The 56821-nt window shown below is 67.8% G+C and carries 57 protein-coding genes (1 of these 57 cut by a window edge); 25 read left to right on the forward strand and 32 right to left on the reverse strand.

All coding sequences use genetic code 11. The features are described 5' to 3' along the window. A partial coding sequence (locus L5G33_RS15890) for an Rv2993c-like domain-containing protein (RefSeq protein ID WP_236999386.1) occupies positions 1 to 113 on the reverse strand: 113 nt, incomplete at its 3' end. A gap of 120 nt (positions 114 to 233) precedes the next feature. Between L5G33_RS15890 and L5G33_RS15895 the strand changes: the two genes are divergently transcribed. Then, a complete protein-coding gene (locus tag L5G33_RS15895; RefSeq protein ID WP_236998737.1) occupies positions 234 to 1436 on the forward strand; it encodes an MFS transporter in 1203 nt (400 codons plus the stop codon). A gap of 106 nt (positions 1437 to 1542) precedes the next feature. Then, positions 1543 to 2388, forward strand: coding sequence for an endonuclease domain-containing protein (locus L5G33_RS15900; protein WP_236998738.1), 846 nt, complete (start codon positions 1543 to 1545; stop codon positions 2386 to 2388). 42 nt (positions 2389 to 2430) lie between these two features. Here the strand turns inward: L5G33_RS15900 and L5G33_RS15905 are convergent, their stop codons facing one another. Next, positions 2431 to 3441: a 3-isopropylmalate dehydrogenase gene (locus L5G33_RS15905; RefSeq protein WP_236998770.1), complete on the reverse strand. Its 1011-nt coding sequence runs from the start codon at positions 3439 to 3441 to the stop codon at positions 2431 to 2433. Positions 3442 to 3446: 5 nt separating this feature from the next. Further along, positions 3447 to 5042 carry a phosphoglycerate dehydrogenase gene (serA, locus tag L5G33_RS15910; protein WP_236998739.1) on the reverse strand — a complete coding sequence of 532 codons (1596 nt, stop codon included), beginning with the start codon at positions 5040 to 5042 and terminating at the stop codon, positions 3447 to 3449. A 282-nt stretch (positions 5043 to 5324) separates the two neighbouring features. Here serA and L5G33_RS15915 point away from each other — a divergent pair, with 282 nt between their 5' ends. Continuing rightward, the gene (locus tag L5G33_RS15915; RefSeq protein ID WP_236998740.1) at positions 5325 to 5999 is read left to right on the forward strand and encodes a trypsin-like serine protease; all 675 of its coding nucleotides are present in this window, start codon (positions 5325 to 5327) and stop codon (positions 5997 to 5999) included. Between the two features lie 94 nt (positions 6000 to 6093). Here the strand turns inward: L5G33_RS15915 and L5G33_RS15920 are convergent, their stop codons facing one another. The 5 genes from L5G33_RS15920 to L5G33_RS15940 all read right to left on the reverse strand — a co-directional run bounded on the left by L5G33_RS15920 (position 6094) and on the right by L5G33_RS15940 (position 10710). Then, positions 6094 to 6540, reverse strand: a complete 447-nt coding sequence (locus tag L5G33_RS15920) for an SRPBCC family protein (RefSeq protein ID WP_236998772.1) — start codon at positions 6538 to 6540, stop codon at positions 6094 to 6096. Positions 6541 to 6579: 39 nt separating this feature from the next. Then, the gene (locus tag L5G33_RS15925; RefSeq protein WP_236998773.1) at positions 6580 to 7029 is read right to left on the reverse strand and encodes an SRPBCC family protein; all 450 of its coding nucleotides are present in this window, start codon (positions 7027 to 7029) and stop codon (positions 6580 to 6582) included. A 162-nt stretch (positions 7030 to 7191) separates the two neighbouring features. After that, complete coding sequence (ilvC, locus tag L5G33_RS15930; protein WP_236998774.1) at positions 7192 to 8205, reverse strand: ketol-acid reductoisomerase; 1014 nt, start codon at positions 8203 to 8205, stop codon at positions 7192 to 7194. A gap of 100 nt (positions 8206 to 8305) precedes the next feature. Further along, complete coding sequence (ilvN, locus tag L5G33_RS15935) at positions 8306 to 8809, reverse strand: acetolactate synthase small subunit (RefSeq protein WP_236998775.1); 504 nt, start codon at positions 8807 to 8809, stop codon at positions 8306 to 8308. After that, positions 8806 to 10710 carry an acetolactate synthase large subunit gene (locus tag L5G33_RS15940; RefSeq protein WP_236998802.1) on the reverse strand — a complete coding sequence of 635 codons (1905 nt, stop codon included), beginning with the start codon at positions 10708 to 10710 and terminating at the stop codon, positions 8806 to 8808. Before L5G33_RS15940 ends, ilvN begins: the two co-directional genes overlap by 4 nt. Positions 10711 to 11057: 347 nt before the next feature. Between L5G33_RS15940 and L5G33_RS15945 the strand changes: the two genes are divergently transcribed. From L5G33_RS15945 to ilvD, 3 genes are all read left to right on the forward strand, one after another. Then, complete coding sequence (locus L5G33_RS15945) at positions 11058 to 11480, forward strand: PH domain-containing protein (RefSeq protein ID WP_236998776.1); 423 nt, start codon at positions 11058 to 11060, stop codon at positions 11478 to 11480. 32 nt (positions 11481 to 11512) lie between these two features. Continuing rightward, positions 11513 to 12847 (forward strand): magnesium transporter, encoded by a 1335-nt coding sequence (gene mgtE / locus L5G33_RS15950; protein ID WP_236998777.1) that lies wholly within the window; start codon positions 11513 to 11515, stop codon positions 12845 to 12847. Positions 12848 to 12977: 130 nt separating this feature from the next. After that, on the forward strand, positions 12978 to 14822 hold the full coding sequence (gene ilvD, locus L5G33_RS15955) for a dihydroxy-acid dehydratase (RefSeq protein ID WP_236998778.1): 1845 nt from the start codon (positions 12978 to 12980) through the stop codon (positions 14820 to 14822). Here the strand turns inward: ilvD and L5G33_RS19460 are convergent. Next, positions 14819 to 15988: a DoxX family protein gene (locus L5G33_RS19460; protein ID WP_236998779.1), complete on the reverse strand. Its 1170-nt coding sequence runs from the start codon at positions 15986 to 15988 to the stop codon at positions 14819 to 14821. The two genes, ilvD and L5G33_RS19460, sit on opposite strands and share 4 nt — an antisense overlap. Positions 15989 to 16069: 81 nt before the next feature. Between L5G33_RS19460 and L5G33_RS15965 the strand changes: the two genes are divergently transcribed. Then, positions 16070 to 17203, forward strand: coding sequence for a PQQ-dependent sugar dehydrogenase (locus L5G33_RS15965; protein WP_236998780.1), 1134 nt, complete (start codon positions 16070 to 16072; stop codon positions 17201 to 17203). Between the two features lie 81 nt (positions 17204 to 17284). On the opposite strand, the gene gatB is transcribed toward L5G33_RS15965, so the two are convergent. Next, positions 17285 to 18796 (reverse strand): Asp-tRNA(Asn)/Glu-tRNA(Gln) amidotransferase subunit GatB, encoded by a 1512-nt coding sequence (gatB, locus tag L5G33_RS15970; protein ID WP_236998781.1) that lies wholly within the window; start codon positions 18794 to 18796, stop codon positions 17285 to 17287. 138 nt (positions 18797 to 18934) lie between these two features. Between gatB and L5G33_RS15975 the strand changes: the two genes are divergently transcribed. Further along, a complete protein-coding gene (locus tag L5G33_RS15975) occupies positions 18935 to 19159 on the forward strand; it encodes a PspC domain-containing protein (RefSeq protein ID WP_236998782.1) in 225 nt (74 codons plus the stop codon). A gap of 26 nt (positions 19160 to 19185) precedes the next feature. Here the strand turns inward: L5G33_RS15975 and L5G33_RS15980 are convergent, their stop codons facing one another. The 3 genes from L5G33_RS15980 to L5G33_RS15990 all read right to left on the reverse strand — a co-directional run bounded on the left by L5G33_RS15980 (position 19186) and on the right by L5G33_RS15990 (position 22210). Next, on the reverse strand, positions 19186 to 20217 hold the full coding sequence (locus L5G33_RS15980; RefSeq protein ID WP_236998783.1) for a 6-phosphofructokinase: 1032 nt from the start codon (positions 20215 to 20217) through the stop codon (positions 19186 to 19188). A gap of 69 nt (positions 20218 to 20286) precedes the next feature. Beyond that, positions 20287 to 20928, reverse strand: a complete 642-nt coding sequence (locus tag L5G33_RS15985; protein ID WP_236998784.1) for a response regulator — start codon at positions 20926 to 20928, stop codon at positions 20287 to 20289. A 10-nt stretch (positions 20929 to 20938) separates the two neighbouring features. Beyond that, positions 20939 to 22210, reverse strand: coding sequence for a sensor histidine kinase (locus L5G33_RS15990; protein ID WP_236998785.1), 1272 nt, complete (start codon positions 22208 to 22210; stop codon positions 20939 to 20941). Positions 22211 to 22374: 164 nt separating this feature from the next. On the opposite strand from L5G33_RS15990, the gene L5G33_RS15995 reads away from it, so the two are divergent. Together L5G33_RS15995 and L5G33_RS16000 are read left to right on the forward strand one after the other, a co-directional pair. Further along, positions 22375 to 22995 (forward strand): hypothetical protein, encoded by a 621-nt coding sequence (locus tag L5G33_RS15995; RefSeq protein WP_236998786.1) that lies wholly within the window; start codon positions 22375 to 22377, stop codon positions 22993 to 22995. Beyond that, positions 22992 to 24188 carry an alpha/beta-hydrolase family protein gene (locus tag L5G33_RS16000; RefSeq protein WP_236998787.1) on the forward strand — a complete coding sequence of 399 codons (1197 nt, stop codon included), beginning with the start codon at positions 22992 to 22994 and terminating at the stop codon, positions 24186 to 24188. The genes L5G33_RS15995 and L5G33_RS16000 overlap by 4 nt, the downstream gene beginning before the upstream one ends. Here the strand turns inward: L5G33_RS16000 and gatA are convergent. Both gatA and gatC read right to left on the reverse strand, forming a co-directional pair. After that, on the reverse strand, positions 24158 to 25657 hold the full coding sequence (gene gatA / locus L5G33_RS16005; RefSeq protein WP_236998788.1) for an Asp-tRNA(Asn)/Glu-tRNA(Gln) amidotransferase subunit GatA: 1500 nt from the start codon (positions 25655 to 25657) through the stop codon (positions 24158 to 24160). The genes L5G33_RS16000 and gatA overlap by 31 nt on opposite strands. Beyond that, a complete protein-coding gene (gatC, locus tag L5G33_RS16010; protein WP_236998789.1) occupies positions 25658 to 25981 on the reverse strand; it encodes an Asp-tRNA(Asn)/Glu-tRNA(Gln) amidotransferase subunit GatC in 324 nt (107 codons plus the stop codon). It lies immediately after the preceding gene. A 119-nt stretch (positions 25982 to 26100) separates the two neighbouring features. Between gatC and L5G33_RS16015 the strand changes: the two genes are divergently transcribed. Both L5G33_RS16015 and L5G33_RS16020 read left to right on the forward strand, forming a co-directional pair. Beyond that, on the forward strand, positions 26101 to 26478 hold the full coding sequence (locus L5G33_RS16015; protein WP_236998790.1) for a YbjQ family protein: 378 nt from the start codon (positions 26101 to 26103) through the stop codon (positions 26476 to 26478). A gap of 6 nt (positions 26479 to 26484) precedes the next feature. Continuing rightward, positions 26485 to 27147, forward strand: coding sequence for an ACT domain-containing protein (locus L5G33_RS16020; protein WP_236998791.1), 663 nt, complete (start codon positions 26485 to 26487; stop codon positions 27145 to 27147). A 7-nt stretch (positions 27148 to 27154) separates the two neighbouring features. Here L5G33_RS16020 and ligA read toward each other — a convergent pair whose 3' ends face one another. Continuing rightward, positions 27155 to 29245 carry an NAD-dependent DNA ligase LigA gene (gene ligA, locus L5G33_RS16025; RefSeq protein ID WP_236998792.1) on the reverse strand — a complete coding sequence of 697 codons (2091 nt, stop codon included), beginning with the start codon at positions 29243 to 29245 and terminating at the stop codon, positions 27155 to 27157. Positions 29246 to 29289: 44 nt separating this feature from the next. On the opposite strand from ligA, the gene L5G33_RS16030 reads away from it, so the two are divergent. Then, the gene (locus L5G33_RS16030; RefSeq protein WP_236998793.1) at positions 29290 to 29688 is read left to right on the forward strand and encodes an MmcQ/YjbR family DNA-binding protein; all 399 of its coding nucleotides are present in this window, start codon (positions 29290 to 29292) and stop codon (positions 29686 to 29688) included. Positions 29689 to 29727: 39 nt separating this feature from the next. Here the strand turns inward: L5G33_RS16030 and L5G33_RS16035 are convergent, their stop codons facing one another. The 7 genes from L5G33_RS16035 to L5G33_RS16065 form a co-directional block, all read right to left on the reverse strand. Beyond that, entirely contained in the window at positions 29728 to 30753 is a 1026-nt protein-coding gene (locus tag L5G33_RS16035; RefSeq protein WP_236998794.1) for a uroporphyrinogen decarboxylase/cobalamine-independent methonine synthase family protein, read from the reverse strand. After that, a complete protein-coding gene (mnmA, locus tag L5G33_RS16040; RefSeq protein WP_236998795.1) occupies positions 30750 to 31853 on the reverse strand; it encodes a tRNA 2-thiouridine(34) synthase MnmA in 1104 nt (367 codons plus the stop codon). Before mnmA ends, L5G33_RS16035 begins: the two co-directional genes overlap by 4 nt. Continuing rightward, entirely contained in the window at positions 31853 to 33076 is a 1224-nt protein-coding gene (locus L5G33_RS16045; RefSeq protein ID WP_236998796.1) for a cysteine desulfurase family protein, read from the reverse strand. The genes mnmA and L5G33_RS16045 overlap by 1 nt, the downstream gene beginning before the upstream one ends. A 27-nt stretch (positions 33077 to 33103) precedes the next feature. Continuing rightward, complete coding sequence (locus L5G33_RS16050) at positions 33104 to 33952, reverse strand: lysophospholipid acyltransferase family protein (RefSeq protein WP_236998803.1); 849 nt, start codon at positions 33950 to 33952, stop codon at positions 33104 to 33106. Positions 33953 to 33957: 5 nt separating this feature from the next. Next, a complete protein-coding gene (locus L5G33_RS16055; protein ID WP_236998797.1) occupies positions 33958 to 34764 on the reverse strand; it encodes a GNAT family N-acetyltransferase in 807 nt (268 codons plus the stop codon). Between the two features lie 181 nt (positions 34765 to 34945). Continuing rightward, positions 34946 to 35902 (reverse strand): electron transfer flavoprotein subunit alpha/FixB family protein, encoded by a 957-nt coding sequence (locus L5G33_RS16060; RefSeq protein WP_236998798.1) that lies wholly within the window; start codon positions 35900 to 35902, stop codon positions 34946 to 34948. A 48-nt stretch (positions 35903 to 35950) separates the two neighbouring features. Beyond that, positions 35951 to 36736, reverse strand: a complete 786-nt coding sequence (locus L5G33_RS16065; RefSeq protein ID WP_236998799.1) for an electron transfer flavoprotein subunit beta/FixA family protein — start codon at positions 36734 to 36736, stop codon at positions 35951 to 35953. A 167-nt stretch (positions 36737 to 36903) separates the two neighbouring features. Here L5G33_RS16065 and L5G33_RS16070 point away from each other — a divergent pair, with 167 nt between their 5' ends. The 8 genes from L5G33_RS16070 to L5G33_RS16105 all read left to right on the forward strand — a co-directional run bounded on the left by L5G33_RS16070 (position 36904) and on the right by L5G33_RS16105 (position 45120). After that, entirely contained in the window at positions 36904 to 37671 is a 768-nt protein-coding gene (locus L5G33_RS16070; RefSeq protein WP_236998800.1) for a class I SAM-dependent methyltransferase, read from the forward strand. 14 nt (positions 37672 to 37685) lie between these two features. Next, the gene (locus L5G33_RS16075) at positions 37686 to 39209 is read left to right on the forward strand and encodes a 1,4-alpha-glucan branching protein domain-containing protein (protein ID WP_236998801.1); all 1524 of its coding nucleotides are present in this window, start codon (positions 37686 to 37688) and stop codon (positions 39207 to 39209) included. A gap of 8 nt (positions 39210 to 39217) precedes the next feature. Then, the gene (locus tag L5G33_RS16080; RefSeq protein WP_236998804.1) at positions 39218 to 40468 is read left to right on the forward strand and encodes a glycosyltransferase family 4 protein; all 1251 of its coding nucleotides are present in this window, start codon (positions 39218 to 39220) and stop codon (positions 40466 to 40468) included. An 816-nt stretch (positions 40469 to 41284) separates the two neighbouring features. Then, positions 41285 to 41809, forward strand: coding sequence for an alternate-type signal peptide domain-containing protein (locus L5G33_RS16085; RefSeq protein WP_236999174.1), 525 nt, complete (start codon positions 41285 to 41287; stop codon positions 41807 to 41809). A gap of 32 nt (positions 41810 to 41841) precedes the next feature. Beyond that, positions 41842 to 42402, forward strand: coding sequence for a hypothetical protein (locus tag L5G33_RS16090; RefSeq protein ID WP_236999175.1), 561 nt, complete (start codon positions 41842 to 41844; stop codon positions 42400 to 42402). Further along, entirely contained in the window at positions 42399 to 43082 is a 684-nt protein-coding gene (locus tag L5G33_RS16095) for a signal peptidase I (RefSeq protein WP_236999176.1), read from the forward strand. Before L5G33_RS16090 ends, L5G33_RS16095 begins: the two co-directional genes overlap by 4 nt. Continuing rightward, entirely contained in the window at positions 43079 to 43624 is a 546-nt protein-coding gene (locus tag L5G33_RS16100; protein ID WP_236999177.1) for a hypothetical protein, read from the forward strand. Before L5G33_RS16095 ends, L5G33_RS16100 begins: the two co-directional genes overlap by 4 nt. Beyond that, positions 43621 to 45120 carry a signal peptidase I gene (locus L5G33_RS16105; protein WP_236999178.1) on the forward strand — a complete coding sequence of 500 codons (1500 nt, stop codon included), beginning with the start codon at positions 43621 to 43623 and terminating at the stop codon, positions 45118 to 45120. Before L5G33_RS16100 ends, L5G33_RS16105 begins: the two co-directional genes overlap by 4 nt. A gap of 7 nt (positions 45121 to 45127) precedes the next feature. Here the strand turns inward: L5G33_RS16105 and L5G33_RS16110 are convergent, their stop codons facing one another. Continuing rightward, positions 45128 to 45373 carry a hypothetical protein gene (locus L5G33_RS16110; RefSeq protein WP_236999179.1) on the reverse strand — a complete coding sequence of 82 codons (246 nt, stop codon included), beginning with the start codon at positions 45371 to 45373 and terminating at the stop codon, positions 45128 to 45130. A 729-nt stretch (positions 45374 to 46102) separates the two neighbouring features. Further along, entirely contained in the window at positions 46103 to 46846 is a 744-nt protein-coding gene (locus tag L5G33_RS16115; RefSeq protein ID WP_236999180.1) for an acyltransferase, read from the reverse strand. A 99-nt stretch (positions 46847 to 46945) separates the two neighbouring features. Here L5G33_RS16115 and L5G33_RS16120 point away from each other — a divergent pair, with 99 nt between their 5' ends. Both L5G33_RS16120 and L5G33_RS16125 read left to right on the forward strand, forming a co-directional pair. Continuing rightward, positions 46946 to 48259: an outer membrane protein assembly factor BamB family protein gene (locus L5G33_RS16120; RefSeq protein ID WP_236999181.1), complete on the forward strand. Its 1314-nt coding sequence runs from the start codon at positions 46946 to 46948 to the stop codon at positions 48257 to 48259. A gap of 4 nt (positions 48260 to 48263) precedes the next feature. Then, positions 48264 to 49472, forward strand: a complete 1209-nt coding sequence (locus L5G33_RS16125; protein WP_236999182.1) for a THUMP-like domain-containing protein — start codon at positions 48264 to 48266, stop codon at positions 49470 to 49472. A 39-nt stretch (positions 49473 to 49511) separates the two neighbouring features. On the opposite strand, the gene L5G33_RS16130 is transcribed toward L5G33_RS16125, so the two are convergent. Genes L5G33_RS16130 through L5G33_RS16140 form a run of 3 tightly spaced genes read right to left on the reverse strand, consistent with a single transcriptional unit; the run spans position 49512 to position 52002 of the window. Then, on the reverse strand, positions 49512 to 50198 hold the full coding sequence (locus tag L5G33_RS16130) for a hypothetical protein (RefSeq protein WP_236999183.1): 687 nt from the start codon (positions 50196 to 50198) through the stop codon (positions 49512 to 49514). Positions 50199 to 50234: 36 nt separating this feature from the next. After that, a complete protein-coding gene (locus tag L5G33_RS16135; protein WP_236999184.1) occupies positions 50235 to 51206 on the reverse strand; it encodes a class I SAM-dependent methyltransferase in 972 nt (323 codons plus the stop codon). 7 nt (positions 51207 to 51213) lie between these two features. Next, positions 51214 to 52002, reverse strand: a complete 789-nt coding sequence (locus L5G33_RS16140; RefSeq protein ID WP_236999185.1) for an enoyl-CoA hydratase/isomerase family protein — start codon at positions 52000 to 52002, stop codon at positions 51214 to 51216. A 79-nt stretch (positions 52003 to 52081) separates the two neighbouring features. Between L5G33_RS16140 and L5G33_RS16145 the strand changes: the two genes are divergently transcribed. After that, positions 52082 to 53110 carry a DNA polymerase domain-containing protein gene (locus tag L5G33_RS16145; protein WP_236999186.1) on the forward strand — a complete coding sequence of 343 codons (1029 nt, stop codon included), beginning with the start codon at positions 52082 to 52084 and terminating at the stop codon, positions 53108 to 53110. Positions 53111 to 53141: 31 nt separating this feature from the next. On the opposite strand, the gene L5G33_RS16150 is transcribed toward L5G33_RS16145, so the two are convergent. Then, positions 53142 to 53951 (reverse strand): NUDIX hydrolase, encoded by an 810-nt coding sequence (locus tag L5G33_RS16150; protein WP_236999187.1) that lies wholly within the window; start codon positions 53949 to 53951, stop codon positions 53142 to 53144. 55 nt (positions 53952 to 54006) lie between these two features. Next, entirely contained in the window at positions 54007 to 54837 is an 831-nt protein-coding gene (locus tag L5G33_RS16155; RefSeq protein WP_236999188.1) for an ABC transporter ATP-binding protein, read from the reverse strand. Positions 54838 to 54927: 90 nt separating this feature from the next. Between L5G33_RS16155 and L5G33_RS16160 the strand changes: the two genes are divergently transcribed. Then, positions 54928 to 55950 (forward strand): LLM class flavin-dependent oxidoreductase, encoded by a 1023-nt coding sequence (locus L5G33_RS16160; RefSeq protein WP_236999189.1) that lies wholly within the window; start codon positions 54928 to 54930, stop codon positions 55948 to 55950. Here the strand turns inward: L5G33_RS16160 and L5G33_RS16165 are convergent. Both L5G33_RS16165 and serB read right to left on the reverse strand, forming a co-directional pair. Continuing rightward, complete coding sequence (locus tag L5G33_RS16165; RefSeq protein ID WP_236999190.1) at positions 55925 to 56677, reverse strand: peptidyl-tRNA hydrolase; 753 nt, start codon at positions 56675 to 56677, stop codon at positions 55925 to 55927. The genes L5G33_RS16160 and L5G33_RS16165 overlap by 26 nt on opposite strands. A 4-nt stretch (positions 56678 to 56681) precedes the next feature. Continuing rightward, positions 56682 to 56821 carry the 3' end of a phosphoserine phosphatase SerB gene (serB, locus tag L5G33_RS16170; RefSeq protein WP_372476925.1) on the reverse strand. 1090 nt of this gene lie beyond the right edge of the window, so 140 of the gene's 1230 nt are visible here — the last part of the coding sequence; the start codon falls outside the window, past its right edge; it ends in the stop codon at positions 56682 to 56684.

Consider the following 56821-nt stretch of genomic DNA (forward strand, 5'->3'; position numbering starts at 1 on the left):
GTCGGGTCACCGAACGGGTGCTCCGCGATCTCGCGGGCGGTCTCCTGACCTTCGGGGCCTTCGACGGCGACGAATGCGACGCCGTCCGGACTTGCGACTCGACCGAGTTTCATGTCCCGAAGACTATCGCACCGAATATCGTGTTCTATACTTTGAAACTACAATCTCACTATTTGGTACCCGAATCTCTACTTCGACGGTCCCGCGAAGCCGTGAACACAGGGAGGCTCCCCATGCCCGAACCGCACTCGGTCTCATCGGCCCAGCGATGGACGATGCTGGTGAGTTCCCTCGTCGCAGCGATGACGACGACGTGCGCGACTTCGGGTGTCGCATACGTCATTCCGGAACTGCACAGCGAACACGGGATGTCACTCTCGGATGCGGCGACGTTGGCCGCGATCCCGACCGTCGGTCTCACCCTGACGATCATCGTGTGGGGCGCTGCTCTCGACCGTTTCGGCGAACGTCGCGTACTGCTGGTCTCCCTGCTGGTCACGCTGGTCGGCACCATCGGCGCTCTCGTCGTCGCGGCGACCGGCGGCGGTTTCGCGGCACTCGCCGCTCCTCTGCTGCTCGGCGGGCTGGGGTCCGGCGCCGCCAACGGTGCGAGCGGACGCATCGTCGTCGGATGGTTCCCGGCGAACCAGCGGGGCACCGCGATGGGAATCCGTCAGATGGCACAGCCGCTGGGCATCGGCGTGTGCGCGCTGACGATGCCGGTGTTCGCCCAGATGTGGGGGCTGTCTGCCGCGTTCGCGGTACCGGTCGCCGTGACCGTGCTCGGCCTCGTCGCGGTCGCCGCCGCCATCGTCGACCCACCGCTGCCCGCAGCGACCGGGTCGGCCCGCGATGCCAACCCGTATCGCCGCAACACCTTCCTGCAACGGGTGCACACGGTGAGTGTCCTGTTGGTGATCCCGCAGTCAATGCTGTGGACGTTCGTCCCCGCATGGCTGATCGTCGCTCACGAGTGGACACCCCTCGCGGCGGGCGCACTGGTGACTAGCACGCAGGTGCTCGGCGCGATCGGCCGAATCGTCGCGGGCCGCGCATCCGACGTCATCGGCTCGCGGATGAAGCCGATCCGCGTGATCGCGATCGTCGCCGGCGCCTCGAGTGCCGTCCTCGCCCTCACCGACGCGATCGGCAGTCCGGTCGCGGCCGCAGTCATGGTGGTCGCGACCGTGAGCGCCGTCGCCGACAATGGGCTCGCGTTCACCGCGATCGCCGAGTTCGCCGGGCCGTCGTGGAGTGGCCGCAGCCTCGGCGTGCAGAACACCGCGCAGTACGTCGCGACGGCTGCGGGCACCGCCGGCTTCGGGCGGCTCATCGACGCGGCAGGCTATCCGGCGGCGTTTGGGATCGCTGCGATAGCGCCACTGATCGCCGTCGGGCTGGTCCCGCGCGACCCGGCTCGTCGTACCAACGAGTAGAACAGCCGATTCGGCAATTTCAGCGTAGTTCTCGCCGCATACGCGTTGGTATGACGAGAAGATCAGTTTCCGCACATACCGGACGAACAGGTCCGAGAATCGCACCATGGACACGGGGGTCTATTCACGGGGGCAGATGTTGGCGCGCTGGCCGCGAAGGGAGATCGACCGGGCGATAACCGATGGACGCCTGGTCAGTCTGCGCAGACGATGGTGGGCGAGGCTCGACGCCGACCCCGACGTCGTACGCGCTGTTCGCGCGGGCGGGGTGCTCACGTGCACGTCCGCGCTCAGAAGGCACGGGGTCTGGGTTCCACCGACCGACCGACTCCACATCCGGGGCAACGACGCGACCTCACGCCTGCGTCCGGACTGGTGCAGGCAGCACGGTCGACAACCAGCGGAATGCGAAGCGGTCGACGATCTGCCCACCGCGCTCCTACACGCGGCGCGTTGTCTGCCGTCCGAGGACTTCGTCGTCATCTGCGACTCGGTGTTGAACAGGCAGCTGATGTCGGCGACAGATCTCGCCGTTCTCTTCGCGACGCATCCGAAGTGCGTCGTCCACAGCCTCGAACTGTGTGACGGGCGCGCCGACTCGGGAACCGAGTCCATGGTACGACTTCGCCTGCGAGCACCGAACCTCAAAGTCCGGCCGCAGGTGTACATCCCGGGGGTGGGCAAAGTCGACTTCGTGGTCGGGCGATCGATGCTCATCGAAGTCGACGGCTTTGAGTATCACGCCGCCCCGCACGCCTTCGAGAACGACCGGCTCCGCGACCTGCACGCACGGGCACTCGGCTACGACCCGATCCGGCTCACCTATACGCAGGTGGTCCACCAGTGGAGCGTCGTCGGTCCGCTGCTCGCGGAGATGATTCGTCGCGGCGACCACCAGCGACGGTTGCCGACCGTCGTACCAACGCGTATCGCGCGGGAACAGGCCGTTTGAGGCGAGTCCTCACGCCATACGCGTTGGTATGACGACGCGACCTTAGACGGCGGCCAGGATCCGGTCGCCGACCTGCGACGTCGAACCGCGCGACTCGCCGCGCGACGCCACGTCGGCGGCAACCGCCTTCTCGACGCGGACCGCGCCCTCGTCATCGCCGAGATGACGCAGCAGCAGAGCCACGGACAGGATCGCGGCGGTCGGATCGGCGAGCCCCTGGCCTGCGATGTCCGGTGCGCTGCCGTGGACCGGCTCGAACATCGACGGGTTGGTGCGGGTCGCGTCGATGTTACCGGACGCGGCCAGACCGATGCCCCCGGAGACCGCGGCTGCGAGGTCGGTGATGATGTCGCCGAACAGGTTGTCGGTGACGATCACGTCGAAGCGGCCGGGATCGGTGACCATGAAGATGGTGGCGGCATCCACGTGGAGGTAGTCGGTGGCGACCTCAGGGAACTCGGCGCCGACCTCGTCGACGGTCCGGGCCCACATCGAGCCCGCGAACGTGAGCACGTTGGTCTTGTGGACCAGCGTCAGCTTCTTGCCGCGCGACTGCGCACGGACGAACGCGTCACGGACGACGCGTTCGATACCGAAGCGAGTGTTGACACTGACCTCGGTCGCGACCTCGTTCGGGGTGCCGACGCGGATGGCGCCGCCGTTGCCGGTGTACGGCCCCTCGGTGCCCTCGCGGACCACTACGAAGTCGATCGCCGGATCGCCCGCCAGCGGGGTCGTGACGCCGTCGAACAGGATCGAGGGCCGCAGGTTCACATGGTGATCGAGTACGAACCTCAGCTTCAGCAGGAAGCCGCGCTCGAGGACACCCGACGGCACCGACGGATCGCCGATCGCCCCGAGGAGGATCGCGTCGTGCTCGCGCAGCGACGCGAGGTCCTCGTCGGTGAGCAGGTCGCCGGTGGCATGGTAGCGGCGGGCACCGAAGTCGAACTCGGTGGTCTCGACCTCGGGGTGCAGTTTGCGCAGGACTTTCAATGCTTCCGCGGTGACCTCGGGACCGATCCCGTCGCCGCCGATGACGGCGAGCTTCATACTGCTCATCCGAGATCGACCTGCTTGATCAGGGTGGCCGAGACTGCGTCGCCGATCGACGCGAGCAGGTCTTCGCTGAGTTCACGATCGACACGCAGCAGCATGGTCGCACCGTCGCCGTCGGCGTCCTGAGCGAGCGCCGCGGCCTCGATGTCCACACCGGCGTCGCCGAGCAGCGAGCCGATCTTGCCGAGAGTGCCCGGCTGATCGCCGTAGCTGACGAGCAGGTTGCGACCCTGCGCGCGCAGGTCGAAGTTGCGTCCGTTGACGTTGACGATCTTCTCGACGTACCGCGGACCGGTCAGGGTGCCCGCGACGTTGACGACGCTGCCGTCGGCGAACACGGCCTTCACATCCACCTGACTGCGGTGGTTCGGGCTCTCCGATTCGGTGACGACCTCGTGGGTGACGCCGCGCTCGGATGCGACGGCCGGCGCGTTGACGAAGGTGACCGGCTCGTCGACGACGGCCGAGAACAGACCGCGGACGGCGGACAGCCCAAGGACGTCGACGGGGCTGGACGCCAGTTCGCCGCGGACCTCGACGGTCAGGCCGGTCGGCATCCCGCCCGCGACGACACCCGCGAGGAGGCCGAGCTTGCGGGACAGCTCCAGCCACGGTGCGACCTCGTCGTCGACCGGACCGCCGGTGATGTTGACGGCGTCGGGAACGAAGTGGCCGGCGAGCGCGAGCTTGACGCTTTTCGCGACGTCGGTGCCCGCGCGGTCCTGCGCCTCCGCGGTCGACGCGCCGAGGTGCGGCGTGACGACGACCTGCGGGAGCTCGAACAGCGGCGAGTCGGTGCAGGGTTCGGAGCCGTAGACGTCCAGGCCCGCGCCACGAACGCGGCCCTCGGTGATGGCGGTGGCCAGCGCGGCCTCGTCGATCAGGCCGCCACGCGCGGCATTGACGATGATGAGGTCCTTGCGGACCTTCTTGAGCTGCTCCTCGCCGATGAGACCTGCGGTCTCCTTCGTCTTGGGCAGGTGGATGGTGATGAGGTCGGCACGCTCGAGGAGTTCGTCGAGAGGCAGCAGTTCGATGCCGAGCTGTGCTGCTCGGGCCGCCGACACGTAGGGGTCGTAGGCGACGATCTTGGCTTCGAACGCGGCGAGGCGGGCTGCGACGAGCTGACCGATGCGGCCGAGGCCGATGACGCCGACAGTCTTGTCGAAGATCTCGACGCCCGAGAACGACGAACGCTTCCAGGTGTGTTCACGCAGTGTCGCGTCTGCCGCGGGGATCTGGCGGGCGGTCGACATCAGCAGCGCGATCGCGTGCTCGGCCGCCGAGTGGATGTTCGACGTCGGAGCGTTGACGACCATGACGCCGCGCTCGGTCGCCGCCGGAACGTCGACGTTGTCAAGGCCGACACCCGCGCGCGCGATGATCTTCAGCCTCTTACCCGCATCGAGGACCTCGGCGTCGACGGTGGTCGCCGAACGGACGAGGATGGCGTCAGCGTCGACGACGGCTTCGAGGAGCTTCGGGCGGTCCGGGCCGTCGACCCAGCGGACCTCGACGTCGCCGCCGAGTGCTTCCACGGTCGAAGGCGCAAGTTTGTCGGCGATCAGGACGACTGGGCGGCCGGCATCGGTCACAGGTTTCTCCAGAACTCTCGGGGACGGACGCCGTCAGGCTGCGCCGGACGACGATTCACACGCCTAGAGATTCTAGAGCCCTCAGACAGGGTCCACCCATCGACCCACCAGCGAATGTGGCGTCCGACACGCAGGGGCGGTACATTGCGAGCGTCGTATCGATTGCATCACGACCTGTGCAGGATCGCGCTCGGGGCTGGGTTCACCCAGGATCGCGCATCTAAGGTGGGGAGGTCTGCGCTACGGCGCCGGGCCCCAGGACAACACGCGAGTGGAGTGAATATGAAGAAGCTGACGATTCTCATCGCAGTCGTAACGGCTGCGATGGCGTCGCTCATCGGCATCGGGGTCGGTACCGCCGACGCCGCGGGCAAGGTCCCGCTGGGCGGAGGCTCGGGGATTCTGGTCCTCAAGGGAGGGAACACTGCTTCGGCGTGCACGGTGACCACCGTGGGACGCCCGACGTCGGGTTCGCATCGCGGCGAGTTGATTGCCGTGACGGCGGGCCACTGCGGTAAGCCGGGACAGCGGGTGCTGTCCGAGCGCTACCAGCAGCGCGGCCAGATCGGCACGTTCGCGTACAGCAGCTCGGACATCGACATCGCGGTCATCAAGTTGGATGCGTCGAAGGTCAACCCCGTGCGAACCGTCAACGGAGTGACGATCCGTCGAATCGACACGCGCGCACCGCAGTTCCCGACAGTGCTGTGCAAGACCGGCCGTACGACGGGCAAGACCTGCGGCGTCAACTGGACCTCGATCGGCGACCGCCACATCAGCCAGATGTGCGTCATCGAAGGTGATTCGGGCAGCCCCGTGGTCGTCGGCGACCGGCTCGTCGGCATGGTGAATGCGTACTACTTCCTGTCGTGCGTCGGACCCGAGACCGGAACCAGCAGCAAGGCGATCATGAAGCGCCTCAACCGCCTCGGCTACGGAGCCTTCAAGCCCGTGTAGCGGAGAGCGATTCGATAGCTCGACAAAAGCGGCGGCCTCCCCAGTGGGGAGGCCGCCGCTTTCTGCTCTCCCGCCGCCTGACAGGAGTCGAGAGTCAGCCCTGTTCGGCGAGATGCTTACGGATGACAGAGTCGGTGTGCTTGACGGCGGGCGTCACGAACTGGCCGAGGAGACCGCCGAGGACGCGCCCGGCCACACCGCCGGGCAGCGTGTAGTCGAACGCGATGTCGGCGCGTACCGTGCCCGGCTCGTCGCCGTCGGCGAAGCGCCACTGCGTGCCAGCCCCGAACCCTTTGATCGACGTCATCGTGATGAGTTCGTTCTCGATCCATTCGGTGCACTCGACCGTTGATTCGAGTGTCTTCGGTCCGACTTTGAGGACGGTCACGAACTGCGAGCCCTTGCCGCTGGTCTGCTCGGTGATCGGGCGGAACTCACTCACCCCGAACATGTACTTCGGCACGTTGCGGTAGTCGTTGACGAAGGCGAACGCGGCTTCGCGCGATCCCTCCATCGTGGTCTGGTGTCGAATCTCGGTCATCGATGCTTCTTTCGTGGTCGGAATGCCGGACGGGGTCGGTTACGTGCGGATCGGTTGCTCCAACGCGTCGCGTAACGCCTGCTCAGTCTGTCGAACAGCCTGACCGACGACGGGTTCGATGAGCGCACCCAACGCTCGACCGGCGAGTCCGCCCGGCAGGTTGTAGTCGAAGTCGACGTCGACGACCGTGTATCCGTCGTCGCCGTCGGTGAACCGCCAGCGCGTCGTCACGTCGAATCCCGCGACCGAGGACAGGACCAGCTCCTCGTTCTCGGTCCACACCGCGACTTCGAGTCGTGCGGACAGCGACTTCGGCCCTACCTTCATCACCGCGTCGTACTCGGCGCCGAGCCCCCGACTCCGGTCCCCGACCGGATCGAATGCGGTGACGCCGAACATCCACTGCGGGACGGTGTTCGGGTCGTCGACATACGCGAACACCGCACTGCGTGGCACCTGCGTGCGAACCGTGTGATGGACTCCGGGCATCATGGTCTCCTGTCAGATGTGAGCTGTTCCACGCCTACCATGCCATGCGCCACTGTCACGGTTGTCGATGGCCCCGTGGTGCGCGCGCCGGGCCCGCACATGCGTCAGGCCCCGCCCCGAGTAGTTCGGGGGCGGGGCCTGAGGCGGTACCGGGTTGAGGCCTTATGCGGTCTCGGTGATCGGACGATCGACCCAGCTCATCAGGTCACGCAACTTCTTGCCGGTGACCTCGATCGGGTGCTCGGCGTTCTGCTTGCGCAGGCCCTCGAGCTCGGTGTTGCCGTTCTCGACGTTCGCGACCAGGCGGCGGGTGAACTCGCCGGACTGGATGTCGGTCAGGATGGCCTTCATACGCTCCTTGGTGTCGGCGTCGATGACGCGCGGACCCGAGAGGTAGCCGCCGAACTCCGCGGTGTCGGACACCGAGTAGTTCATGCGGGCGATGCCGCCCTCGTACATGAGGTCGACGATGAGCTTCAGCTCGTGCAGGACCTCGAAGTAGGCCATCTCCGGCGCGTAACCGGCCTCGACCATGACCTCGAAACCGGTCTTGACCAGTTCCTCGGTGCCACCGCAGAGCACGGCCTGCTCACCGAAAAGGTCGGTCTCGGTCTCTTCCTTGAACGTGGTCTTGATGATTCCCGCGCGACCGCCGCCGATGGCGCTCGCGTAGCTGAGGGCCAGAGCCTGTCCCTCACCCTTCGGGTCCTGCTCGACGGCGATCAGGCAGGGCACGCCCTTGCCGTCGACGAACTGGCGACGAACCAGGTGGCCCGGCCCCTTCGGCGCGACCATCGCGACGGTTACGCTCGCCGGCGGCTTGATCAGGTCGAAGTGGATGTTGAGACCGTGACCGAAGAACAGCGCGTCGCCGTCCTTGAGGTTCGGCTCGATGTCCTCGGTGAAGATCTTGGCCTGGCTGGTGTCCGGAGCCAGGACCATGATGACGTCGGCCCAGGCGGACGCCTCGGCTGCGGTCATGACCTTGAGTCCCTGCTCTTCGGCCTTGGCGCGCGAGGCCGAGCCTTCGCGCAGGCCGATCGCGACGTCGACGCCCGAGTCGCGCAGCGACAGTGAGTGGGCGTGCCCCTGGCTGCCGTACCCGATGACGGCGACCTTGCGACCCTGGATGATCGACAGATCGGCGTCAGCGTCGTAGAAAAGTTCGATTGCCACAGCAATTCCCTTCGAATGGTGTTTAAGTGTTGTGCTTGTCGCAGCCCGGTCAGACGGCCGCTCGCGTCACGCCGTCGGGCGTCGGTTATCTATTGTCCCGCTAGCGGTTGGCCGACATGCTCTTGGGTCCACGACCGAGGGTCACTCCGCCGGATTGGGCGATCTCCCGGATGCCATACGGGTCCAGCATCCGAAGGAGGGCCTCGAGCTTCTCCGACGTGCCGGTCGCCTCAATCGTCACCGACTCGGGCGACACGTCGATCACCTTCGAGCGGAAGAGGTTGACCACGTCGATGACCTCGCTGCGGTTGGTCGCATCGCTGCGAACCTTGACCATCATGAGCTCACGGGAGACCGAGTTCGTCGGTTCCTGCTCGACGATCTTGATGACGTTGATCAACTTGTTGAGTTGCTTCGTCACCTGTTCCAGGGGGAAGTCGTCGACAGTGACCATGATGGTCATGCGCGAGATCCCTTTGAGTTCGGTCGGGCCGACGGCCAGCGACGCGATGTTGAATCCGCGGCGCGAGAAGAGTCCGGAGACGCGGGCGAGCACACCCGGCCGGTCCTCGACCAGAACGCTCAGCGTGTGGGTGGTGCTCACAGCGAATCCTTCCCTTCAGTGCTTGCTTGTTCTCTATCCGCTGCTTGTTCTCTATCCCCCGCTTGTTCTCTATCCCCCGCTTGTTCTCTATCCATCGCCTCGTGGATGTCGACCGGATCGGATGCCGCTTCGTCGTCGTCGAACAGCGGACGGATGTCCCGGGCGGCCATGATCTCGTCGTTGCCGGTGCCCGCTGCGACCATCGGCCACACCTGGGCGTCCTTGCCGACGATGAAGTCGATGAGGACCGGGCGGTCGTTGATCTCGCGCGCCTTGGCGATCGCCGGCGCAACGTCCTCTTCCTTGTCGACACGGATCGCGACGCAACCGAGCGCCTCGCCGAGCTTGACGAAGTCCGGGATCATTCGGCTGTGCGTCGACAGATCGGTGCTCGAATAGCGCTCCTCGTAGAACAGGGTCTGCCACTGGCGGACCATCCCGAGGTTGCCGTTGTTGATGAGTGCGACCTTGATCGGGATGCCCTCGATCGCACACGTCGCCAACTCCTGGTTGGTCATCTGGAAGCAGCCGTCGCCGTCGATCGCCCAGACCTCCTTGTCCGGAGCGGCGGCCTTTGCGCCCATCGCGGCCGGGACGGAGTAGCCCATGGTGCCCAGACCACCCGAGTTGAGCCAGGAGCGGGGCTTCTCGTATTTGACAAACTGGGCGGCCCACATCTGGTGTTGGCCGACGCCCGCGACGTAGACGGCGTCCGGACCTGCGGCCTTGCCGAGCTCCTCGATGACGAACTCCGGTGAGAGCGAACCGTCGGACTGGCCGTCGTAGCTGAGCGGGTACGTCGCACGGAGATCGTCCAGGTAGGCCATCCACGCGGTCAGGTTCGGCTTGGTGCCACCCGTCGCGAGCTCGGCGCGCAGCGCCTCCAGCAGGTCGACGAGCACGGCCTGGACGTCGCCGACGATCGGAACGTCGACGTCGCGGTTCTTGCCGATCTCCGCCGGATCGATGTCGGCGTGGATCACCTTGGCGTCGGGGGCGAACGAGTCGAGACGGCCGGTCACCCGGTCGTCGAAGCGGGCGCCGAGCGTGATCAGCAGGTCGGCACGTTGCAGCGCCGCGACGGCGCCGACCGCGCCGTGCATGCCAGGCATGCCCATGTGCAGTTCGTGGCTGTCGGGGAATGCGCCGCGCGCCATCAGAGTGGTGACGACGGGGATCCCGGTCAACTCAGCGAGTTCGAGCAGTTCCGGCGAGGCCTCGGCCTTGATGACGCCACCGCCGACGTACAGCACGGGCTGCTTGGCCTGCTGGATGAGGCGGGCCGCTTCGCGGATCTGCTTACCGTGCGGGCGGGTGACAGGACGGTAGCCGGGCAGGTCGAACTGCGGCGGCCACGAGAACGTCGTCTGCGCCTGCAGGATGTCCTTCGGGATGTCGACGAGGACGGCGCCGGGGCGGCCGCTCTCGGCGATGTAGAAGGCCTCGGCGATGACGCGCGGGATGTCTGCGGCCGAGCTCACCAGAAAGTTGTGCTTGGTGACCGGCATGGTGATCCCGGAGATGTCGGCTTCCTGGAAGCCGTCGGTGCCGATGAGCGCGCGGCCGACCTGGCCCGTGATCGCGACGACGGGGACCGAGTCCATCTGGGCGTCGGCGAGCGGAGTGACGAGGTTCGTCGCGCCCGGACCGGACGTGGCCATCATGACGCCTGCCCGACCGGCGACCTGCGCGTAGCCGGTGGCGGCGTGGCCCGCTCCCTGCTCGTGGCGGACCAGGACGTGCCGGACCTTCTCGGAGTCCAGGAGGGGGTCGTAGACCGGGAGGACGGCGCCGCCGGGAATGCCGAACACTGTTTCGACGCCGAGCTCCTCGAGAGTTCGGACCACCGACTGTGCGCCGGTGACCCGCTCGGGTGCGACTACCGCGTCGCCCGACCGCATCGACTCGGTCGACGGCGACTGCGGTCGACCCCCGGGTCCATGTGCTGCTGGAGTACTCACTGCACGTTCCTCATCCTCTAGTGCCAGCAAAAAATTTCTGACGGTCCCCCGCCGGTCCGGCCACCGAGGCAGCCGGGGTCCTGACAAGAAAAAACCCTCGACAGCGTGTGCTGGTCGAGGGGCGCGTCGTGGGTGTTTCGGAAGGGTCTACGAAGTGACCGATCAGGCGTTGACGCGCCGACCGATTACTACGAGAAGCTTCTGATCCATCACGAGGAACAAGGTAGGCCCCTGATCCGAGAGAGTCAAATCAACCGCGGGCGACGCCGAACGCCACGCATGGAACAATGGTGGCCGTGACCGACTCGGTATTCGACTTCAAGATCTCTCGACTCGCCTACGCTGGCGTACTCGTCTCCGTCCTCCTAGTGGTGATCATGATGGGCGGCTCGCTCTGGTTCGGTTTCCTGGCCGTCGTACCGGTCGCGCTCGTGTGGTGGATCAACCGTCTGCACACGCATGTGGACGCCGACGGCATCGTCGCCGTCGGCACGTTCAGCGAACAGTCGGTGTCGTGGGACGACGTCGCGGGTCTGCGCTTCCCGAAGTGGAGTTCGGTGCGCGCGGTGACTGTCGACGGCGACGACATCCGTTTGCCCGCAGTCGGCTTCGACGACGTTCCGCAGCTCTCGCTCGCGAGCGGTGGACGTGTCCCCGACCCGTTCGCCGCCGAGCGCGAAGCCCGCCGCTCCGCCCCCGATAAGCCCTGACGTCCCCGATTAAGCCCTGACGGAATCTGCACATGCCAGTGACCACGCGCGACATCGCGGAACTCATCGACGCGGCACGACTCACCGACGCCGCCCGCCAGCTGGCCGCTATGGCGCCGCAGGAAGCCGCGTCCGTCCTCGACGGTCTCGACACTCGACGCGGCACCATCGCGTTCCGACTGCTGCCGAAAGACGATGCGGTCCACGTGTTCGACGACATGTCGTCGAACACGCAGGCGCGGCTCATCGAGTCGCTCGGTACCTCCGAGGTGGTCGACGCATTCGACAACCTCGATCCCGACGACCGCGCCGAACTCCTCGACGAACTCCCCGCCACTGTCGCCAAGCGCCTGATCCGCACACTGTCGGACGTCGAGCGCGAGGCCACGTCGGTCGTCCTCGGCTTCGGCAAGAACTCGGTGGGCAGGCGGATGAGTCCCGAGTTCGTTCACGTGTACCGCGACGACACGGTCGCGCAGGGCATGGCCCGTGTCATCGAACGAGGCCACGACGCGGAGACGATCTACACGATCCCCGTCGTCGACCACGAACGCCGCCTGCACGGCGTGGTGAGCCTGCGCGATCTGCTGCTCGGCGACCCCGAGGCATCCGTCGAGGAGTACCGCCGCACCCCCGTCTACACCCATGCGACGACGTCCGCGGAGCTCGCGGCGCACCGATGCGTCGACCTCAGCCTGCCCGCGATGCCCGTCGTCGACAACGAAGATCGTCTGATCGGCATGCTGACCCTCGACGACGCGGCCGACGTGGTCGCCGCCGCCCGTGACGAGGACGCCGCCCGCGCAGGCGCGCACGAGATGTTGAAGACGCCGTACCTGCAATCGTCGGTGTTCACGATCACGCGGGCCCGCGTGGTGTGGCTGTTCGTCCTCGCCATCTCCGCGATTCTGACCGTCAACGTCCTCGAGGTGTTCGAGGGGACGTTGGAGCAGAAGGTGGCGCTGGCCCTGTTCATCCCGCTCCTGACGGGTATCGGCGGCAACACCGGATCGCAGGCTGCGACGACGGTGACCCGTGCGCTCGCGATGGACGAGGTCCGCGCGCGTGATGTGTTGCGGGTCGCAGGCAAGGAGGCACGTGTCGGCGTGATGATGGGCGCAGCTCTCGGCGTGGTGGGGTTCGCCGTCGCATCTGTCGTCTACGACACCGCCATCGGCACGGTCATCGGCGCGACCATCGTGTCGATCTGCGTCGTCGCCGCGACCGTCGGCGGCATGATGCCGCTGGTCGCGAAGATGGTCCGGGTCGATCCCGCCGTTTTCTCCACGCCGTTCATCTCCACGTTCTGTGACGCGACCGGCCTGCTCATCTACTTCACCATCGCGAAGACCGTCCTCGGCATCTGACCGGGGCCACCGTGGGCCGCGGCTGCCACACCCTTGAAGTTCCGGTCGCCCACGGGCGCGTAAACTTGCCGCACACCTGATCACAGCCCCTGACCGGGTCAGCAATCGACGTCTTTAGCGAGGATCTAACATGCCAGCCCTTCGGTCTCGCACCACCACGGTCGGCCGCGAAGCATCCGGCGCACGCGCCCTGTGGCGTGCCACCGGAATGACCGACGACGACTTCGGTAAGCCGATCGTCGCCATCGCCAACTCGTACACCCAGTTCGTCCCGGGGCACGTGCACCTCAAAGACGTCGGTGACATCGTCGCCGAGGCCGTGCAGGCTGCTGGCGGTGTGGCGAAGGAGTTCAACACGATCGCCGTCGACGACGGCATCGCGATGGGCCACGGCGGCATGCTGTACTCGTTGCCGAGTCGCGAGATCATCGCCGACTCGGTCGAATACATGGTGAACGCGCACACCGCCGACGCGCTGGTCTGCATCTCGAACTGCGACAAGATCACGCCGGGCATGCTCAACGCGGCCATGCGTCTGAACATCCCGACCGTCTTCGTCTCCGGCGGGCCGATGGAAGCTGGCACGTCGGTCGTCATCAACGGCGTCGTCCACCCGGGGACCGACCTGATCGACGCGATCTCCGCGTCCGCTGACAGCAACGTCAACGACGAGGAACTCCTCAAAGTCGAGCAGGCCGCCTGCCCCACCTGTGGTTCATGTTCGGGCATGTTCACCGCCAACTCGATGAACTGCCTCACTGAGGCGCTCGGTCTGTCCTTGCCCGGCAACGGCTCCACCCTGGCCACCCAGGTGGCTCGCCGCGACCTGTTCACCAGGGCTGGCGAGTTGATCGTCGACATCGCCAAGCGGTACTACCACGACGACGACGAGTCGGTGCTGCCGCGCAATGTCGCCACCCGCGAGGCGTTCGAGAACGCCATGGCCCTCGATGTCGCCATGGGCGGATCCACGAACACCGTCCTGCACATCCTGGCTGCCGCGCAGGAAGGCGAGATCGACTTCGATCTCGCCGACATCGACCGTGTCTCGCGCAATGTGCCGTGTCTGGCGAAGGTCGCACCGAATTCACCGAACTACTACATGGAGCACGTGCACCGCGCCGGCGGCATCCCCGCGATCCTCGGCGAACTGAACCGCGGCGGCCTGCTCAACACGAACGTCCGTCCGGTGCATTCCGCGTCGCTGGACGCGTTCCTCGCCGACTGGGACATCCGGAGCGGCACGACGACGGCCCAGGCGATCGAACTGTTCCACGCCGCGCCCGGCGGTGTCCGCACCACCGAGCCGTTCTCCACGTCGAACCGGTGGGACTCGCTCGACACCGACGCCGCGGACGGCTGCATCCGCGATGTGGCGCACGCCTACACCGCCGAGGGCGGCCTGTGCGTGCTGCGCGGGAACCTGGCGGAGAACGGCGCCGTCCTGAAGACGGCGGGCGTCGACGAGTCGCTGTGGCACTTCCAGGGCCCGGCGCGTGTCGTCGAGAGCCAGGAGGACGCCGTCCACGCCATCCTGTCGAAGGAACTCCAGGCCGGTGAAGTCCTCGTCATCCGCTATGAGGGGCCCGCGGGCGGGCCGGGCATGCAGGAGATGCTGCACCCGACGGCCTTCATGAAGGGCACCGGCATGGGTAAGAAGTGCGGGCTCGTCACTGACGGACGATTCTCCGGCGGATCGTCGGGCCTCGTCATCGGTCACGCCTCTCCCGAAGCCGCCGCAGGCGGTGACATCGGGCTGGTCGAAAACGGCGACGAGATCCTCATCGACGTCAAGACGCGCACTCTCACGATGCTCGTCGACGACGAGACGCTCGCCGACCGTCGCGCCAAGATGGAGGCCTCCGAACATCCGTGGGCCCCGCGCGACCGCGAGCGCACCGTCAGCAAGGCGCTGCGCGCCTACGCGAAACTCGCGTCGTCCGCTGACAAGGGCGCCGTCCGCGTCGTCGACTAGCTCGTGACGAGCGGGTTCGCGCCGTTGAACACGATCCAGACAGCGACGGCCACGCCGATGCCAATGATCAGCCAGACGGCCGACCCCCACGCGGGGCGCCGCGCCCACCCCCACCTGCGGTCCATCGAGTAGAGGCCCGGCCCGGTCAGGATGACCGCGGCGGCCGCGGCCGCCAGCATCACCTCGAACTCGATGCCGTTGTGGTCGCCGTCGGACGCGAAGAACCACACCCCGCCGGCGAGAGTCGCCTTGTACGTCATCGCGACGAGGATGCTCGACAGGACGGCGGCGCCCGCGATCGGCGTGAGGAGACCGAGGATCAGCAGTACGCCGCCCGCGGTCTCGCTGACGCCCGCCACCAGCGATAACGCTTTGGTGACCTTCTCGTCGAAGCCGAGGCTCGGGTCGGACGAGTGGGCGAGATAGTCAGCGAACCCGTCGGGGCCTGGACCGTTCATCCAGCCGGTCAACTTCTGCAGACCGTGGACGAGGAACACCCCGCCGAGCGCGAGACGCAAGATCAGCAGACCGAGATCGACCGTGCCGCGGCGGGCGGGCGCGACGGGCTCGGCGACCGGTCCGTCGACGGGGTCGTCGCTGAAGCGTTCGCCGCTTAAGGACGCGCCGCTGAAGGATTCGGTCTCGGGTGCGGGATCCTCGATCGGCAGGGTCGGCTGCGGCTCGATGTACGGGAGCGGATCCTGCGTGAGATGTTCGGCGGTGCGCCGCTCGCCGCGCGGGCGGTCGACTTCGTCGTCGAAGTCCTCGAACGGTTCGGTGGTCACCGGCTCGTCGGACGACCGGACCGGGATGGCGCTGCGCGGCAGGCGTGTCGTCTCCGACTCCTCGACCTCCCTCACGTCCTCAACCTCCCTCACTTCCTCGAACCGCTCGACCTCGTCGTCGTCCACGCGCTCGATGACGGCGGTGTCGTTGTCGTCGGCGGGCGACGACGCGTGCTCGATGAGCGACGTCGGCTCCCCCGCGTCGATGGCGTCGGTGACCTCAGCCGCGTCCTCCGCGGGCTGTGGGTCGGGCGCTGGGCGTCGCCGACGCTCGACCCCGTGTTGTTCGATGAAGTCGTCACGGTCGGGCCGGGGGCGACGCGGCCGTTGCCGCGGCACGCCGCCGTCCGGGTCGCGATCGTTGTCATTGGAACTACTCACATCACCGAGGTTATGCTCCCGGCACCGGCACTAGGCGCAGCGCCACCCGACGATTTGGTAACGATCGCATAGTCTGGAGTGATGCCGCTGCCATCCAGTCTCTCGCGGCGAGCCGTCACGGCGGCCGTCCTCCTCGCCACCGTTGTCGCATCCGGCGGGTGCGCGAGCTTCGATGACCAGCAGAAGACTGCCACCCAAGGCACGTTCAGCGAGGTGCCGGACGACGCGCAACAGGTGGCGCCGCCGAGCCCTCAGCCGGAGGAGCCCGTCGACCCGCCGACCGGCCCGTGCGTCGACCCGAATCCGTCGGTCGTCGCGACATGTCTGAACCAGACGTCCGGTGTACGACCCGCAGACGCCGAGGGAAAGACCACGTACGTCGCCGAACGCACCACCGGCAAGATCATCGTCTCCAAGCGGTACGGTCCGCAGCGGGCGGTGGCGACGGTCGACGTCGACGGTTCCGGCGACGGCGGGCTCGTCGACTTCGAGTTGTCGCCGACGTGGACGGAAGACCAGATGATCTTCGCGCTCATCACCACGCCGTCCGATAACCGTGTCGTCCGCATCGCACCGACCGGCTCGGTCAAGCCCGTGTTGACGGGCATCCCCAAGGGCGCGACCGGCAACATGGGGTCGATCACGTTCACCGGGCCGAACACGTTGACGGTCGCCACCGGCGACGCCGGGGACCCCGGTGCGACGCAGGACCGTTCGTCGTTGGCGGGCAAGGTATTCGAGATCAACCCGAACCAGCCGGCCCCGCGGCCGAAGATCGTCGCGAGCGGCCTGGGCTCCAATGTCGCGCTGTGCCCCGATCCGGAGGGCGGCCAACTGTACGTGGCCGACAGCGGGCAGTCCGGCGACCGGCTGTCGATCGTCGCCCAGAACTCGTTGAAGACCTTGTGGACGTGGGCCGACCGGCCCGGCCTGACCGGCTGCGCCACCGGTACTGACACGATCTCGGTGGCCGTCGGCGCCAAGAAGCGCATCGACGTGTTCACCAAACCGGATGGTGCGAACCCCGTCCTCGGCGAACCCTCCGAAGAGGATCTGGCGAAGGCCTACGGTGCGATCGGTCGTTTGACGACCCTCGGCGGCTCGATTCAGCTGGCTACGATCAACAAGACGGTGCCCGGCATGTCGACGAAGTCGTACGACGACCGGGTTGCCATCTATACCCCGAAGGGCGGCGGAGCCGAGGACCGCACATAGGCGGACCGCTCTTCCGTCGTGCCCGGTCGTCCCCGCCGGTGGCTCGGAGCTTGCGTCGCAGGGGTGTGGTCTGACGCGAAGTTACTGGGCGCCGCAGGCGGCGAGGACGAGTTCCTTGACACGGGCCGGGTCGGCCTGGCCGCGGGTCGCCTTCATGACGTCGCCGACGATCTTGCCTGCGGCCTGCACTTTGCCGCCACGGATCTTGTCCGCGATGTCCGGGTTAGCGGCGAGCGCGTCGTCGACTGCCTTCTGCAGTGCGGAGTCGTCGCGCACCACTTCCAGACCGCGGTCGGCGACGATCTGCGCGGGCTCGCCTTCCCCGTCGAGCACCGCGGTGACGACCTGCTGAGCCAGCTTGTTGGTGAGTTTGCCCTCTTCGACGAGGCCGATGACCTCGGCGACCTGCGTCGGCGTGATCGACAGTTCCGCCAACTCGACGCCGCGACTGTTGGCCTGCTGCGCGAGGAACGACACCCACCAGCTGCGGGCGGCGGACGCGGACACGCCAGCTTCCGCGGTCTCGATGATCAGGTCGACGGCTCCGACGTTCACCAGGTCGCGCATCACCTCGTCGGAGACGCCCCAGTCCTCCTGGATGCGAGCGCGCCGGATCCACGGGAGTTCGGGAAGCGTCGCACGGATCGACTCGACCCAGGCCGGGTCGGCGACCACCGGCGGCAGATCCGGCTCCGGGAAGTAGCGGTAGTCTTCGGCCGTCTCCTTGCGGCGGCCCGCGGAGGTGGTCCCGTCCGCCTCCTGGAAGTGGCGGGTCTCCTGGATCACTTCACCGCCCGCCGTCAGGACGGCGCCCTGACGCTGCATCTCGAAGCGGACCGCCGTCTCGACGCTGCGCAGCGAGTTCACGTTCTTCGTCTCGGTACGCGTGCCGAACTCGGCCGCGTCCTTGCGCATGAGCGACAGGTTCGCATCGCACCGCATCGACCCCTGGTCCATCCGAACGTCCGAGACGTTGAGTGACTTGAGCAGGTCGCGGAGCGCGGTCACGTAGGCGCGCGCCACTTCCGGAGCACGCTCCCCTGCGCCCTCGATCGGGCGGGTCACGATCTCCACGAGCGGAACCCCCGCACGGTTGTAGTCGAGCAGCGAGTGGCTGGCGCCATGGATGCGGCCCGTGCTTCCGCCGATGTGCAGCGACTTACCGGTGTCTTCCTCCATATGCGCGCGCTCGATCTCCACCCGCCAGGTGGTGCCGTCGTTCAGGACGACGTCGAGGTGCCCGTCGTACGCGATCGGCTCGTCGTACTGGCTGATCTGGTAGTTCTTCGGCTGATCCGGGTAGAAGTAGTTCTTCCGCGCGAACACGCTCGACTCGCGGATCGAACAGTTCAACGCCAGCCCGATCTTGACCGCGGACTCGATGGCCGTGGCGTTCGCGACCGGCAGCGCGCCGGGCAGCGCCAGGCACGACGGACACACCTGCGCGTTCGGGTCACCGCCGAACGTCGTCGGGCACCCGCAGAACATCTTGGTCTCGGTGCCGAGTTCGACGTGGACCTCCATGCCCATCACCGGGTCGAAATTCTCGATGACGTCGTCGAAGTCCATCAGATCGTCGGTAGCCGCACTCATGCGCTCCATCGTATCTGGGGGTCGATATCGGGGATCGCACCGATGCCCCGATCACGGTCCCGCTCGTAACGTGGACGGCATACGGAGCGCACGAAGCGCCCCGAACGACCGCCCCGAATAACGAGGAGAAGACCCGCCATGAGCTTGCCCCCGTACACCTCCGACCCCACCGTCCCCGCACAGCCGCGCCGACTGCACCGATCGCGCACCGACCGGAAGATCGCGGGCGTCGCAGGCGGTCTCGCCGACTACTTCGGCGTCGACTCGACCTGGGTGCGGATCGCATTCGTCGCGTCGATCCTCCTGCCGGGTCCGCAAGTGCTCCTCTACCTGATCCTGTGGCTGGTAATCCCGCAGGACTGACGTTCTCGACCCGTGGGACGACCACATCACCCGAAGATCGCGCGAGCACCTCGGTAGTGGTCGAGCGGGACTGTCTTGGTGTGGCCGACAGCGTCGGCGAACGGGACCCGGACAATGTCCATGCCGCGCAGCGCGACCATCTGGCCCCACGCCTCGTCGGCGACGAGATCGCTGACGGCCTGGCCGAACCTGGTGCCGAGCACACGGTCCCATGCGGACGGGACGCCGCCGCGCTGAATGTGACCGAGGACGGTCGCGCGCGTCTCGATCCCCGTCCGCTCCTCGATGAGCGGTGCCAGGATCTCGCCAATCCCACCCAGCCGGGGCCGATTGAAACCGTCGAGTCCCCGGTCCGAGTAGGCTTCGCCCATCTCGGGCAGCGTGAACCCCTCGGCGACGACGACCATCGGCGAGCGGCCGCGGTCGCGGACGCTCTCCACCCACTCGCAGACCTGGTCGAGGCTCTCCGACTGTTCGGGGATCAAGATCGCGTGGGCGCCGCCCGCCGTCCCGGCGTACATCGCGATCCAGCCTGCGTGGCGTCCCATCACCTCCAACACCATGCAACGTTGATGAGAGTTGCCGGTGGTGCGGAGTCGGTCGACCGCCTCGGTCGCGATCTCGACGGCTGTGTTGAAACCGAATGTGTAATCGGTGGCAACGAGATCGTTGTCGATCGTCTTGGGCACGCCGACGATCGGCACCCCGTCCTCGCGCAGCCGGTTGGCCGCGGCCATCGTGCCGTCGCCGCCGATCGCGATCACCGCGTCGACATCCAGGCGACGCATGTGCGCGAGGATGTTGTCCGGCGTCCCGTCCGGTTCGGTGTACGGACCGAATCGGCTGGTCCCCAGGATCGTCCCGCCCTGCTGTGAGATGCCGCGGACGACACTGCGTTCGAGAGGCATCACGTCGCCGTAGACCAGCCCACGGAAACCGCCCCGGTAGCCGACGAACTCCTGACCGTGCACCATCTCGCCCTGCAGGACTGTTCCGCGGATCACCGCGTTGAGGCCGGGGCAGTCCCCGCCGGACGTCAGAATCCCGAATCTCGCCATAGTCGTCTCCCTCGCTGTCCGTCGGACTCTATGACAACACGAGTACACCGTCCCGGCAGCGCGGTGACGCTACTTCAGTCCGTTCTCGTAGGCGAAGACGACGGCCTGCGCCCGGTCGCGCAGCCCCAACTTGGTCAGCACATTGCTGACGTGTGACTTGACGGTTTGCTCGGACACGAAGAGCGCGACGGCGATCTCAGCATTCGACTTACCGTCCGCGACCGTTTCCAGGACTTCCCGTTCGCGCGGTGTCAATACGTTCACCGCGGGTGACGCGGTCTTCACCGTGCGTGAGGTGACATCGGCGATCAACCGTTTGGTCACCGACGGCGCGAGGAGCGCGTCACCGGCGGCGACCACCCGGACTGCGCGCACAAGTTCGTCGGCGGGCGCGTCCTTCAACATGAAACCCGACGCACCGATCCGCAACGCCGAATACACGTAGTCGTCGATGTCGAACGTCGTCAACATGAGGACACGCGTCGACGACCCACTCGAGATGATCTGCTGCGCGGCCCACAGCCCGTCGCGGCGCGGCATCCGCACGTCCATCAGGACGACGTCGGGCTGTAGACGTTTGCAGACGTCGACAGCCTCGACCCCGTCCTGGGCGTCGCCGAGCACGGAGACGCCGTCCGCTGCCCCGAGCAGCGCCGCGAACCCGGCGCGCACCATCGCTTGATCGTCCGCGATCACCACGGTCACACTCACCCGAGTCACCTTATCGACGTCGCAACGGAATCGTCGCGGTGACCGCGAACCCACCGTCGGTCGTCGACTGCGACGTCAGTCCGCCGCCGACGGCCGATGCACGTTCGGCCATTCCGATGAGACCGTGCCCGCCCCCCGGCTGCGACACGTGATTCGGATCGGCAGGCGGACCGTTGACGATCGACACGACGGCGGCACCGTCGCCGTCGACCATGCGGACGACGATGCTCGAACCGGGTGCGTGCCGGGCGGCGTTGGTGAGCGACTCCTGCACGATCCGGTAGACGGCGGCGCCCGCCGCACCAGGTTCGCCCCACTCGGCCACTCGGTCGGCGTACTCGACGGTGACGCCCGCCGCCCGGACCTGAGTGATGAGGTCGGGCAGGTCACCGACGCCCTGCACCGGCCGAGTCGACGGCGAGTCCGCGGGCCGCAGGACACCGAGAAGCTGCCGGACTTCGTCGAGTGACTGCCGGGCGGCGTCGGCGATCGCCGTGAACTCGGCTTCCGTCGCAGGCCCCACGGTCTCGGGTTCCTCGGCTGCGGCGAGTCGGTACTTCGCGGTCTGGGACATGACGACCACCATGGACATGCGATGGGCGACGACGTCGTGGAGTTCCCGCGCGATCCGGGTCCGCTCGGCGAGGACTGCTTCCCTGGCCTGCGCGGTCTCGGTCTCGATCGCCTGTTCTTCGATCTGTTTCTGCGAGGACAACCGGTAGCGGATGAACGCGACCCCGATCGTCGCGACTACCAGCGCGAAGATCCACCCGAGCTTCGCGCCCGGCCCGACGCCGATCGCGAATGAGCCCGCGGTGATCGCGGCGACCAGCGGCAACCTCACCAACGGCTGGGTGATCAACGCCGCCACCGTCATCGCGATCAGGACGAGGAACATCGGGATCGGCATCGGGAAGTCGGTGTCCGGGTGCGGGACGAGGCTGGCGACCGAAGCGGTGATCACCACCATCGCCCACCCGGTCCGGACTGCGACCGGCCCGGCGAAGATCAACGCCATCGGCACGGACGCGGCCACTGCGAACAGCGGCAGCAGGTACGCGGGCATCGGGTTCGACATCGCGAGGTTCGGCCAGGTGACCGCCGTCATGGTCACGGCCGCCACCATTGCGACCCAGTTCCACACGCTGCCCAGGTATCGACGCAGCGTCGGGTCGGGCACCATGTCGAAGGAGACGCGTCGCACGGTGTCCAAGCTCCTACCGGCCACACTCCTACCGGCCCGGCTCTTGCCGGCCCGCTTCTTACCGAACAGTCTCTTCACGTCTTGACAGTAAGGCCGAAGCACGCGGCTGCGCCTCCCCCACAGGAGCGAGACCGCCCCGTACCACGGGGTGACAACGGCCCCGTCTGTCACCGAGACGTACGGGGCCGCAATCGCTTTCGCGGGCGATTCGGGTCGGTGCCGCGGGTTGCGACGGTGATGTCATGACCGTGAACTCCACTCCTGCAAGTCCCGTCCGGCGTGCTGTCCGGCGTGTATGCCTCGGCTTGGCGACCAGCATTCTGGCGCTGTTCTTCATCGGCGCGGCGGGCGTCGCAGCAGTGGTCGCCGCATCCCCTCCTCGGGTGGGCCCAGTGGTGAGCGACGTCGACCGCGCTGTCGCCGACCTCGTCGGATCGACGCCGGCCGACGCCCTGGCTCACCTACCCGCGGGATTCGAGTCCACGATGGGGTACCGCCCGGTCCTGGAGGACTCTCGGCCGGTGAACCCGACCGGCTCGTGCTCGTCCCCGGTTCCGCTGCCGGGACGATTCGAACCGGCATGTCGCGCACACGACTTCGGCTACGACCTGCTCCGTTTCGGGGAAAAGACCGGCAGGACCGTCGCACAGTGGGCACGGCGCGCACTCGACGGGATGCTCGTCGACGCGATGCACGACTCGTGCACCAATCCGCTGTGCGATGTCGCAGCCGCCGTCGCCGACAGCGGTCTCACCGCCAACTCGTGGCGGCAGGACTGGCGAACGCCGACGTCCGAGTCGACCGGCGACATGATGTCGACGACGACACTTCGCGTCGTCGAGGCGATCGGGACGCGGCGATGATCGCCCGCGTGCATCCCGCGGTGGTCGTCGGCGGCGTCGCCGGGTGGGCCCTGGCGTTGGCGCCTGGCCAGTTGCCGCGCCCCGCGCTGCTTCTCGCCGTCGCAGGCGCGGTGTTCGCGCTCCTCGGCATGGGTGTGGGCGCGCTCGTCTCGATGTTCACCCGCGGGCGCACGGCGAGCCGCGAGCTTCTGGTCGGGACGGCCGTCGTCGCGGGTGGGCTCCTGGTGACGGCGCTCTGGTGGCAGACGCGGGTGTGCGAGGACCTCGGCGCACCGAGTCCCGGGCCCGGGTGGGCGGCGGCGGTCGCGGGGGCTCCGCTGCTAGCCGCGGGTGCCGTCGTCCTTATTCCGGCGCGGGCGTTGGCGATCGGAGCTCTCCTCACCGCCCTCGTCGCGGGACCGGCCGCGACGGCGAACGCCGCCGCGCCGAACATCCCCGACGATCCGCGGCTGACGTACTCGATGCTGTCCGACGACACGCTCGACGACCGTGCTCGCGCACTCGTCGACACGTGGGCGGCATCGGACGGGCCCGATCAGACGGCAGTGGTGGTCGCCGTGCCGACCGGCTCCGGGTGGATCGACGCGAGCGCCGTCGACGGTTTCGTGAGCCGGTTCGGCGGGTCGGTCCGCTTCCTGGCAATGCAGTACTCGAACGTTCCGTCCTGGCAGGCGTACCTCCGCTCGCCGGACACCGCGGGCGCGAGTGCGATCGCAGTACTGCGCGCACTCGACGAACAGTCGGCGACCTTGCCGAATCCTCCGCACGTGTACCTGTACGGACAGAGTCTGGGCGCCATCGGCGCGGACGCCGCCCGCGCGTGGGCCGACCGCACCGGCGTCGACGTCGCCGGGACCGTCTTGTCCGGGGCTCCCGCGGGCAGCGTCGAATCGCTACCGGAGTGCGCCCGACGAGTCAGCATCGCGAACGCCACCGACCCGGTTGCCGACTTCCAGGCGTCCCTGCTGTGGCGGGCGCCCCACCACGCGGGCGGCACCCGCACCATCGGTACGACGCCGTCCGCTCGGGCGCCATGGACACCCGTCGTGTCGTTCGTCGGGACTGCGCTCGACCTGGCTGTCTCGTTGGACGGACCGGTCGGCAGCGGGCACCACTACGGTGTCGAACAGGGGCTCGCCGTTACTCAGATGCCCGGCGGCTGTCAGGCAACCGGCCCGCGCGCCGCCTCGTAGGCGGCGCCGACCCGGTACAACCGGTCGTCGGCGAGGGCGGGCGCCATGATCTGCAGACCGACGGGCAGCACCGCACCGCCGTCGCTCGCGGTGCCCGACGGCACCGACATGGCGGCTGTTCCAGCCAGATTCACCGGCAGGGTGCACAGGTCGAACAGGTACATGGCCAGCGGGTCGTCGACCTTCTCGCCCAGTTTGAACGCGGTCGTCGGCGTGGTCGGCGAGATCAGGACGTCCACGTCCTGGTACGCCTTCTGGAAGTCCCGCGCGATCAGCGTGCGCACCTTCTGCGCCTGACCGTAGTAGGCGTCGTAGTAGCCCGAACTCAAGGCGTAAGTGCCGATCATGATGCGGCGCTTGACTTCCGGACCGAATCCGGCGGCGCGGGTGAGCGCCATGACCTCGTCGGCGCTGTGCGTGCCGTCGTCGCCGACACGCATGCCGTACCGCATCGCGTCGAAGCGCGCGAGGTTGCTCGACACCTCGGACGGCAGGATCAGGTAGTACGCGCCGAGCGCGTACGAGAAGCTCGGACAGTCGACCTCGACGATTGTCGCGCCCAGCGAGGTGAGCGTCGCACACGCCTGCTGGAACGATTCGAGGACGCCCGCCTGATAGCCGTCGCCCTGCAGCTGTTTGACGACGCCGATACGGACTCCCGTCAGGTCGCGGTTCGCGCCTTCGCGGGCCGCCGCGACGACGTCGGGTATCGGCGCGTCGATCGACGTCGAATCGCGCGGATCGTGTCCGGCGATCACTTCGTGCAGGAGCGCGGTGTCGAGCACGGTGCGACCGCACGGGCCGCCCTGATCGAGCGACGACGCGCACGCGACGAGTCCGTAGCGCGAGACGGTCCCGTACGTCGGCTTCACTCCGACGGTCGCGGTGACCGCGGCGGGCTGGCGGATCGAGCCACCGGTGTCGGTGCCGATCGCGAGCGGAGCCTGGTGCGACGCGAGCGCGGCCGCGCTGCCACCGCCGGAACCGCCCGGGATCCGGTCGACGTCCCACGGGTTGCGGGTCACCTGGTAGGCGGAGTTCTCGGTGGAACTGCCCATCGCGAACTCGTCCATGTTGGTCTTGCCGAGGATCGGGAGGCCGGCCTCACGGAGCCGACGGGTCAGGGTCGCATCGTACGGCGAGACCCACCCTTCGAGGATCTTGGAACCACACGTGGTCGGCGCGTCTGTCGTCGTGAAGACGTCCTTGAGTGCGATCGGCACACCGGTCAACCCGCTCGGCGCCTGCCCGGCGGCGATCGCCTCGTCAGCGGCGCGGGCCGCGTCGAGCGCTTCAGCCGCCCCGACATGCAGAAACGCTCCGAGCTGGTCGTCGATCTCGGCGATCCGGTCCAGGTGTGCCTGGGTCACCTCGACTGACGACAGCTCGCGGGACGCGATCTTCGCGCCCAGATCGGCTGCCGACAGCCCGGTGATCTCCCCGGCGGCGCGGGTGCTGGTCTCGGTCACTTATTCCTCCCCGAGGATCTGCGGTACGGCGAAACGGTCCTGTTCGACGGCGGGCGCACCCGACAGCGCCTGCTCCGGTGTGAGACCGGGGACGACGACATCGGGCCGCAGCACATTCTGCAGGTCGGCCGGGTGAGCTGTCGGCGGCACGTCGTCGGCGGCCACCTCGGCGACCTGCGCGACGTGGGTCAGGATCGAGTCGAGCTGGTCTGCATACTGATCGAGTTCAGCGTCGGTCAACGCGAGACGCGACAGCCGGGCAAGGTGCGCGACCTCGTCTCGGCTGATCGCCGGTGAGGGTGCGGACTCCGATTCGGTTGGCATCGCGAAGTACCTTTCTCGCCTGCGGGGTGGACCCTGGGATGGGCACCGTCCAGGATATGGGAGAGCCCCGGACGGATTTGCGGTGGCCTCGGCGGCGCGGGCGACGTAGCGTGATGGGCATGATCATCGTCACCACCAACGAACTTCCCGGATACCGGATCGAGCACGTCTTCGGCGAGTGCTTCGGCCTCACGGTCCGGTCCCGCCACATCGGGTCGAACATCGGTGCTGGTCTGAAATCTTTGGCGGGCGGCGAGTTACGCGGCATCACTACGCTTCTTCACGAGTGCCGCCAGGAGGCGTTGAGCAGGTTGGCCGCCGAGGCGCAGGGCCGCGGCGCGAACGCCGTTCTCGCGTTCCGGTTCGAGACCACCGAGTACGCGGGCGGCGGTGGCGTCGAAGTCTGCGCGTACGGGACCGCGGTCGGGGTGAGTGCGTTGGCGGGCGGTCCGCCGGTGCCGAGCCAGCCGGTCGCGCCGCTCCCGCCGCAGCAGTAGTCGGCGGTGTCGTTCCTACTCCGTCTGCGCCTGTCCGACCGACCCGGCAGTCTCGGCATGCTCGCCGTCGAGCTGGGTGCGGTCGGCGCAGACATCAGGTCGCTCGAAGTGATCGAACGCGGTGAGGGCTACGCGATCGACGACATCGTCGTCGAACTGCCTCCGACGTCGCTGCCCGACACACTCATCACCGCCGCGCAGAACGTGCACGACGTACGCGTCGAATCGTTGCGCCCGTTCTCCGATGTGCTCGATACCCATCAGGAACTGGAGTTGATCGACGTCGTCGCCACCGGCGGCCCCGACCGGCTGCAAGTGCTCGTCGATCATTCGCCGCGCGTGCTCCGCGCGTCGTGGGCGATGGTCGTCGCGAAACCCGGTATCGACGTGCTCACCCTGTTCGCGAGTTCGGGCGCACCCGAGACCCCGTTGGAGCAGGCCGATTGGCTTCCGCTCGACGCTGCCGCCGGGTTCGGGTCCGACAACGGCTGGATGCCGGACGTCTGGCGCGACATGGACACGACGTTGGCGGCCGCGCCGATGGGCGACGGCGCCAAAGCACTGCTGTTGGGCCGTACCGGCGGCCCCGAGTTCCGCCCGTCGGAGGTCGCCCGCCTCGGCTACCTGACCGGGATCATCTCCACTGTCGTCGACGCACCCTCGACCTAGCGCCCGGTCACTCGGCGCGGCCGGTCGCCAACAGCGTCTTGAACGCGTCTTCGTCAAGGACCGGCACACCGAGCTGCTCAGCCTTGTCCGCTTTGCTGCCGGGCGAGTCACCGACGACCACATAGTCGGTCTTCTTCGACACCGATCCGGAGGCCTTGCCGCCGCGCGCGATGATCGCCTCCTTCGCGCCGTCACGGGTGAAGTCGACGAGTGACCCGGTGACGACGATGCTCTTCCCGTCCAGCGTGCGCTCGATCGATTCGTCGCGTTCGTCGACCATCGAGACTCCCGCGGCACGCCACTTCGCGACGATGTCGCGATGCCAGTCGATGGTGAACCAGTCGTGGATGCTCTGTGCGCGCGTCGGGCCCAGTCCGTCGACGTTCGCGAGCTCGTCGACGGAGGCGTTCGCTATCCGCTCGAGCGACCCGAACTCGGTGGCGACGGCCCGCGACGGCGTCGGTCCGCAGTGACGGATCGACAGGGCGACCAGTACCCGCCACAGCGGGACCTGCTTGGCTTTGTCGAGATTCTCCAGGAAGCGTCGCCCGTTGGCCGACAGCGCGCCGCCCTTCGTCGTGTACAGCCCGGTCTTGAGGAGATCGTCCTCGGTCAACGAGAAGAGGTCGCCCTCATCAGTGAGGACACCGCTCGACAACAGCGACTGTGCGCCCTCGTATCCCAGCGCTTCGATGTCGAACGCACCGCGGCCCGCGAGGTAGAACAGTCGCTCACGGAGCTGCCCGGGACACGTGCGCTGATTCGGGCAGCGGATGTCCTTGTCGCCCTCTCGCGCAGGTGCCAGCGCGGTGCCGCACTCCGGGCAGTCGGTCGGCATCACGAAGGCCCGTTCGGTGCCGTCTCGCAGGTCGACGACGGGACCGAGCACTTCGGGGATCACGTCACCCGCCTTACGGATCGTGATCGTGTCGCCGATGAGAACGCCCTTGCGCTCCACCTCGAAACCGTTGTGAAGCGTCGCACGCGACACCGTCGAACCGGCGACGGTGACCGGCTCCATCTGCGCCCACGGTGTGACACGTCCGGTCCGCCCGACGCCGACCAGGATGTCGAGCAGCTTCGTCGTGACCTCTTCGGGCGGGTACTTGTAAGCGATGGCCCAGCGCGGCGCGCGTGAGGTCGCGCCCAGGCGGCGCTGCAGGGTCACGTCGTCGACTTTCACGACGAGTCCGTCGATCTCGTGGTCGAGCTCCGGCGAGTGTCGGTTCTCGCCCCAGTAGTCGACCGCCGCGAGCACGTCGTCGGCTCCAGTCACCTTCCGCGTGTGCGCGGACACCGGGAGCCCCCACTCGGCGAGCGCCAGGTAGGCGTCGTGCAGCGACTCCGGTCGCCAACCGTCGATCCGGCCGATGCCGTGGCAGATCATCCGGAGATTACGCTTCGCGGTGACCTGCGGATTCTTCTGCCGGAGCGAGCCAGCCGCCGAGTTGCGCGGGTTCGCGAACGGCGGCTTGCCGTCGGCGACCAGCGACGCATTGAGCGTCGCGAAGTCCTCGAGCCGGAAGTAGACCTCGCCGCGGACTTCGAGCAGTGCCGGGACCGGACGCTCAGCGGTTCCGGTCAGCTGATGCGGCACACCGACGATGGTGCGCGCGTTCAGGGTGACGTCTTCGCCGGTCCGTCCGTCGCCACGCGTCACACCGCGCACCAGCGCACCGTTCTCGTAGACCAGCGCCAGTGCGACGCCGTCGATCTTGAGTTCGCACAGGAAGTCGATGCCCTGGCCGGCGTCGGCTTCGGTGCGCGACACCCAGGCCCGCATCTCGTCGGCGTCGAAGACATTGTCGAGCGACATCATCCGCTCGAGGTGATCGACCGACGTGAAGTCGGTCGAGAAGCCACCCCCGACGAGCTTGGTCGGCGAGTCGGCTACGGCCAGTTCGGGGTGCGCCGATTCGAGGCTGATCAGTCGCTGGAACAACTCGTCGAACTCGCCGTCGCTGACGACCGGCGCATCCTGCACGTAGTAGCGGAACTGGTGCCCACGGACTTCGTCTGCGAGCTCGGACCACTGCCGGGCTGCGTCATCAGAATCGGCGTCTCGGGCCTGCGGTTCAGGAGCCTGGGGATCAGTCACGCATTTAGATTATCGCAGGCCTACGACACCGGTATTCTGGCGGAATGCCGCATCCGGTCATGTTCGACGACGCCGACGAGATCCTCACGCAGGTCCGGCGACGCGCCCTCGCATTCCCCGAAACCACCGAGAAGATCGCACACGGTCGGCCGACATTCCGGTGCGGCAAGATGTTCGCCATATATGGCGGCTCCCGCAAGGGCGAGACGAAATCGCCGCTGAGTAACGCGCTCCTGTTCGTCCCGGATCCCGGGGAACGCGAAGCTCTCGTACAGGACGACCGTTTCTTCGTGCCCGCGTACGTCGGAGCCTACGGCTGGCTGGGCATCGACCTCGCCCGCCACGACACCGCCGACGACTGGAACGAGGTCACCGAACTTCTCGACGCATCGTTCCGGCAGATCGCCCCGAAACGCGCAGTCGCGGCACTCGACGCCGGATAGGGCCTCGCAACATAGGGCCTCGCAATACCGGGCCTCGTGCTACAGGGCGTCCGGGTCCTGCGCCATCAACTCGGACGTCCGCGACGCGATCCGCAGCGCGGCGGCCGCCCACTCGGGCGACGCCTCAGCGAGGCCGGTGTGCGGCGTGACGATGACGTTGTCGCGCAGCACAGTTCGAGGAAGACCGATCTCGTCGATCAGGACGGCCATCCGCTGGGCGATCTCCTCGGCACGCGGCGCGACGAGCGGACGCGACGGCGGGACCACGCCGACGAGCATGATGCCGCCCTGGTCGAGGTACACGCCCAACTGGTCTTTCTCGCCGTCGGGAAGCGGGTGTGAGAAGTCGACGGTCACCGCGTACGAGTCGAGCATCGAGCACAGTTCCGAATGCGGTCGATCGCCGCCGTGCAGGATCATCGGACGACCGATCACCGCAGCCATCTCCTCGAGTCGCTGGGCGATCAGCGGCGCAGGAACCGGCGGTATCGGGTCGAGCCTCGTCAACGGCGTGACACTTCCATCCAGCACTCGCTCCAAGTCCGGCTCGTCCAATTGGACGATGACCTGAGCGCCGAGGCGACGCTCCACCTCCCGGACGTGGTCCGCCAGCCCGTCCGCCATCGACGCGACGACATCGCGTCGAGCACCCTTGTCGCGGACCACCTTGTGCCCGTTGCGCAGTTCGACCCGCGCGCCGTAGGTGAACGGACCGCACAGCTGCACTTTCAGGAGACGACCGGTGCCGATCAGTCCCGCCTCGTCCCAGTGCGCCTCCACCGCGTCGAGGTCGCGCGCCAGGAAGTCCCGAGCGCGCCGCATCACCGAACCGGAACGCGACGTCATCCGGTAGGCGTCGTGCACCACCTCGAACGGCATGTCGATCAACACGGCGCCTGTGCGCCCGACCGAGTCGGCGCCCACGCCGCGGGCGGGCAACTCCGGTAGGAACGCGAAGTCGGTCTCGCCGGAGACCATGCGGACCGCTTCGGCCGGGTCCGCTCCCGGCATGGGCCCGATCCCGGTGCCCAGCCCCGAGGGCATGCCCTCGACGCGACCGGTCACCTGGTGGCCTCGACCGTGTCCGCGATCCGGGCACAGCCGACCACCAGGTCGCCGTTGGCGCCGTCGGCTGCGTACAGGACCGCTGCCTGGCCGCGTGCCACACCGCGCAGCGGGGTGCGCAGCTCGATCCGCATCGCCGGTCGCCCGTCCACCTCGATCGGTGTGGCGACCGCAGGCGCCAGACCACCGTGCGCGCGTACCTGCACCGTGCACTCGACTGGTCCGTCCGGAGTCGTCCCCGACGTCCACACGGCTTTGACCGCGGTCATCGCCGACACGTCGAGATCGACGGCGGTGCCGACGGTGACGGTTCCCGAATCCGGGTCGATCCCCGTCACATATCGCGGAGCGCCGTCGGCCGCGGGAGCCTCGATGCCGAGCCCCTTGCGTTGGCCGATCGTGAATCCGTGGACGCCGTCGTGGTCGGCGAGTTTCTCGCCGGTCGACGAATCGACGACCGCGCCGGGTCGGACGCCGATCCGGGCGCCCAGGAATGCCCGGGTGTCGCCGGACGGGATGAAGCAGATGTCGTGCGAGTCCGGCTTGTTCGCTACGGCGAGACCCCGGCGTTCGGCCTCTTCGCGGATCTGTGGTTTCGGGGTGTCGCCGATCGGGAACATCGCCCGGTCGAGCTGCTCGTGGTCGAGGACCGCCAGGACGTACGACTGGTCTTTGTCGGCGTCCACCGCCCGGCGCAACTCACCGTTCGCCAACCGCGCGTAATGCCCGGTGGCCAACGCGTCGAAGCCGAGAGCCTGCGCGCGTTCGGCGAGCGCCGAGAACTTGATCTTCTCGTTGCACGACAGGCACGGATTCGGGGTCTCCCCTGCAGCGTACGACGCGACGAACTCGTCGATCACGTCCTCTTTGAATCGATCCGCGAAGTCCCACACGTAGAACGGGATGCCGAGAACGTCCGCGGCACGGCGCGCGTCGTCGGCGTCCTCGCGCGAGCAGCAGCCCCGTGAACCCGTGCGCAGTGCGCCCGGTGCCGTCGACAGCGCCAGGTGAACTCCGACCACGTCGTGGCCGGCCTCGACCGCGCGCGCGGCAGCCACCGCCGAATCGACGCCGCCGCTCATCGCCGCAAGTACTCGCATTACCGTGCCCCTCCTGTCGGCGCCCCGGACACCGACAGCGTCCCGGCCGCCCGCGCCCGCTCGGTGACCTCGTCGATCACCTGCGCCACCGCGGTCACATCATCGTCGTTGTTGTCGTGGGCGAGTGAGAAGCGCAGCGAACCGCGCGCCGTCGCCTTGTCCATGCCCATGGCCAGCAGCACGTGGCTCGCCGCCGCGACGCCCGCTGTACAGGCCGACCCGGTGGAGCACTCGACGCCCTTGGCATCGAGAAGCATGAGCAGCGAGTCGCCTTCGCAGCCGTCGAAAGAGACGTGCACGATGCCGGGGAGTGACCCGCCGGCGCCCGTACCCAGCGCACCGTTGACGCGCGCGTGACCGCCTGCGGTGAGCACGGCGATCAACCGGTCCCGCAGGTTGATGACCTGCGCGGTGTGCTCGTCCCGACGCGAGACGGCCTCGCGCAGCGCCGCAGCCATCCCCGCCACTCCCGGGACGTCCTGCGTGCCCGATCGGACGTCCCGTTCGTGCCCACCGCCGTGCAGCAATGGCGTGCACGCGACATCACGCCGCAGCAGAAGTGCCCCGACGCCCTGCGGACCGCCGAACTTGTGTGCGGCCACACTCATCGCTGACAGGCCGCTCGCCGCGAAATCGACGGGGACGTGTCCGACTGCGGCGATCGCGTCCGAATGAACGGGCACACCGTATTCTGCGCCGAGCGCGGCGACCTCGGTCACCGGCTCGATCGTGCCGACCTCGTTGTTCGCCCACATGACCGAGATCACCGCGACCGACTCGGCGTCGTCGGCCAAGAGAGCGCGCAGCACGTCGAGACGCACCGTGCCGGCCTCGTCGACCGGCAACACGACTAGTTCGGCGCCTGCCTCGTCGGCCAGCCACTGCGCGGGATCGAGGACCGCGTGATGCTCCACCGCGGACACCACGACCTTGCGTCGGCGGCCGTCCTCACGCCGTCGCGCGGCGTAGATCCCCTTGAGCGCGAGGTTGTCCGCCTCGGTGCCGCCGCCGGTCACGATCACTTCGGACGGGCGTGCTCCCAGGTCACGGGCGATCGACTCGCGCGACTCCTCGAGGATGCGGCGCGCTCGCCGTCCGGAGCCGTGCAGCGACGACGCGTTCCCGGGAAGAGCCCAGGCCGCAGCCATCGCCTCGGCGGCCGCAGGGACCAGAGCGGTCGACGCGGCGTTGTCGAGGTAGACGGAAGGGCGGGGTGTGGGCATGACTCGTCCCACGATAGCCGCGGGGAGTCACCGGGAGAAAATCCTCGGCCTCGCCGCGCCGGTGCCGGACCAGGTGGCCGGCCCTCGCTCGAGTCCGGTGATTCGCTCCTCACAGACGTCCGCGAGCACTCTCCGGTCGGGCACCGGAAGTTGCAGCGCGAACACCGTGACCGTCACCGTGAGATCGCGTGCCGCCACGATGCGGGTGAAGGTGGACCCCACTGTGTCGTCACCGATGAATCCGGCGAGCGTCGCCGGCCGACCGGCTTCGGCGTACGCCAACCGGAGCGGCAGGACCGGCACGCCCGCATCGACGGCTGCCTGGAAGAACGCCGGACGGAACCGTCCCGCCGCACCGCCGCACCAGGTGGTGCCTTCGGGGAACACCGCGACCGCTCGGCCGCGGTCGAGGATCTCGCCCACCCGCGCGATCATCGGGGCGAGCCTGCGCAGGTCGCCGCGCACGTGCGGCAGCACGCCGAACAGTCTCGCCACGTAGCCGAACCCCGACATCTGCAGCACCTCTCGTTTGGCGACGAACCGCGCGGGGGCGACGGCGGCGATCGCCACGATGTCGAGGAAGGAGATGTGGTTGGCGACGATCAACGCTCCGCGCACGCGCCTCGCCTGGCGGGGGCGACGGTCGTCGACGTCCAGACGCACGCCCATCGACGCCAGAGTCAGCCGCGCGCTTGCCCGCCAGTAGCCGTGCCGGGCGCGACGCGGCAGCAGGATGGTGGCGAGGCCGACGACGAGGACGAGGACCGCCACGAGGCCGAATGCGGCGCACCGCATGCCGATCCGTAGACGCGATGCGCGCGGTGTCGACGGCACGCAGTCGACACCGCACGGGCTGACGGGCACCCACTGGTTCACGTCGGTCAATCCGTGCTCTTGAGCCGTGCCATCGCGCCGCGCAGACGATCGACGTACCGCGCCTCCCCCTGCGTCCGATCCAAGACGGTGAGGAAATCACCGACGTCGAAGACCTCGTCGAAAGCCGGCTCACCGCACACCCGCGCGCCGAGTCGCGTGTAGCCGCGCAGCAGCGCGGGCAGCCGCAGCGTGGGCGGAGGCTCCAGGTCGTCCAGCGTCCGGCCGTCGACGTCGACACGGATGCGCGGGAACGCCTCCCACTGCGCGCGGTATTTCTCTCGGGCGAGGTCACGGATGCCGCGCAGTTCTCGGCCGCGGCCGATCGGAGCGTCGAGTGGCACTGACACGCAGCCCATCATGTACCGGTAGCCGCCGTCCTCCAGGTAGCCGAGGAGTGCGGCCCACAGCATCGCGGTGACCGAACCGCTGCGGTGTGCGGGGTCGACGACGGCGCGCCCCATCTCGACGGTCTCGCCGCGAATCGGATCGAGTTGCGCGAGGTCGAACTCGCCTGCCGAGTACCAGCCGCCCGCGGCGATCGCGCGGGGCGGCGGGAGGACGCGAGCGCAACCGACGAGCGCGTCGGTCTTCAGGTGCCGCACCAGCAGATGGTCGCAATACTCGTCGAACACGTCTGCGTCGCGGCCCGATGCCGCGTCACCGATGGAGTCGGAGTATCCCGGCTCGTTGTTGAACACGTCGAAACGCATGCGTTGCGCCGCGTCGATGTCGTAGGAGTCGTGGGTGATCGCCACTTCGTAGTCCCCACCGGACAGAAGCACCGTGCGCCTTGCCGAACTCGTCACTGTCATGACTGCAGTCAACGAGACGCACGGAACCCGCCGGGCACGGCGGCGTGACGTGTCCGCGCACGCCGGGTGAACAGACGGGGACACACCAGATTGCGACACTCCAGACAGCGATACTCCAGACAGCGACGCCCGGCCGGGAATGTCCGGCCGGGCGTCGTCGTGTGGTTCTACATGCGCGTGATCACTTGCGCTTGTTGACCTCTTCGGTCAGCTGCGGGGCGACGTTGAACAGGTCGCCGACGATGCCGAAGTCGCTGATCTCGAAGATCGGAGCCTCTTCGTCCTTGTTGACGGCGATGATCGTCTTCGAGGTCTGCATGCCCGCGCGGTGCTGGATGGCGCCGGAGATGCCCAGCGCGATGTACAGCTGCGGCGAGACCGTCTTACCGGTCTGACCGACCTGGAACTGACCCGGGTAGTAGCCGGAGTCGACCGCTGCACGCGATGCGCCGACAGCCGCGCCCAGCGAGTCCGCGAGGGCCTCGACGACGCTGAACTGGTCGGCCGAACCGACACCGCGGCCGCCCGAGACGACGATCGACGCCTCGGTCAGCTCCGGGCGGTCTCCGCCGACGTTCGGCTCGAATCCGGAGATCTTGACGGCGTTCTCGGCCTGTGCCGGAACGTCGACGTTGACGACCTCGCCCGCGCCCGCGGCCGGTGCGGCCTCGACGCCGCCCGGGCGGACCGAGATGACGGGGGTGTCGCCGCCGGCCTGGGCGTCGACGGTGAATGCGCCACCGAAGATCGAGTGGACGCCTGCGCCGCCCTCACGGACCTCGATGACGTCGGTCAGCAGACCCGATCCGAGACGAACGGCGAGACGGCCCGAGACTTCCTTGCCGTCCGCGGTCGCGGCGACGAGCACGCCTGCCGCACCGGTCGACTCGGCGAGCGACGACAGTACGTCGACCTTCGGCGAGACGAGGTAGTTCGCGACGTCGTCCGACTCCGCGACGTAGATCTTCTCGGCGCCTGCCTCGGCGAGTTCGCCGGTGACGGCCGCGCCTGCGCCCGGCTTGGCCACGACGACAGCCGACGGGCTGCCCAGTGCGCGGGCGGCGGTGATGAGTTCGCTGGTGACCTTCTTCAGTCCACCCTCGGTATCCTGCTCGACGAGCACGAGTACTTCAGCCATGATTGTTCTCCTGAATGTCTTTGGTAGTCGCTGGAACTGGGGCGGGGATCAGATGATCTTCTGGCCGACCAGGTATTCAGCGACCTTCACGCCGCCGTCGCCCTCATCGGTGACGCGCTCGCCTGCGGACTTCGCGGCCTTCGGCGTGACACCGGTGACGGTGCTGCCCGCGTTCGCGAGGCCGACGGTGTCGGCGTCGACGCCGATCTCGGCGAGGGTCAGGACGGCAACTTCCTTCTTCTTCGCGGCCATGATGCCCTTGAAGGACGGGAAGCGCGGCTCGTTGATCTTCTCGTTGACCGAGACGATCGCGGGCAGCGTGGCCTCGACGTGGAAGATGCCCTCGTCGGTCTCGCGCTCGCCGCGCAGCGTCTCGCCTTCGACCTCCAGCTTGCGCAGGTGCGTCAGGTGCGGGAGCTCCAGGTATTCGGCGACCATCGCCGGGACGGCGCCGACGCGACCGTCGGTCGCCTCGTTGCCTGCGATGACCATCTCGACGCCTTCGACGGTGCCGAGGGCGCTGGCGATGACATAGGCGGTCTGGACGGCGTCCGAGCCGTGCACCAGATCGTCCTTGATGTGGATCGCCTTGTCGGCACCCATCGAGAGCGCCTTGCGGATCGCGTCGGTCGCGCGGTCGGGACCGACCGACAGGAGGGTCACCTCGCCGCCGTCGCGCTCCTTAATCTGCAGTGCTTCCTCGACCGCGCGCTCATTGATCTCATCGAGAACAGCGTCCGCAGCCTCGCGGTCCAGCGTGAAGTCGCCGTCGGCGAGCTTTCGCTCGGACCAGGTGTCGGGAACCTGCTTGATCAGAACGACAATATTCGTCATGGGTCTGCGTCGACCTCCTGCGTCGGGTTCGGCAACTTACCGGCGGGTAAGGCCCTGGGTCATTATCACCTTAGCCGCTGTACACCGCGCCACAGAACGTGGCGTCCCTCATACGAGCGGACGGCGCGGTGCAAGTGGAGAGAATTCGTTCCACTACCCTCGTGCAAATGAGCGAACCGCAGGCCGCCGATCAACTCGCCCTCACCGGCGAGCGAACCGTCCCGGGAATTCCCGCCGAGAACTACTGGTTCCGGCGCCACGAGGTGGCCTACGAATACATTCTGCGGCGCTGCGCGGGCCGCGACGTCCTCGAGGCCGGATCGGGTGAAGGGTACGGCGCGTCGATGATCGCGCAGGCCGCGCGGTCGGTCACCTGTGTCGACTACGACGAGCAGGCGGTCGCCCACACGCGACGCGCGTACCCGGAGCTCACCGTGCACCAAGGCAACCTGATCGACCTCCCGATCGACGACAATTCCGTCGACACCATCGTGAACTTCCAGGTCGTCGAGCATCTCTGGGATCAGAGTGAGTTCGTCCGCGAATGCCACCGGGTGCTGCGCGGAAGCGGTGAACTGTTCATGAGCACCCCGAATCGGATCACCTTCTCGCCCGGCCGCGACACTCCGCTCAACCCGTTCCACACTCGTGAACTGTCTGCGAGCGACCTCACCGAACTGCTGTCGGACGACGGTTTCGACATCGTCGCGATGCTCGGCGTCTACCACGGCGCACGACTGCAGGAGTTGGACGCCAAGTGGGGCGGTTCGATCATCGACGCGCAGATCGACCGTGCTCTCGCGGGTGAACCGTGGCCGGACGAGTTGGTCGACGACGTCGCGGGCATCACGGTCGCCGACTTCGACATCCACCGGTCCACGGACGCCGACATCGACGCCAGCCTCGACCTGCTGGCCGTCGCCGCGCGCTACTGAACCCCGAGGCGACGATGACCGACCGCGTACCCGGCCAGTTCACCCTCGTCCTGCACTCGCATCTGCCGTGGCTGCCGAATCACGGGCGGTGGCCGGTCGGTGAGGAGTGGCTCTACCAGTCGTGGGCCGACAGCTACCTCCCGGTGTTCGGGGTGCTGAGGCGTCTTGCCGCCGACGGATTCACCGATCAGCTCTCACTCGGCATCACCCCGGTACTCGCCGCCCAGCTCGACGACCCGTACGCGGGCGCCTCCATGTACGAGTGGCTCGCCGACTGGCAGTTGCGCGCGATCGAGGCTGCGACGTCTCGCGACCGGGACCGCGCAGAGTCCGGTACACGGGAATTCCGTGCGGCCGCGGCAGCGCTCACCGACTTCGAGACGCATTGGCGGCACGGCGGCAGCCCGCAGATCCGCTCTCTCGTCTCCTCGGGCGTAATGGAATTGCTCGGCGGGCCGCTCGCCCACCCGTTCCAACCGCTTCTCGACCCACGTCTGCGTCGTCTGTCCTTGCGTGAGGGGCTCGCGGATGCGCGACTGCGGTGGGGGTCGACACCGTCGGGCATCTGGGCGCCCGAGTGCGCGTACACGCCGGGCATGGAGGTCGAGTACGCCACTGCGGGGGTCAGGCACTTCATGGTCGACGGTCCGACGCTGCACGGCGACACAGCGCTCGGACGTCCCGTCGGTGACAGCGACATCGTCGCCTTCGGCCGGGACCTGACCGTCAGTTACCGGGTGTGGTCGCCCAAGTCCGGCTATCCCGGGCACGCCGACTACCGCGACTTCCACACGTACGACCATGAGACGGGTTTCAAGGCGGTGCGGGTCACCGGGAAGACGGTGCCCGCCGACGCTAAGAAGCCGTACGACCCGGCGCGCGTCGACGCGGCGCTCGACAAACACGTCGATGACTTCGTCGGCGCAGTGCGCGACCGTCTGATCTCCGAATCTGACCGCATCGGTCGGCCGGCGCTGGTGGTCGCGGCCTTCGACACCGAACTGTATGGGCACTGGTGGCACGAGGGGCCGATCTGGTTGGAGCGTCTGCTGCGGCGGCTACCCGAGGCCGGGGTCACCGTCGGCACGCTGGACACCGCTCGGCGCGACGGCTACGTCGGCGAGCCGGTGGAGCTCTCCGACTCGTCGTGGGGTTCGGGCAAGGACTGGCGAGTCTGGGAAGGACCGCAGGTGCAGCATCTGGTGCAGTTGAACGGGGAGGTCACTGCGACCGCGCTGGACAGCCTCGACAAACGGGCGTCGTCCGCCCCCGACCCGCGGCCCCGCGACGAAGCCGCCGACCAGCTTCTGCGCGAGACCCTGATGACCGTCCAGTCGGACTGGCCGTTCATGGTGTCCAAGGACACCGCGGCAGGCTACGCCCACGACCGCGCCTACAAGCATGCACACGCCACTCGAGAGATCTGCGCGGCGTCCGACGCCGGCCGTGAGGAACAGGCTCTTCGCCTGGCTCGTGGGTGGAGGAACGCCGACAACCTGTTCGGCGCGCTCGACGCGCGACGCGTGGAGGAGCGGTGAACGCGCCGGTGAAGGTCCTCATGGTCTCGTGGGAGTACCCGCCTGTCGTCGTCGGCGGCCTCGGCAGGCACGTCCACCATCTCGCCGAAGCGCTCGCCGACCTCGGCATCGACGTCACCGTCCTCACGCGTCGCCCGTCGGGCACCGACGCGTCGACACATCCCACGACGGACGTCGTCGTGAACGGGGTGCGCGTCATTGCCGTCGCCGAGGACCCGCCTGAGTTCGATTTCGGTGTCGACATGATGGCGTGGACGCTGGCGATGGGGCACGGCTTCATCCGCGCCGGGCTGCGGCTCCTCGGCCACGGCTGGACGCCGGATGTCGTCCACGCCCACGACTGGCTGGTGGCGCATCCGGCGGTTGCCCTCGCCGAGTTCTTCGACGTCCCGCTCGTCGCGACCCTGCACGCGACGGAAGCGGGCAGACACAGCGGCTGGGTCGCAGGCCACGTGAACCGCCAGGTGCATTCGGTCGAGGCGTGGCTCGCGGGCGACGCCGACTCGCTCATCACGTGCTCGGCGTCGATGCGCGAGGAGGCGACCCGCCTGTTCGGTCCCGACCTTGCGCCGATCACGGTGATCCACAACGGCATCGATGTCGACGCGTGGAGCTTCGCACCGCGCACCGCGCATGCGGGCCCGCCCGAGCTGTTGTTCGCCGGACGGCTCGAATACGAGAAGGGCGTGCAGGACCTGATCGCGGCGCTGCCGGTGATCCGTCGCGCACACCCGGGCACCACGGTGCGGATCGCGGGCGAGGGCACTCAGCTCGGCTGGCTGCACGAACTCGCCCGCAGCCACGATGTGGTAGCCGCCGTCACATTTCTCGGCAGGATGAATCACGACCAACTCGTCGCGTTGATGCACCGGTGCGACGCGATCGTCCTGCCCAGCCGCTACGAGCCGTTCGGAATAGTCGCGCTCGAAGCCGCCGCGACCGGCATCCCGCTCGTCACGTCGACCGCGGGAGGTCTCGGGGAGGCGGTCACCGACGGCGACAGCGGTTGGACGTTCGAACCGTTCGATCCGGTGGGTCTCGCGGACGCCGTCTGCGACGCGCTCGACCGCCCCCAGGTCGCGGCGGCACGCGCCCAGCGCGCCGCCGACCGCCTCACTGAGGAGTTCACCTGGCACGTCGTCGCCCAGCGGACGGCAGCGGTGTACGAGGCGGCGCATCGGCGCGAGCGCGTGGCACGTCCGCGCCCGGAGATTCCGCTCCGGCCGATGCCGGACCGAGACCCGAATGTCGACGGTTAGTCGTCGGCCGAGCCCCTCTCCCGGTTCGTGGTCAGGCGGCTGACGCTCCGCCCCTGACAGATACGTCCGGATGATCTGCCCGAAAGCATCCGCGCGACGTTGGCCGCCCGACCGAGGGTCCGGTGACCCGTCCGGTAAGGGGACCGGCCGACACAGCGGATCGAGTGCGGCATACAACTCCTCCCCGGTCACCACATCCACGCCGATCGTGGACACGATCCGCCCGTCCTCACCGGTGATCAGCGACATCTCGTTCAGCACTGGATTCTCTGCGGCCGGGATCTGATCGGGATCCTCGGCACCGACCCGGCTCGCGCGGTCCAGTCGGCAGCGCAGGTACAGCGACACGGCGCCGAGACACCACCCGGGCCACACAGGCCGCCGCAGTCTGCCCGCGGCTCGCACTCTCCCCCGAGGAACGAGCAGTCTTGAAACGGGTTCGCCGAGACTGCGGCGCGCTATCGAAATGTCAAACAACCACGGCTCCCGGAAGCACCACCCAAGAACTAAAGCAATGTTAGAACTCACCTACGACAGAAACGTATGTTCGAATTCGTTTAGCCGGGAATTGCTCGGCGCGTCGTCAGTTCCGCGATGGTTGGTGATGCTCCGCCGTGCAGCCGACCGGGCAATTCGATGCCTGATCGAGACCACAACCAGCCTGATCCGGACATATTTTCGCGCCTTCCGCAGAATCATCTGTTCAGCTGACAGTCGAATTCGTGCCAACGCGAAACGGATTCGAGGGGCGCGCCGAACTCCCCTTCGAGATCAGTGCCACACCCGGTGGGAGTGATCCACCAGAGGAGGTACGAGATGAATCGTAAGACCAAAGGCGCGCTCGCAGTGGGAGCCGGTGCCATCATTCTGCTCGGGGGCGCAGGTTCGTTCGCACTGTGGAGTGACACGGAGGACATCGCGGGCGGAAACATCACCGCAGGCGACTTCGGGCTCGACTGTGGAACCGACGGCGCATGGACTGACAAGAGCCCGACGATGAACGGTGGAACCGCCGTCGACCCCGCTGCGGATCTGATGGTCCCGGGCGACATCTGGGAGTACGCAGGCAACTGCACCGTCAAGGCGACCGGCAAGAACATCGCGGCGACCCTCGGCGTCGATCTCGGTACCGCGAACGTTCCGTCGGACAACTTCGCAGTGACGACGACGGTCAACGGCACCGACACCACCACGACACCGATCAGCGTCACGAACGGCCAGAGTCTGCCAGTCGCCGTCCGCGTGAATTTCCTGGAGAGCACCCCGAATCTCGAGGACGTCCACGCGCAGGTGACGGTCTCCGGGATGAAGATCACCCTCAACCAGGTCCGCCCGTCCTGATCTGACAAGAGTCAAGGGAACGACGACACCCGATGAGAACACGAAAAGTCCTCCTGGCCGCCGCCGGGATCCTGGTGGCTGTGCTGATCTTCGGATCCGTACGGACCACCGGAGCCCTGTGGCGTGACCAGCAGGACGGGGGCTCCGAAACCCAGTTCCACACCGGGGCCCTGGAATTGTCTCCCGGGACTTCGTCGGGGTCGTCGTTCACCTTCCTCGCACTCAACGGCGAGAATCTGGCGCCAGGAGATGCCAGACAGGCAGAACTCGACGTTACGAATACCGGCACGACGCCCCTTGAGTTCGCCCTCGACACGGCCGGACCGACCGTCCAAGGGAGCGGCGTGGTGACAGTGCGACTGTCCGGCGCGCAGGGCGCATGCCCCGGCGCGGCGACGACTGACCTGTCTGGCGCCTTCATCGCGAAAGACACCGCGGCTGCGTCTGTCGGTTTCAATTCCTCGTCTCGGCGGCTTGCTCCCGACGAGACGACGACGTGGTGCATTCGTGCCAAGCTCGTCTCGGTATCCGGTGTCGCGTCCGCGACTTTCACCATCACATTCCACTTCGCCGCAGACCAGGTGCGTCCATGACCGAACGACCGCAGACCGCTGGCGATCCCGCCCCCGGCTCAGATGCGACCGCGACCGACCGCTCGATTCCGCGTTCGATCCTCCATCATCTGTGGCAGGCCGTGTCGTGGCTATTGCTGGTCGCCGCGTTCGCGATCCTCTTCGCCGCGATCGTCGTGCCGAAGTTCGGCGGCGGACAGCCCTACTCCGTGTTGACCGGCTCCATGCGCCCGTCCTACCCGCCCGGAACGCTGATCGTCGTCAAACCGACGCAGGCCGACACGATCGGCGTCGGCGACGTCATCACCTATCAGATCCGGTCGGGCGATCCGGAAGTCGTCACCCATCGCGTCGTCGAGGTGACCCGCGCCGACGACGGCGAGCCCCGATTCATCACCCGGGGCGACGCGAACAACGTCAACGACGATCCCGCCGTCCGCCCCGTCCAGGTACGCGGAGAACTCTGGTACTCGATCCCGTACCTCGGCTACGTGAACACCTGGTTCACCGGCAACCGCCGCACGATCGTCGTGTTCGTCATCGCCGGCGCGCTGTTCGCCTACGGCGCCTGGCAGTTCTACATCTCATTCCGTGACGGGGACGAACCCGACGGGGACGGGCCGGGCGGCGACGACAGCCCGACCGAGCGACTGCCGGTCGCCGCCGCGCCGTCCATCAGCACCGAGGAGTCGACACGGTGAAGCGTCCCAGAATCGCCGAGGGCACTTCGCGCAGAGTCCGCGCCGTGCTCGCCTGCGGCATTCTGCTCGGCACCGGCGCGATCGGCACGACCGCACTGTGGTCGACGAGCGCCGCGACCGTCTCCGGGACATTCACCACCGCAGCACTCGACATCCGGGCGAACGATGAGAAGAGCTACGCGTTCGATTTCTCGGGACCTGTGTATCCCGGCTACACCACCGCTCCGAGGGTGATCAACGTGCAGAACAAGGGCGCTACGGCGTTCACGTACCGCGTCAGCGTCTCGAGCGGCCAACCGGTCGGCCGAGGCATGCAACTCAAGATGACCGCGGACACTGCGTGCAGTGGAACGGCGATCGTGTCGGCGCACCCGATCACGGAGAACCCAGTCGTGGTCTCCGCCGGTCGCGGCCCGCTCAGCGCCGGAACCGGAGCCGAGGCACTGTGCGTCCAGCTCACCATGCCGGCCTCTGGCGTGTCCCAGTCCGTCGCCGGGACCTCCGGAACCGTGCTTCTCACCTTCGATGCGACGAGCGCATGAACGGCCCCGCAGTCCGCCGACGCGGCCGCATCGGTCACACCGCTCTGAGCGTCGCCGCCGTCCTCGGCGTCCTGTGCATCGTCTCGACGCTGATCGCGCTGCTCACCGGCGTCCGACCAGTGATCTTCGAGACCGGGTCGATGGCTCCCACGATTCCGACGGGGTCGCTCGGGATCAGCAAGACAGTGCCCGCCACTGAGCTCCGTCCAGGCGACGTGGTCGGCGTTGTCCGGGAGGACGGTGTCCGGGTGACTCACCGTGTGGTCGCCGTCGACGGCGTCGCCGGGAACTCGGTGACGTTGACCATGCGCGGCGACGGCAACGACGCGCCGGACCACGACTCGTACATCGTTACCGATGGAGCCCTGGTGTACGGAAGCGTGCCGTTCGTCGGCTATGTCGCCGCCTGGCTGCGGAATCCGTACACCGTCGCCCTGCAAGCGTTGGCGGCGATGTTCCTCCTCGCGGTCGCGTTCGCCCCCAGGAACGGATGGCGCAGGTCGACGACGGCGCAGCGGCTGCTCACCGGCACCGCGGCCGCGTCCGTCGTCGTGGTCGTCGCGTCCAGCCTGCACGCGTCGGGTGACGCCCATGCCGAGCGCGCCGACCAGGCGACCGCGACGGGCTCGCTCACCGCGATCAGCGTCAACGCGCCTGCGAGCCTGACATGCGCGAACGACAGCGGTCTGCTGTTTCAGAGCGCGATCGTGTCGTGGCCCGTTCTTGCGCAACAGCGGGGCGTCTTCACCTACTCGGTGATGTCCGGCACGACGGAACTCGGCACTGTTGTGAAGCCGACGCAGGACAGGGCGAGTTTTACGATTTACGCCGGATTGATCACATCACTCCTGAACGCTGTGCTCGGGCAAACGTTCTCTGTGCACGTGGTGGCCAAGGTCGGCAATTGGACCTCGGCGCCGAGCATGGCGCAAACGCTCCTGTACCGCGCACTCCTCCCGAGCGGTCCGGCCTGCGTGACGCCCGGCACAACCCCTGCCGCAGCGGGCCGGACGGTGCAACGGACGAACGCACCGTCGGCAGATCCATCGGCCGCGGCGCCGCCCGAATCGGCGACGCCGACCGACTCGGACGGCCACTCCTCTGAGAGCGCTCCGCCCCCGGGATCCACGTCGACGAGCGCGACGCCTGAACTGCCTGCGGGCGGGACACTCGCCGCGTCGGGTTCGTATGCGTTCTATCAGGATGGTTCGCAGCTGACGATCCGGGAGGCTTCGTCGACGGAGATCGTCTATCGGGGCGACTTCCCGTCGGGCAGCGATGTCCGCTGGCTGCCTGGAACCGACGACCTCGAGGTGACGGCACCCGATGGGACCGTCACCGTCGTGAGCGCCCAGAGCGGCGAGTGGACGACCAGCGTGACCCCGCCACCCACATCCGAGCGCCCGACACCCGACACCTCGAAGTCCGAGACCGTGCAACCGACCGAATCCAGTACTCCGGACGCTACGCCGACGGACGACGCGGCGTCGGCGTAGTAGCTGATCACGCTGCGGTCGGGTGGACGGTCATGGTTCGCCTGGCGTGCGATCGCAGTGGTTCCGGTCGGCGGTGCTCGTCGAGGCCGACACGGTTGTCGACCATGGTGATGGCCTTACCGACGGCGTCGGCCATCTCCGCCGACAACGATCCGTCCCGAACGCCGCGGCCGATCACGTCGAGACGTTCGGCGTGGTGTCCGTTGCGAACGGTGCGATGCGCAACCGACGGCGGGACCCCGATCGCGGTCAATAATCCGGCCGCAGTCCGGACTCGTTTCCGGAACGGAGTTCCCGCGACCTCCGCTGCGCGCACCAGCCGCGGCTGGGCGGCGTCGAGGACGTTGCGGGCTCGGGCTACCTCGACGATCGCCGATAAGATCTCGACGTCATCGGCACCGACCCGGCTCGCGCGGTCCAGTCAACACGCCAACCGAGCCGAGTCACCAGCCTCGTTCTCGGCGGCGGTGGGTGGAGCGAGTTCATCGACGACTCGGTCAGCGAACTCGCGAACAGTAGAAGCGAACATGACAACCCCCCTTCCTCGAGCACTGCCGGACACCCGGCAGCGCAGGAACAGCGACCCAGCGCCGAGACACCACCCGGGCCACACAGGCCGCCGCAGTCTGCCCGCGGCTCGCACTCTCCCCCGAGGAACGAGCAGTCTTGAAACGGGTTCGCCGAGACTGCGGCGCGCTATCGAAATGTCAAACAACCACGGCTCCCGGAAGCACCACCCAAGAACTAAAACAATGTTAGAACTCACCTACGACAGAAACGTATGTTCGAATCGCTGGATGCGCCGGATCGCGGTCGCTCAATCGACGTGCCCGGGAAACTTCTGACGGCTATCCACACGTCGACGTGCGGTGGGGAACCTGCACCGCTCAGGCGATACGACCGGCTATGCATAGGCGAATGCTCGTACCCTCCGGTGTAGGTTCACGAGCATCGCACTGGTTCGGCGGCCGATGCCTGAGCATCACGACTCGGTCTGCTTCTTCTTACGTTCGATGTCGGCGAGCGCACGCTCGATCTCGGCACGCTTCTCGGCTCCCGCCTCCCACGTCTCCCGACGGTTCTTGACCACACGGGCCGGCGCACCGACGGCGATCGAGTAGTCGTCGATCTCGCCGCGGACCACAGCGTGGGCGCCGAGGACGCAGCCGCGTCCGACGACGGTGTCGCGCAGCACCGTCACCTTCGCGGCGATCCAGGTGTCGGCGCCGATCCGGACCGGCCCCTTGACGATTCCCTGATCCTTGATCGGCAGTTCGATGTGGTCGGTGACGTGATCGAAGTCGACGATGTAGCACCAGTCAGCGACGAGAGTCGAGCCGCCGATCTCGATGTCCAGGTAGGCGTTGACCACGTTGTTGCAGCCGAAGACCGTCTTGTCACCGATCCGCAGGCTGCCCTCGTGGCAGCGGATCGCGTTCCCGTCGCCGATGTGTACCCAGCGACCGATCTCCATGCGGGACAGTTCGGGCGTCGCATGGATCTCGACGTTCTTGCCGAGGAACACCATGCCGCGCAGCACGACGTGCGGGTTGGTGAGCCGGAACTTCGCGAGCCGGTAGTAGCGGACGAGGTACCAGGGGCTCCAGGCGCGGTTGCGGGTGATCCAACGCAACGAGTCGAGCGTCAGGAATCGTGCCTGCTCCGGATCCCGGCGTCGACCGGCGCGCCGTCGCGAACGGTAGGACGCGTTCCACATCGTGGTCATGACGACAAACCCTAATGGACCGCGCGCGGCCTGCGGAATCAGGTTGAGGCGACACGATAGAGTCGTCCGCGAACCCCGTCCACCGACATCAGGAGCACGATGACCCAGGCAGTCCGCCGACGACGCAGTTCACGCCTGGTGTTCGCGGCATTGGCGGCCGTGCTGGCGCTGATCGCGACCGCATGCTCGGACGGTCACCGCGATCTCCGGGCGCAACCGGCGGCTGGCTGGTCGTCGTACGGCGGCAACGGGGCAAATGCGAACTTCACCTACTCGTCGGTCCCCGAGGATCTGCAGCTGTCGTGGACGCGGTCTGCGGGTGGACGCATGCTGGCACAGGTGGCGATCGACGGCGGAGGCAACGTCGCCAGCACATCGCAGGCGCCTGCCGGATGCGACTTCCAGGTACTCGACCAGCGCTCGGGGCGGAAGAACTTCTGCAAACGCCTCGGGCCCGAGGCGGCCATCAACACGGCCTTCTACGACCAACTCGGCCAACCGTACATCGGTAAGGCCGGCCTGTTCATCGCTTACAGCAGCGGCGGAGCGATCCGGTGGCGACTACGCACAGAAGGGTTAGGCCTGTCGGCGAAGTCGGCCGGTCCGGGGCGGGTGCTCGTCGCCACGACCGGAGGTCAGGTCATGCTCGTGAACGCACAGACGGGCAAGCTCACAGCACCGCAGAAGCGGTTCCGGCCGAGGTCGGCCGGAACCGACCCGACCGCAGGCGCCGACCAGTGCGCCGACGGCGGACCGGAGTGCGCGATCGCCGCACCGCCCGCCGTCGACGCGGCGACCAATCGCGTGTTCCTCAACGTCTTCCCGCAGGGCGCCAAGAACTCCCAGCTCACCGCGCTGACCTACGTCGACGCTACAGGCGAGGAGAAGATCAACACCTTGTGGACCGCAGACCTCGGCGGCGGAATGGCCGGGCCGGCGAGCCTGTCGGCCGACGGCACGACCGTCTATGCGTTCGGGCGCGACGGCAAGCTGTACGCGGTCGACGCCTCGAACGGTCGCGTCCGCTGGTCGCACCGACTCGACGATGCGGGCTTCTCGACTTTGTCGGTGGCGCCGGACGGCACGATCGTCCCCGCGGGCGGTCTCGGGTCGCCGTTGACGATCCTGCACGACGACGGCGACCACGTCACCGAGGTCGCTCACCGTGACGACGTCGCGTCGGCGGGCGTCGGTACCCAGACGACGACGGGAGCCGTCTGGGCGGTCGTCCGTGAGGGCGCCGACCAACAACTGGTGCTCACCGAGTTCGACACGAAGACCGGCAAGACCAAGAGGTCGCTGCCGCTGCCAGACGCGTCCGGATTCTCCACCGGGGTCGCCGTGTCGGCGGCCGGACAGCTCGCTGTCTCCGTCACGGGCGGGACCGTGTACTTCTTCGACCGACGTTCCTGACGTCATGGCGTACGAGTTCGACGTCGACGATGTCACGTTCCTCACCTCGCAGCGGGGTGCCGACGCCCTCGCCGACGCGGCAAGACTTCCGCTCACCGATGCGTCTCTGCTGAAGGACGTGCCGACCCTGCGCGGTCGGCACGCACCCCACGAGGCGGCGCTCGTCGAGACCGTGCGGGCGCGACGTCGCGCCGTCGGAAAACTCGAGGACGCCGACGAACTGCTGCTGAGCGACACCTCGCTGCAGCAGTCCACACCGTCGGCCGTCGCCGCGCACCGCGCCGCCGACATAGCGGGACGACACCCCGGCGCCGTCGTCCACGACGTGACGTGCTCGATCGGTTCGGAGATGTTGGCGCTGTCCGCGGCGGACGGTCTCGGCGGCGTGGTCGGCAGCGACCTCGACCCGGTCCGCCTCGCGATGGCGGCCCACAATCTGCGTGGACGGTCAGGGGTGCAACTGGTACGCGCGGACGCCCTCGCCCCCTGCTCACAGGCCGACGTCGTGATCGCCGATCCCGGACGGCGCACCGCGCGCGGTCGGACGTTTCGCCTCGACGAACTCGATCCGCCGCTCCTGGAACTGCTGTCGGTCTACGCGGGGCGACCCCTCGTCGTCAAATGCTCCCCCGGCCTCGACTACCGGATGCTGCGCGACCGATTCGGTGTCGACGCGGCGATTCAGGTGACGTCGCTGGACGGCGGCGTCCGTGAGGCGTGTCTGTGGACCGAGGCCGACGATCTACCGGAGCGCCGCGCCACCGTCCTGCGGACCGTCGGCGACGGTGCAGTGCACGTCGACGAGTTGACCTCCGACGACTCCGACGAGGTCGACGACCCCGGCGTCGACGACTGGATCGTCGACCCGGACGGCGCGGTGGTGCGGGCCGGACTCGTCCGCCACTACGCGCACCGGCACCGCTTGCGACAGCTCGACCCGCAGATCGCCTATCTGACCGGAGACACGGTGCCTGCGGGAGCGCGCGGCTTCCGGATCGTCGACCGGCTCGGCGTCACCGAGCGTGCCCTGCGCTCGGTGCTCGCCGCCCACGACTGCGGCAGTCTAGAGATCCTGGTCCGCGGCCTCGACATCGATCCGGACCGGCTGCGCCGCAAGCTGAAGCTGAAAGGGTCGACACCGCTGGCGCTCGTCCTGACGCGGATCGGCCGCAACGGGGTCGCATTCGTGTGCGAGCCGGGAGTTCGGCACTAGATCGACCCAGTCGGTTCGAGCGTTCGGGGCCGATCACGGTCAGTTCCTGGACGCGACGAACCAGCCGTCGGCGGACACCAGCTTCTTCGCGTTCGACGGCGCCCCGGAGGTGCTGTCATCGTCGTCGGTGAACGGGCCGCCGTCCATCGCGTCGATGTTCGCACACGTGAACTCGCCCGACACGAGGTCGGCACTGAGCGCCGTCACCGTCAGCTCGCACTTGTCGTGCCAGCCGTCCGGGAAATACCCGCCGTCCACCTGCAAGCCGATGAACCCGTCGGAGTAGGGGCCCGGAACCGTGGTCGGCAGATCGTCGCTCGCACCGCTCGCCCGATCGGTCAACGTCACCACGAGACCGGCCGACGAATCGCCCGCACGGAACTCGAACTCGATCTTGTCGGCCTCTTTGTCCCACTCCCCTGCGTCATCATCGGGCGCACCGACCACCGAGACGCACTTCGCGGTCCCGTCGTCGAGTGTCACCCGGAACGCTGCACTTCCCGCGTCCAGGTCCGCGTCGGCGGTCGGGAGCGCGACGGAGCCCGTCCGAGGCTTCTGCTCACATGCCGCGTCGTCGGCCCCCTCGGCCGACGACCCCTCCGTCGATGATGACGACGAGTCGCGCGACGCCGTCGTCGGTTCGCCGTCAGATCCGCACGCGGCCAGGGCGACGATCGTTGCTGCGCTCAGAACGGCGAACGCGCCGCCGCGAACAATCCGGCTCATACAAGTCATTCGAGCACACGGCGCGCCGTCCTGCGGCTATTTCTCCGGCTTGGTTCCGGTGATCAGCACGTTGTAGAAGAACTCCGGCGGCACGACCTTGCGTAGGACGTTGTCATCGAGCCAGGTCATGCGACGCCAGCCGCCGAACGCGAACCGTGCCCAACCCCAGCCGAGCTTCTCGGGCGGCACCGCGGCTTCGAAGGTACGGACCGGCCAGCCGAGCATCGCGGCCGCCAGCTCTTCGCTCGCCGAACGGACCTCGACCGCGCCCGCACTCGTCGCGAGCCGTTCCAGGTCCTCGGGCGAGAACGTGTGGATGTCGACGACCGCTTCGAGGGCGGCCGCCCGCGAGCTCTCGTCGAGCTCCTCCTGCGGACGACGCCACGCCTTGAGCGGACCGAACTTGGTGATGTTCGTGGTCGCCCACCACGTGGCCCTGCTCATCCAGCGTGCATAGAAGTCGCCGTACGTCGACGGCTCACCCGCGAACACGAAGCGACCGCCCGGCTTGAGCACGCGCAGCACCTCGCGCAGCGACTTCTCGACGTCCGGGATGTGGTGCAGCACAGCGTGTCCCACGACGAGGTCGAATGTGTCGTCCTCGTACGGAATACTCTCGGCATCGGCGACGCGGCCATCAACGTCGAGACCGAGGTTCTCGGCGTTGCGGAGCGCGACCTTCACCATGCCCGGCGACAGGTCGGTGACCGACCCCTTCTCCGCGACTCCCGACTGCATGAGATTCAGTAGAAAGAAGCCGGTGCCGCAACCCAGCTCCATCGCGCGCCCGTACGGCAGCTCAGCGTCGGGCAGAATCAGGTCGAGGCGACCGCGCGCATAGTCGATGCAGCGCTCGTCGAACGAGATCGACCACTTCTCGTCGTAGGTCTCGGCCTCCCAGTCGTGGTAGAGGACTTGCGCGAGTTTGGTGTCCGTGAGCGCGGCCTGCACCTGTTCGGCAGTCGCGTGCGGGTTCGGCGCCGGGTCGTTGTTGTCGATCGTGGTCATCGTCGTCCTACTTTCCGGTGAACTTCGCCTTGCCGGGACCGTTCGCCACGAACGACTCCATGCCGATCGTGCGATCGTCGGTCGCGAACAACGACGAGAAGAGCTGAGCTTCGATCTTGAGGCCGGTCGCCAGGTCGGTGTCCAACCCCGCGTCGACGGCGGCCTTGCCTGCGGCGAGCGCAGCCGACGCCGCATTCGCGAACTGGTCGGCCCACGCGAGCGCCGCGTCGTAGACGTCGTCGGGGGCCACGACCTGGTCGACGAGGCCGATCTGCAACGCCTCGTCCGCCCCGACGAAACGTCCGCTGAAAATCATGTCCTTGGCGCGCGACGGACCGATCAGACGAGCGAGGCGCTGTGTCCCACCGCCGCCCGGAATCACACCGAGCAGCACCTCGGGGACGCCGAGCTTCGCGTTGTCGCCCGCGATCCGACGGTCCGCGCCGAGCGCGAGTTCGAGTCCGCCGCCGAGCGCGTAGCCGGTGATCGCCGCGACCGTCGGCTTCGGGATGGTCGCGATGGCACCGATCCCGTCCTGTAGCTTGCCTGCGACCTTCGACATGTCGGCGAACGACATCTCGTTCATCTCCTTGATGTCGGCGCCCGCGGCGAGCACCTTCGGTCCGCCGTAGACGACGACCGCCTTGATGTCGTCACGCGTCGACGCTTCGTCGGCGGCTGCCGACAACTCGGCCTGCACTTGACGGTTCAACGCATTCATCGGCGGACGGTTCAAACGGATCGTCCCGACGCCGGGATGATCCGGCGATGTCTCCAGAGTCACGAACTCAGCCATGCACGCAGGCTACCGGTTAGTAAGCTGCGGGCCGCAATCAGTCCTCGTGAGCGGGACTCGAGCGCACTACTGTTACCTCATGAGTGCAGATGCCGTCGAGCTCTCCGTCCCCGCGCCGGGCGGGCAGACCAGAACGGTCCGGGTCAGCAGCCCGGACCGGATCTACTTCCCCGACGTCGGACTCACCAAACTCGACCTGGCCCGCTACTACCAGTCGGTGGGCGAGCCGATCACCCGCGCGCTGCGTGCCCGACCCTGCATGCTGCATCGGTTCCCGAAGGGCACGGCGGGGAAGAAAGTGCACCAGAAGAAGCTGCCCGCGGGCGCCCCCGACTGGGTCGAGACTGTCGACGTGTACTTCCCCCGCTACTCGCGGATCGTGCAAGAGCTCTGCGTCACCGAGCCAGCCGCCGTCCTGTGGGCCGTCCAGATGGCGACCGTCGAGTTCCACCCCTGGAACTCACGACGCGCAGAGCCGTCACACCTCCCCTCGCCCTCACATCTCCCCTCGCTCCGCTCGCCCTCACATCTCCCCTCGCTCCGCTCGCCCGGTATCGAACGACCTGACGAATGGCGCATCGACCTCGACCCCATGCCCGACTGCGACTTTGCGCGCGTACGCCGCGTGGCTCATCTCGTCCACGAGGTCCTCGACGAGCTCGGCATCACCGGATACCCGAAGACCTCCGGCGGGCGCGGTATGCACGTCTACGTCCGCATCGAACCGGACTACGAGTTCGCCGACGTCCGTCGCGCCGCCCACGCGTTCGGCGCCGAAGTGGCCCGACGATCCGCAGGCGAGGCCACCGTCACCTGGTGGCGCAAGGACCGCGACCCGTCGTCGGTGTTCGTCGACTTCAACCAGAACGCCCGCGATCACACGATGGCCGCCGCGTACTCGGTGCGCGCCACGCCCCGCGCGACCGTGTCGACGCCGATCACCTGGGACGAGATCGACGACGTCGAACCGGATGACTTCACCGTCGCCTCCGTCCCCGAACGACTAGGCCGCCTCGGCGATCTACACGAACCGATCGACGACATCGCCTACCGCCTCGACACGCTCCTCGAGTGGGACGACCGGGACACCGCGGACGGCGAGCTGTGATGTCCAGGGCGGTTGGCAGCATTCGGGACGCCTAATTCGAGAAGTTCTTCTCCACGCGTCCATCGGCGAGTGCGGCGAGGTAACTGTCCGAGTCGGCGAACCGCAGGCCAGCGATGCCCGAACCGTCGCTGATCGTCGGTTCGATCGGCGCGATGTCGCGCGGGGCGACGAGCAGATCGTCGACGGTGTCGAATGCGGCGATCGACCGCAGCTGCGTCCAGGTGGGCGGCAGCAGGAAGTGCGTGCCCGCGTCCCAATCGGTGATCGCCGCGGCCGCGGTCATCCACTTCGCCTCAGCGGCCTCGCTGGTCGCGCCGTCGGCCTCCTGCGCGTCGGGCATCGCAGCGAGGAAGAAGCGGGTGTCGTAGCGGCGGGTCTCGTTCTTGGGGGTGATCCAATGCGCCAGCGGCCGCAGGAGGTCGGCGCGCAGGACGAGGCCCTGCGCGTCGAGGAACTCGCTGAGCGAGATCTCCTTGGCCTCCAGCCGCGCTCGTTCGCCGAACAACGACGCCGGATCGTCGTGCACCGCATCCGCGGTGCCGGCCAACAGCACGCCGCACTCCTCGAACGTCTCACGGACCGCAGCGCACACGAGGGCGCGCGCGGACGCCTCGTCGGTCGAGAACACGTCGGCCCAGAACGCGACGTCCGGACCAGCCCACTGGACCACAGCGTCGCAGTCCCTGGGGTCCACACCGCCGCCGGGGAAGACCGTCATGCCGCCGGCGAACGCCATCTGCTTGACCCGGCGCTGCAGGAAGACCTCGATGCCGTCCTGCCCGTCACGGACGAGGACGACAGTGGACGCGTCCCGCACAGGGACCTCGCCAGGTTCAGACACGTGACTCTCCTCAACTCGCCATTGGAAGTTAATCGACACTAACCGACGCGTGAGGTCAGGCGCGCCGGTGCCCTCCGGCTCGCCGAGCACGGCGCGCGAAGTAGCGCCCGTCGTCGTAACTGAGAACGATGTTCTGGCGGAACGTCTCGGACAGGTTCTCGGCAGTCAACGTATCGTCGATCGCCCCCTGTGCGACGACGCCGCCCTCGGACAGCATGAGCACGTTGGTGAAGCCGGGCGGAATCTCTTCGACATGGTGGGTGATCAACACCATCGCGGGCGAATCCGGGTCGGCGGCGAGCGCACCAAGCCGATCGACGAGCTCTTCGCGACCGCCGAGGTCGAGTCCGGCCGCCGGCTCGTCGAGCAGCAGCAGCTCCGGATCGGTCATCAGACCGCGAGCGATCAACACCCGCTTGCGCTCCCCCTCGCTGAGCGTGCCGAACGTGCGGTCGGCGAGGTGTTCGGCGCCCATCGACTCGAGAGTGTTCGTCGCCTGCGCGCGATCGGACGGGTCGTACTCCTCACGCCACCGACCGAGGACCGCGTAGCCTGCCGAGATCACGAGGTCGGCGACCTTCTCGTCGGCGGGGACGCGTCCTGCCAACGCCGAACTGACCAGCCCGATGCGGGTAGACAGCTCGCGGACGTCGGTGCGCCCGAGTCGTTCACCGACCACGAACGCCTCACCGCGCGTCGGGTGGTCGAGCGCCGCAGCCATTCGCAGGAGCGACGTCTTCCCCGCGCCGTTCGGGCCGATGATCACCCACCGCTCGTCGAGCTCCACCCGCCAGTCCACGGGGCCGACCAGCGTCGTGCCGCCACGCACCAGCGAGACGTCGTGGAATTCGATGAGGAGATCAGGATCAGCGATGCGTTCGGTCACGCCCTCCATGGTGCCGGATGGACCGTCGCACCTGTGACGGACATAGCCGATCGGGGAATAAACGGACGAGATACGTCGCTGCACGAAGACGTGACCGACTCTTCCTCCCCGCTCTCCGCGTCCTCTCTGGCAGCCATCCCCCTCTCACTCCTCGACCTAGCCCAGGTCGAGCCCGGCGAGCCGGTGGCGCACGCGCTGCGACATTCGACCGAGCTCGCGAAGTACGCCGACAGCCACGGATACGAGCGCATCTGGTACGCCGAACACCACAACATGGCGACCATCGCGTCGTCCGCTCCCGCCGTGTTGATCGCGCACATCGCCGCGCACACCTCTCGCATCCGCCTCGGCGCAGGCGGCGTAATGCTGCCCAACCACTCCCCGCTCGCGATCGCCGAACAGTACGGAACCCTCGCCGAACTGCACCCCGGCCGCATCGACCTCGGCCTCGGCCGCGCCCCCGGCGGCGATCAGGCCGTGCTTCACGCGTTGCGCCGCACGCACGCCGCGTCCGAGCAGTTCCCCCGCGACGTCGTCGAACTGCTCCGCTACTTCTCGGGTGTCGGCGTCGACGGAGTCCAGGCGGTCCCCGGAAGCGGCACGGACGTCCCGCTGTACATCCTCGGCTCGTCGCTGTTCGGCGCCCAGTTGGCGGCCGCCGTGGGACTCCCGTACGCGTTCGCCTCCCACTTCGCACCGCAGGCTCTGGAACAGGCCGTCGACACCTACCTGCACGACTTCCGGCCAGCCGCGCTGCCCGACGGAGGCGAGACCGAGCCGTACGTGATGGCCGCCGCCGCAGTGATCGCCGACGACGACGCCAGCCGCGCGGCCGACGAGTTCCATAAAGCCAAGGTGGGCCGGATCAAACATCTGTTCAACCGGGGCCGGAATCTGACGGACGCCGAAGCCGAGATGCTGCTCGACAGCCCGCAGGGCGGGCACGTCAACGAGATGCTGCGCTACGCCGCCGTCGGCACACCCGCGCAGGTCCGCGACCAGTTAGCGTCGTTCGCGCGCCACGCCCGCGCCGACGAACTGATCCTCGCCCCGCTCGCGGGCGACCGCGACGTCTCGCTCGGCACCGTCAAACACCTCGCACCGACGCCGTAGACGCGCGCTCGGCGATCACCGTCATCGAACCGGGAGCGACCTCGGTGAAACCGGCGTCACGTACCGCGGACGCGGTGCCGGCGGCCACGGCGTCGCGCAACCTCGCCCAGCGCGCGGCGTCGGCCTGTCGAACGTCCAGCGGGCATCCTGCGTCGTACCAGACCTGCGCCTGACCGAGAGTGAACAGTTCGGCGCCGAGCATTGACGCATGCCCGACCTGAGCGGCCGACTTGCCGACGGACATCTCGACTCCGGGGTTGAGCCACAGACACAGACCGTCCACGTCACCGGCCTGCTCCTCGCCACCGGGCAGCTCACCGTCGACGTCGGTGCCGCCGATCTGAAGCTTCCGGATCCGCTGGTCGACGTCGCCGACCCGTCCCGGCACGAACGCGCGGGCACGGCAGCCGTCGTGCTCGGCCGTCACGCCCCACAGGTTCTGCACGTCGCGCCACTGCTTTCCGCGCGCCCGTCGCGCGATCTTGCGGATCCGCGCATCGCACCACTCGTCGAGTCCCGCAGCCCACGGCCCGCCGTGCTCGCCGCATTCATCCAGACACACGAGCACCGCGGCGCGGGCGGCCGCGACCAGCAGTCCGTGCTTGTTCGGCGGGTCCACCTTCTCGATCTGCAGCACCATCTGCATCGCGAGGACGTGCGCCGGGTCGGCGGGATCCTCGCCGCCGCCGACATATCCGACGAGTCGGGTGTACGAGTCGGAGAACACCGTCCTACGACTCCAGCGGCACGCGGCGGAGAGTGCCGTCCTCGATGTCGGCGGCTTCGATCTCGTCGCGGGTCACACCGAGCATGAACAGCACCGCGTCCAGGAACGGATGGTCGAGAGTGGTGTCGGCGACCTCACGGAGCG

The sequence above is a fragment of the Gordonia liuliyuniae genome (assembly GCF_021738805.1).
Classification (GTDB): domain Bacteria; phylum Actinomycetota; class Actinomycetes; order Mycobacteriales; family Mycobacteriaceae; genus Gordonia; species Gordonia liuliyuniae.

Excerpts from the sequence above, each read along its gene's own strand:
- L5G33_RS15895 (WP_236998737.1), top strand. The coding sequence starts at position 234 with ATGCCCGAACCGCACTCGGTCTCATCGGCCCAGCGATGGACGATGCTG.
- L5G33_RS15900 (WP_236998738.1), top strand. The coding sequence starts at position 1,543 with ATGGACACGGGGGTCTATTCACGGGGGCAGATGTTGGCGCGCTGGCCG.
- L5G33_RS15905 (WP_236998770.1), bottom strand. The coding sequence starts at position 3,441 with ATGAAGCTCGCCGTCATCGGCGGCGACGGGATCGGTCCCGAGGTCACC.
- L5G33_RS15915 (WP_236998740.1), top strand. The coding sequence starts at position 5,325 with ATGAAGAAGCTGACGATTCTCATCGCAGTCGTAACGGCTGCGATGGCG.
- L5G33_RS15920 (WP_236998772.1), bottom strand. The coding sequence starts at position 6,540 with ATGACCGAGATTCGACACCAGACCACGATGGAGGGATCGCGCGAAGCC.
- L5G33_RS15925 (WP_236998773.1), bottom strand. The coding sequence starts at position 7,029 with ATGCCCGGAGTCCATCACACGGTTCGCACGCAGGTGCCACGCAGTGCG.
- L5G33_RS15940 (WP_236998802.1), bottom strand. The coding sequence starts at position 10,710 with ATGCGGTCGGGCGACGCGGTAGTCGCACCCGAGCGGGTCACCGGCGCA.
- L5G33_RS15945 (WP_236998776.1), top strand. The coding sequence starts at position 11,058 with ATGGTGGCCGTGACCGACTCGGTATTCGACTTCAAGATCTCTCGACTC.
- mgtE (WP_236998777.1), top strand. The coding sequence starts at position 11,513 with ATGCCAGTGACCACGCGCGACATCGCGGAACTCATCGACGCGGCACGA.
- ilvD (WP_236998778.1), top strand. The coding sequence starts at position 12,978 with ATGCCAGCCCTTCGGTCTCGCACCACCACGGTCGGCCGCGAAGCATCC.
- L5G33_RS15965 (WP_236998780.1), top strand. The coding sequence starts at position 16,070 with ATGCCGCTGCCATCCAGTCTCTCGCGGCGAGCCGTCACGGCGGCCGTC.
- gatB (WP_236998781.1), bottom strand. The coding sequence starts at position 18,796 with ATGAGTGCGGCTACCGACGATCTGATGGACTTCGACGACGTCATCGAG.
- L5G33_RS15975 (WP_236998782.1), top strand. The coding sequence starts at position 18,935 with ATGAGCTTGCCCCCGTACACCTCCGACCCCACCGTCCCCGCACAGCCG.
- L5G33_RS15980 (WP_236998783.1), bottom strand. The coding sequence starts at position 20,217 with ATGGCGAGATTCGGGATTCTGACGTCCGGCGGGGACTGCCCCGGCCTC.
- L5G33_RS15995 (WP_236998786.1), top strand. The coding sequence starts at position 22,375 with ATGACCGTGAACTCCACTCCTGCAAGTCCCGTCCGGCGTGCTGTCCGG.
- L5G33_RS16000 (WP_236998787.1), top strand. The coding sequence starts at position 22,992 with ATGATCGCCCGCGTGCATCCCGCGGTGGTCGTCGGCGGCGTCGCCGGG.
- gatC (WP_236998789.1), bottom strand. The coding sequence starts at position 25,981 with ATGCCAACCGAATCGGAGTCCGCACCCTCACCGGCGATCAGCCGAGAC.
- L5G33_RS16015 (WP_236998790.1), top strand. The coding sequence starts at position 26,101 with ATGATCATCGTCACCACCAACGAACTTCCCGGATACCGGATCGAGCAC.
- L5G33_RS16030 (WP_236998793.1), top strand. The coding sequence starts at position 29,290 with ATGCCGCATCCGGTCATGTTCGACGACGCCGACGAGATCCTCACGCAG.
- mnmA (WP_236998795.1), bottom strand. The coding sequence starts at position 31,853 with ATGCGAGTACTTGCGGCGATGAGCGGCGGCGTCGATTCGGCGGTGGCT.
- L5G33_RS16045 (WP_236998796.1), bottom strand. The coding sequence starts at position 33,076 with ATGCCCACACCCCGCCCTTCCGTCTACCTCGACAACGCCGCGTCGACC.
- L5G33_RS16055 (WP_236998797.1), bottom strand. The coding sequence starts at position 34,764 with ATGACAGTGACGAGTTCGGCAAGGCGCACGGTGCTTCTGTCCGGTGGG.
- L5G33_RS16060 (WP_236998798.1), bottom strand. The coding sequence starts at position 35,902 with ATGGCTGAAGTACTCGTGCTCGTCGAGCAGGATACCGAGGGTGGACTG.
- L5G33_RS16065 (WP_236998799.1), bottom strand. The coding sequence starts at position 36,736 with ATGACGAATATTGTCGTTCTGATCAAGCAGGTTCCCGACACCTGGTCC.
- L5G33_RS16070 (WP_236998800.1), top strand. The coding sequence starts at position 36,904 with ATGAGCGAACCGCAGGCCGCCGATCAACTCGCCCTCACCGGCGAGCGA.
- L5G33_RS16075 (WP_236998801.1), top strand. The coding sequence starts at position 37,686 with ATGACCGACCGCGTACCCGGCCAGTTCACCCTCGTCCTGCACTCGCAT.
- L5G33_RS16085 (WP_236999174.1), top strand. The coding sequence starts at position 41,285 with ATGAATCGTAAGACCAAAGGCGCGCTCGCAGTGGGAGCCGGTGCCATC.
- L5G33_RS16090 (WP_236999175.1), top strand. The coding sequence starts at position 41,842 with ATGAGAACACGAAAAGTCCTCCTGGCCGCCGCCGGGATCCTGGTGGCT.
- L5G33_RS16095 (WP_236999176.1), top strand. The coding sequence starts at position 42,399 with ATGACCGAACGACCGCAGACCGCTGGCGATCCCGCCCCCGGCTCAGAT.
- L5G33_RS16105 (WP_236999178.1), top strand. The coding sequence starts at position 43,621 with ATGAACGGCCCCGCAGTCCGCCGACGCGGCCGCATCGGTCACACCGCT.
- L5G33_RS16115 (WP_236999180.1), bottom strand. The coding sequence starts at position 46,846 with ATGACCACGATGTGGAACGCGTCCTACCGTTCGCGACGGCGCGCCGGT.
- L5G33_RS16120 (WP_236999181.1), top strand. The coding sequence starts at position 46,946 with ATGACCCAGGCAGTCCGCCGACGACGCAGTTCACGCCTGGTGTTCGCG.
- L5G33_RS16125 (WP_236999182.1), top strand. The coding sequence starts at position 48,264 with ATGGCGTACGAGTTCGACGTCGACGATGTCACGTTCCTCACCTCGCAG.
- L5G33_RS16130 (WP_236999183.1), bottom strand. The coding sequence starts at position 50,198 with ATGAGCCGGATTGTTCGCGGCGGCGCGTTCGCCGTTCTGAGCGCAGCA.
- L5G33_RS16135 (WP_236999184.1), bottom strand. The coding sequence starts at position 51,206 with ATGACCACGATCGACAACAACGACCCGGCGCCGAACCCGCACGCGACT.
- L5G33_RS16140 (WP_236999185.1), bottom strand. The coding sequence starts at position 52,002 with ATGGCTGAGTTCGTGACTCTGGAGACATCGCCGGATCATCCCGGCGTC.
- L5G33_RS16145 (WP_236999186.1), top strand. The coding sequence starts at position 52,082 with ATGAGTGCAGATGCCGTCGAGCTCTCCGTCCCCGCGCCGGGCGGGCAG.